The 57,671-nt window shown below is 61.9% G+C and carries 54 protein-coding genes (1 of these 54 only partly in view); 19 read left to right on the plus strand and 35 right to left on the minus strand.

The features are described from left to right. Positions 1-257: 257 nt before the first annotated feature. From NA29_RS15470 to NA29_RS15490, 5 genes are all read left to right on the plus strand, one after another. Positions 258-629, plus strand: a complete 372-nt coding sequence (locus tag NA29_RS15470; RefSeq protein ID WP_052252975.1) for a DUF2917 domain-containing protein — start codon at positions 258-260, stop codon at positions 627-629. A gap of 143 nt (positions 630-772) precedes the next feature. Next, a complete protein-coding gene (locus NA29_RS15475) occupies positions 773-1,459 on the plus strand; it encodes a VOC family protein (RefSeq protein ID WP_039403694.1) in 687 nt (228 codons plus the stop codon). Between the two features lie 77 nt (positions 1,460-1,536). Then, positions 1,537-2,433, plus strand: coding sequence for a DMT family transporter (locus NA29_RS15480; protein WP_052252976.1), 897 nt, complete (start codon positions 1,537-1,539; stop codon positions 2,431-2,433). Positions 2,434-2,574: 141 nt separating this feature from the next. Continuing rightward, positions 2,575-3,765 carry an aminotransferase-like domain-containing protein gene (locus tag NA29_RS15485; RefSeq protein ID WP_039399367.1) on the plus strand — a complete coding sequence of 397 codons (1,191 nt, stop codon included), beginning with the start codon at positions 2,575-2,577 and terminating at the stop codon, positions 3,763-3,765. A gap of 81 nt (positions 3,766-3,846) precedes the next feature. Next, positions 3,847-4,302: a RidA family protein gene (locus NA29_RS15490; protein ID WP_039399369.1), complete on the plus strand. Its 456-nt coding sequence runs from the start codon at positions 3,847-3,849 to the stop codon at positions 4,300-4,302. 81 nt (positions 4,303-4,383) lie between these two features. Here the strand turns inward: NA29_RS15490 and NA29_RS15495 are convergent, their stop codons facing one another. Next, entirely contained in the window at positions 4,384-5,661 is a 1,278-nt protein-coding gene (locus NA29_RS15495) for an MFS transporter (RefSeq protein WP_039399371.1), read from the minus strand. A gap of 132 nt (positions 5,662-5,793) precedes the next feature. On the opposite strand from NA29_RS15495, the gene NA29_RS15500 reads away from it, so the two are divergent. Continuing rightward, positions 5,794-6,714 (plus strand): LysR substrate-binding domain-containing protein, encoded by a 921-nt coding sequence (locus NA29_RS15500; protein WP_039399373.1) that lies wholly within the window; start codon positions 5,794-5,796, stop codon positions 6,712-6,714. Between the two features lie 28 nt (positions 6,715-6,742). On the opposite strand, the gene NA29_RS15505 is transcribed toward NA29_RS15500, so the two are convergent. From NA29_RS15505 to NA29_RS15545, 9 genes are all read right to left on the minus strand, one after another. Next, entirely contained in the window at positions 6,743-7,195 is a 453-nt protein-coding gene (locus NA29_RS15505; protein ID WP_039399375.1) for a CopD family protein, read from the minus strand. 11 nt (positions 7,196-7,206) lie between these two features. Next, a complete protein-coding gene (parC, locus tag NA29_RS15510) occupies positions 7,207-9,543 on the minus strand; it encodes a DNA topoisomerase IV subunit A (protein ID WP_039399377.1) in 2,337 nt (778 codons plus the stop codon). 254 nt (positions 9,544-9,797) lie between these two features. Then, positions 9,798-10,742, minus strand: coding sequence for a lytic transglycosylase domain-containing protein (locus NA29_RS15515; RefSeq protein WP_072633302.1), 945 nt, complete (start codon positions 10,740-10,742; stop codon positions 9,798-9,800). Continuing rightward, positions 10,723-11,130 carry a DUF4399 domain-containing protein gene (locus NA29_RS15520; RefSeq protein WP_039399379.1) on the minus strand — a complete coding sequence of 136 codons (408 nt, stop codon included), beginning with the start codon at positions 11,128-11,130 and terminating at the stop codon, positions 10,723-10,725. Before NA29_RS15520 ends, NA29_RS15515 begins: the two co-directional genes overlap by 20 nt. A 162-nt stretch (positions 11,131-11,292) precedes the next feature. After that, the gene (locus NA29_RS15525) at positions 11,293-13,272 is read right to left on the minus strand and encodes a DNA topoisomerase IV subunit B (protein ID WP_039399381.1); all 1,980 of its coding nucleotides are present in this window, start codon (positions 13,270-13,272) and stop codon (positions 11,293-11,295) included. A gap of 316 nt (positions 13,273-13,588) precedes the next feature. Next, entirely contained in the window at positions 13,589-15,520 is a 1,932-nt protein-coding gene (locus NA29_RS15530) for an ATP-binding cassette domain-containing protein (protein ID WP_039399384.1), read from the minus strand. Positions 15,521-15,646: 126 nt separating this feature from the next. Continuing rightward, positions 15,647-16,126, minus strand: a complete 480-nt coding sequence (locus tag NA29_RS15535) for a GNAT family N-acetyltransferase (RefSeq protein ID WP_084103794.1) — start codon at positions 16,124-16,126, stop codon at positions 15,647-15,649. Between the two features lie 141 nt (positions 16,127-16,267). Further along, positions 16,268-16,501, minus strand: coding sequence for a hypothetical protein (locus NA29_RS15540; RefSeq protein WP_039399388.1), 234 nt, complete (start codon positions 16,499-16,501; stop codon positions 16,268-16,270). Positions 16,502-17,120: 619 nt separating this feature from the next. Continuing rightward, on the minus strand, positions 17,121-17,636 hold the full coding sequence (locus NA29_RS15545; protein WP_039399390.1) for a hypothetical protein: 516 nt from the start codon (positions 17,634-17,636) through the stop codon (positions 17,121-17,123). Positions 17,637-17,828: 192 nt separating this feature from the next. On the opposite strand from NA29_RS15545, the gene NA29_RS15550 reads away from it, so the two are divergent. From NA29_RS15550 to NA29_RS15560, 3 genes are all read left to right on the plus strand, one after another. Further along, positions 17,829-18,029 carry a hypothetical protein gene (locus tag NA29_RS15550; protein ID WP_039399392.1) on the plus strand — a complete coding sequence of 67 codons (201 nt, stop codon included), beginning with the start codon at positions 17,829-17,831 and terminating at the stop codon, positions 18,027-18,029. 150 nt (positions 18,030-18,179) lie between these two features. Then, positions 18,180-19,898: a glutamine--tRNA ligase/YqeY domain fusion protein gene (locus NA29_RS15555; RefSeq protein WP_039399394.1), complete on the plus strand. Its 1,719-nt coding sequence runs from the start codon at positions 18,180-18,182 to the stop codon at positions 19,896-19,898. A 348-nt stretch (positions 19,899-20,246) separates the two neighbouring features. Beyond that, positions 20,247-21,089: an urea transporter gene (locus NA29_RS15560; protein ID WP_157744781.1), complete on the plus strand. Its 843-nt coding sequence runs from the start codon at positions 20,247-20,249 to the stop codon at positions 21,087-21,089. Positions 21,090-21,396: 307 nt separating this feature from the next. On the opposite strand, the gene NA29_RS15565 is transcribed toward NA29_RS15560, so the two are convergent. After that, positions 21,397-22,893 (minus strand): cryptochrome/photolyase family protein, encoded by a 1,497-nt coding sequence (locus NA29_RS15565; RefSeq protein ID WP_052252977.1) that lies wholly within the window; start codon positions 22,891-22,893, stop codon positions 21,397-21,399. A gap of 139 nt (positions 22,894-23,032) precedes the next feature. On the opposite strand from NA29_RS15565, the gene NA29_RS15570 reads away from it, so the two are divergent. After that, positions 23,033-23,449, plus strand: a complete 417-nt coding sequence (locus NA29_RS15570) for a hypothetical protein (RefSeq protein WP_150777399.1) — start codon at positions 23,033-23,035, stop codon at positions 23,447-23,449. A gap of 292 nt (positions 23,450-23,741) precedes the next feature. On the opposite strand, the gene NA29_RS15575 is transcribed toward NA29_RS15570, so the two are convergent. The 10 genes from NA29_RS15575 to NA29_RS15620 all read right to left on the minus strand — a co-directional run bounded on the left by NA29_RS15575 (position 23,742) and on the right by NA29_RS15620 (position 35,617). Further along, positions 23,742-24,251 carry an MgtC/SapB family protein gene (locus NA29_RS15575; protein WP_039399402.1) on the minus strand — a complete coding sequence of 170 codons (510 nt, stop codon included), beginning with the start codon at positions 24,249-24,251 and terminating at the stop codon, positions 23,742-23,744. Positions 24,252-24,276: 25 nt separating this feature from the next. Further along, on the minus strand, positions 24,277-25,407 hold the full coding sequence (dinB, locus tag NA29_RS15580; protein WP_039403700.1) for a DNA polymerase IV: 1,131 nt from the start codon (positions 25,405-25,407) through the stop codon (positions 24,277-24,279). A gap of 74 nt (positions 25,408-25,481) precedes the next feature. Continuing rightward, a complete protein-coding gene (locus NA29_RS15585) occupies positions 25,482-26,135 on the minus strand; it encodes a hypothetical protein (protein ID WP_231965076.1) in 654 nt (217 codons plus the stop codon). Positions 26,136-26,408: 273 nt separating this feature from the next. After that, positions 26,409-27,527 carry a CaiB/BaiF CoA transferase family protein gene (locus NA29_RS15590; RefSeq protein WP_052252978.1) on the minus strand — a complete coding sequence of 373 codons (1,119 nt, stop codon included), beginning with the start codon at positions 27,525-27,527 and terminating at the stop codon, positions 26,409-26,411. Between the two features lie 104 nt (positions 27,528-27,631). After that, on the minus strand, positions 27,632-28,924 hold the full coding sequence (locus NA29_RS15595) for a CaiB/BaiF CoA transferase family protein (RefSeq protein ID WP_084103798.1): 1,293 nt from the start codon (positions 28,922-28,924) through the stop codon (positions 27,632-27,634). A 3-nt stretch (positions 28,925-28,927) separates the two neighbouring features. Further along, positions 28,928-30,295 (minus strand): 3-isopropylmalate dehydratase large subunit, encoded by a 1,368-nt coding sequence (locus NA29_RS15600; RefSeq protein ID WP_072633303.1) that lies wholly within the window; start codon positions 30,293-30,295, stop codon positions 28,928-28,930. 62 nt (positions 30,296-30,357) lie between these two features. Then, entirely contained in the window at positions 30,358-30,972 is a 615-nt protein-coding gene (locus tag NA29_RS26360; RefSeq protein ID WP_072633304.1) for a 3-isopropylmalate dehydratase small subunit, read from the minus strand. Positions 30,973-31,100: 128 nt separating this feature from the next. Continuing rightward, positions 31,101-32,177: an ABC transporter substrate-binding protein gene (locus tag NA29_RS15610; RefSeq protein WP_084103800.1), complete on the minus strand. Its 1,077-nt coding sequence runs from the start codon at positions 32,175-32,177 to the stop codon at positions 31,101-31,103. Between the two features lie 222 nt (positions 32,178-32,399). Next, positions 32,400-33,374 carry a LysR family transcriptional regulator gene (locus tag NA29_RS15615; RefSeq protein WP_224786836.1) on the minus strand — a complete coding sequence of 325 codons (975 nt, stop codon included), beginning with the start codon at positions 33,372-33,374 and terminating at the stop codon, positions 32,400-32,402. A 653-nt stretch (positions 33,375-34,027) separates the two neighbouring features. Then, complete coding sequence (locus NA29_RS15620) at positions 34,028-35,617, minus strand: ABC transporter permease (protein WP_039399405.1); 1,590 nt, start codon at positions 35,615-35,617, stop codon at positions 34,028-34,030. A gap of 508 nt (positions 35,618-36,125) precedes the next feature. On the opposite strand from NA29_RS15620, the gene NA29_RS15625 reads away from it, so the two are divergent. The 3 genes from NA29_RS15625 to NA29_RS15635 are packed head-to-tail and all read left to right on the plus strand — an operon-like array spanning position 36,126 to position 38,574. Beyond that, complete coding sequence (locus tag NA29_RS15625; protein ID WP_039399408.1) at positions 36,126-37,235, plus strand: ABC transporter ATP-binding protein; 1,110 nt, start codon at positions 36,126-36,128, stop codon at positions 37,233-37,235. A gap of 59 nt (positions 37,236-37,294) precedes the next feature. Next, positions 37,295-38,089 (plus strand): thymidylate synthase, encoded by a 795-nt coding sequence (locus NA29_RS15630; RefSeq protein WP_039399410.1) that lies wholly within the window; start codon positions 37,295-37,297, stop codon positions 38,087-38,089. Continuing rightward, the gene (locus NA29_RS15635) at positions 38,086-38,574 is read left to right on the plus strand and encodes a dihydrofolate reductase (RefSeq protein ID WP_039399412.1); all 489 of its coding nucleotides are present in this window, start codon (positions 38,086-38,088) and stop codon (positions 38,572-38,574) included. Before NA29_RS15630 ends, NA29_RS15635 begins: the two co-directional genes overlap by 4 nt. Before the next feature lie 56 nt (positions 38,575-38,630). Here the strand turns inward: NA29_RS15635 and NA29_RS15640 are convergent, their stop codons facing one another. The 7 genes from NA29_RS15640 to pmbA all read right to left on the minus strand — a co-directional run bounded on the left by NA29_RS15640 (position 38,631) and on the right by pmbA (position 46,555). Next, a complete protein-coding gene (locus NA29_RS15640) occupies positions 38,631-40,070 on the minus strand; it encodes a sensor domain-containing diguanylate cyclase (RefSeq protein WP_039399414.1) in 1,440 nt (479 codons plus the stop codon). Between the two features lie 329 nt (positions 40,071-40,399). Further along, positions 40,400-41,113, minus strand: a complete 714-nt coding sequence (locus tag NA29_RS15645) for an ABC transporter ATP-binding protein (protein WP_039399416.1) — start codon at positions 41,111-41,113, stop codon at positions 40,400-40,402. Continuing rightward, a complete protein-coding gene (locus NA29_RS15650; RefSeq protein ID WP_039399418.1) occupies positions 41,110-41,910 on the minus strand; it encodes an ABC transporter ATP-binding protein in 801 nt (266 codons plus the stop codon). The genes NA29_RS15645 and NA29_RS15650 overlap by 4 nt, the downstream gene beginning before the upstream one ends. 18 nt (positions 41,911-41,928) lie before the next feature. Further along, a complete protein-coding gene (locus tag NA29_RS15655) occupies positions 41,929-42,804 on the minus strand; it encodes a branched-chain amino acid ABC transporter permease (RefSeq protein WP_039399420.1) in 876 nt (291 codons plus the stop codon). Between the two features lie 13 nt (positions 42,805-42,817). Continuing rightward, entirely contained in the window at positions 42,818-43,699 is an 882-nt protein-coding gene (locus tag NA29_RS15660; protein ID WP_039399422.1) for a branched-chain amino acid ABC transporter permease, read from the minus strand. Between the two features lie 127 nt (positions 43,700-43,826). Next, on the minus strand, positions 43,827-44,978 hold the full coding sequence (locus tag NA29_RS15665) for an ABC transporter substrate-binding protein (protein ID WP_039399424.1): 1,152 nt from the start codon (positions 44,976-44,978) through the stop codon (positions 43,827-43,829). A 218-nt stretch (positions 44,979-45,196) separates the two neighbouring features. Beyond that, a complete protein-coding gene (pmbA, locus tag NA29_RS15670; RefSeq protein WP_095178459.1) occupies positions 45,197-46,555 on the minus strand; it encodes a metalloprotease PmbA in 1,359 nt (452 codons plus the stop codon). Between the two features lie 115 nt (positions 46,556-46,670). On the opposite strand from pmbA, the gene yjgA reads away from it, so the two are divergent. Beyond that, the gene (gene yjgA, locus NA29_RS15675; RefSeq protein ID WP_039399428.1) at positions 46,671-47,276 is read left to right on the plus strand and encodes a ribosome biogenesis factor YjgA; all 606 of its coding nucleotides are present in this window, start codon (positions 46,671-46,673) and stop codon (positions 47,274-47,276) included. Further along, positions 47,276-47,896 carry a molybdopterin adenylyltransferase gene (gene mog, locus NA29_RS15680; protein WP_039399430.1) on the plus strand — a complete coding sequence of 207 codons (621 nt, stop codon included), beginning with the start codon at positions 47,276-47,278 and terminating at the stop codon, positions 47,894-47,896. Before yjgA ends, mog begins: the two co-directional genes overlap by 1 nt. A gap of 104 nt (positions 47,897-48,000) precedes the next feature. Here mog and orn read toward each other — a convergent pair whose 3' ends face one another. Continuing rightward, positions 48,001-48,618 (minus strand): oligoribonuclease, encoded by a 618-nt coding sequence (gene orn / locus NA29_RS15685; RefSeq protein WP_039399431.1) that lies wholly within the window; start codon positions 48,616-48,618, stop codon positions 48,001-48,003. Positions 48,619-48,720: 102 nt separating this feature from the next. Between orn and NA29_RS15690 the strand changes: the two genes are divergently transcribed. Then, positions 48,721-49,968: a M48 family metallopeptidase gene (locus NA29_RS15690; RefSeq protein ID WP_039399433.1), complete on the plus strand. Its 1,248-nt coding sequence runs from the start codon at positions 48,721-48,723 to the stop codon at positions 49,966-49,968. Further along, a complete protein-coding gene (gene rsgA, locus NA29_RS15695; RefSeq protein WP_039399435.1) occupies positions 49,965-50,906 on the plus strand; it encodes a ribosome small subunit-dependent GTPase A in 942 nt (313 codons plus the stop codon). The genes NA29_RS15690 and rsgA overlap by 4 nt, the downstream gene beginning before the upstream one ends. Before the next feature lie 111 nt (positions 50,907-51,017). On the opposite strand, the gene NA29_RS15700 is transcribed toward rsgA, so the two are convergent. The 6 genes from NA29_RS15700 to rpsP form a co-directional block, all read right to left on the minus strand. Further along, positions 51,018-51,956 (minus strand): CobD/CbiB family protein, encoded by a 939-nt coding sequence (locus NA29_RS15700; RefSeq protein WP_039403714.1) that lies wholly within the window; start codon positions 51,954-51,956, stop codon positions 51,018-51,020. Positions 51,957-52,115: 159 nt separating this feature from the next. Further along, a complete protein-coding gene (locus NA29_RS15705) occupies positions 52,116-52,799 on the minus strand; it encodes a CoA pyrophosphatase (RefSeq protein ID WP_039399437.1) in 684 nt (227 codons plus the stop codon). A gap of 231 nt (positions 52,800-53,030) precedes the next feature. Beyond that, a complete protein-coding gene (gene rplS, locus NA29_RS15710; RefSeq protein WP_039399440.1) occupies positions 53,031-53,420 on the minus strand; it encodes a 50S ribosomal protein L19 in 390 nt (129 codons plus the stop codon). Positions 53,421-53,523: 103 nt separating this feature from the next. Next, positions 53,524-54,294, minus strand: coding sequence for a tRNA (guanosine(37)-N1)-methyltransferase TrmD (gene trmD / locus NA29_RS15715; RefSeq protein ID WP_039399442.1), 771 nt, complete (start codon positions 54,292-54,294; stop codon positions 53,524-53,526). A gap of 60 nt (positions 54,295-54,354) precedes the next feature. Continuing rightward, the gene (gene rimM, locus NA29_RS15720; protein ID WP_039399444.1) at positions 54,355-54,996 is read right to left on the minus strand and encodes a ribosome maturation factor RimM; all 642 of its coding nucleotides are present in this window, start codon (positions 54,994-54,996) and stop codon (positions 54,355-54,357) included. Between the two features lie 127 nt (positions 54,997-55,123). Continuing rightward, a complete protein-coding gene (rpsP, locus tag NA29_RS15725) occupies positions 55,124-55,375 on the minus strand; it encodes a 30S ribosomal protein S16 (protein WP_017234865.1) in 252 nt (83 codons plus the stop codon). A gap of 201 nt (positions 55,376-55,576) precedes the next feature. Here rpsP and NA29_RS15730 point away from each other — a divergent pair, with 201 nt between their 5' ends. Then, positions 55,577-56,752, plus strand: coding sequence for a PQQ-dependent sugar dehydrogenase (locus NA29_RS15730; RefSeq protein WP_039399446.1), 1,176 nt, complete (start codon positions 55,577-55,579; stop codon positions 56,750-56,752). Positions 56,753-56,935: 183 nt separating this feature from the next. Next, positions 56,936-57,671: the 5' portion of an META and DUF4377 domain-containing protein gene (locus NA29_RS15735; RefSeq protein WP_052252979.1), read on the plus strand. 77 nt of this gene lie beyond the right edge of the window; 736 of the gene's 813 nt are visible here — the first part of the coding sequence; its start codon is at positions 56,936-56,938; its stop codon lies off the right edge, out of view.

Here is a 57,671-nt window from a genome sequence, read left to right on the forward strand (position 1 = left end):
CGGCAGGCCACGCGAGATGCACATCACGCGCCGGTCATGCCCGCGCGTGCAGTCCTTTGGGGAGCAGCGATCGGCGCTCCCCACCCGGTTGACAGCCCCATTCGCATCGAAGTGTCTGCCCCTGCCGCTCATGGATCGCCACTGTACGCCAGCCAGTTTCCCTGTCAACTCATAACTGTACCGAGAATTACCTCACCATCTGTATCGGTACTGTACCGGAGTTAACCGATAAAGTGTCCTCTCAACTGGAGACCGCTATGCGTGAAATCCGACTCTTCGAACTGGACCGGGAACAGACTGTCGTCTGGCAGAGCCCGGCTGCCGAACCGCCGCAGTCGCTGCAAGTGTTGCAGGGCCTGCTCTGGCTCACCGTGGAAGGCGAGCCGCACGACCATTGGCTGCGTGCAGGCGAGAGCTTCGAGATTCGCGGCGGGCAGCGCGTGTGGCTGGGCACCTGGCAGGAAGGCGCTCGCATGCGTGTGAGTCAGCCTGCGAAGACGCTTTCTGCGTCTGGCAGCCGACGCGTACCGGGCACGGGATTGCGGCTGGTGTGGCGCAACCTTGCATTGCGCCTGGCTAATCGTACGAAGCGGGCCGACGCAACGGTAGTGCGACTCTCGCGCGGGTAACGCAGGCAACACTGGACGCGCAGATCGTGCTGCGGACCGTTCCTGCCGGACTTACCGATGCAGGCCCAGGAAGACGCGGCATCGGCGCGCAGGCAGAGTAAGCTATCGTTTTTTGTCGCCCGTCTTTGCAGCCCGAACCGAACATGACCGCACCTCACGCCCTGAAACTGGACCATCTTGTCGTCGCCGCAGAAACGCTGGAAGCGGGCGAAGCGCACGTCATCGAGCAACTTGGCCTCACGGACGTCGTGCCGCAACGCGGCGGTAAGCACGCGCGCATGGGGACGCACAACAGTTTGCTGGGTCTGTGGGGCGGTGCCTATCTGGAGATCATCGCCATCGATCCGGAAGCCCCCGCACCGGGCCGTGCGCGCTGGTTCGGACTCGACGACGAGACCGTTCGGGAGCGCCTCGCGCGCGGTCCGTACCTTGCGCACTGGGTCGCGCGTGTCGATCGTCCGCGTTCGCTGCCGCGCTGGCAGGCACAGTATCCGCAACGTCTGGCGCCGGTCGTGGCGATGCAGCGCGGCGCACTGACCTGGCAGATCGGCGTGCCCGACGACGGTAGCCTGCCGTCGTGGCAAGGTGTGGGGCAGGGTCTGCTGCCTACGCTGATCCAGTGGGATTCGCCGCAACATCCGGCAGATGCACTGCCGTGCGCGGATTGCGCTGTCACCACGCTGCGTGGATTCCATCCGCAGGCAACGGTGATCGCAGAACAATTGCAGTGGCTGGGTGCCGATGCCCTCGTCAACGTCGAAGCGACGCTGGTCGAGCCGTCGCTCGCCGCAGAAATCGAAACCCCCAACGGTCCGCGCACCTTGCGTTAGGCCATAACCGATCCCAACGCCCGGCACAGAGCATGGCGGGCGGACAACATAGAAACAGAGAACCACGAGGCGACACCATGAATTCGCGCGAATCCCGGGGCATGCTGATCGGATTGATCGGCGTGCTCATCTTCAGTCTGACGTTGCCCATGACGCGCATCGTCGTGGCGGAGGTCAATCCGCTGCTTAACGGACTGGGGCGCGCGCTGGTGGCAGCCGTCTTCGCGGGCGCGCTGCTCTGGTGGCGCAAGGAACCGTGGCCGACGTGGCCGCAGGTCAAGAGTCTGGCTATCACCTCGCTCGGCGTGATCATCGCCTTCCCCGTTTTCTCGGCATGGGCCATGAAAACCATCCCCGCATCTCACGGGGCCGTGGTCAACGGCCTGCAACCGTTCTTCGTCGCGATTTACGCATATTGGCTGGGCGGCGAACGTCCTTCGCGTGGCTTCTGGGTGTTTGCCTTGCTCGGCAGCGCCCTCGTCGTTGCCTTCGCGCTTCGTGCTGGTGGCGGCAGCCTCCATGCGGCGGACGGACTGATGCTGCTTGCCATCGTCATCGGCGCGCTGGGTTATGCAGAGGGCGGCAAGCTCGCGCGCGACATGGGCGGCTGGCAAGTGATCTGCTGGGCACTCGTCGTATCCGCACCGGTGTTGCTGGTGCCGGTCGGCTGGCTTGCGTGGCAGCAACCGTGGCCTGTGAGCGGCAAGGCCTGGGGCGCGTTCGCCTATGTCACCCTCTTCTCGCAGTTCATCGGCTTCTTCGCCTGGTATGCCGGTCTCGCCATGGGCGGAATCGCGCGCGTAGGCCAAGTACAATTGCTTCAGATTTTCTTCACGATTGCGTTGTCCGCGCTCTTTTTCGGCGAACAAGTCGATGCGGTCACCTGGTTGTTTGCCGCCGGTGTCGTACTGACCATCGCACTCGGTAAAAACATGAAGATCGGCGCCTCGCGACTCACGGGCAAACCGGTCTGACGACCCATCGCGGCGCATGCGATCCCTGCGCCGCGATGAGTCAGCCCCCTGACGTTGCGCCTGCCTTCACGCGCCCGGCACCCGCAACGTTCGATACTCGCGGCCGCTCAGAAAAGGCCGCACTCTCACAGCGAGACCATCATGCACGATTGGCAATATTCCGAACGCGCCCGTAATCTGACCAGTTCGGCCATTCGCGAAATTCTCAAGGTAACCGAGCGCCCGGACGTCATTTCCTTTGCTGGCGGCCTGCCCTCGCCCGCCACGTTTCCTGTCGCACAAATGCGTGCTGCCGCTGATCGCGTCCTGACCGAATCGCCGCAAGCGGCGCTGCAATACAGCGCAACGGAAGGCTTCGCGCCCCTGCGCGAATGGGTCGCCAAGCGTTACTCACGCGACGGCCTGACGCTTGCGCCTGAGAACGTACTGATCACCACCGGTTCGCAGCAAGGCCTCGATCTGATCGGCAAGATCTTCATCGACGAAGGCAGCCGCGTCCTTGTTGAAGCACCGAGCTATCTGGGCGCACTGCAATCGTTTTCGCTGTTCGCACCGAAGTACGTGCCGGTGCCGACCGACGATCACGGCCTTCTGCCCGAGGCGCTGACGTCGGCGCTGGTGGCGGGCGCGCGCTTCCTGTACGCGATGCCCAACTTCCAGAATCCGACGGGACGACGCCTGCCGATGGCACGCCGCGAGGCGCTGGCCGCCATCGCCAAACGCGACGGCCTGGCCATCATCGAAGACGATCCTTACGGTGAACTCGACTACGAAGGCCAGCGTTTGCCGAGCCTCATGTCCCTCGCACCGGAGCATGTGCTGTACATGGGGTCGTTCTCCAAGGTGCTCGCACCCGGGTTGCGACTCGGTTTCATCATTGGCCCGAAGGCGGTGATTGCCAAGCTCGTGCAGGCCAAGCAGGCCGCCGATCTGCATACGCCCAGCCTGACGCAACGCATCGCGTACGAAGTGGTCAAGGATGGCTTTCTCGATACGCACATCCCGTCGATTCGCATGCTCTACGCCGCACAAGCGCAGGCCATGCTCGCTTCGCTGAAGAAGCACATGCCGACCGATGCTACGTGGACCACGCCCGCAGGCGGCATGTTCATCTGGTTGACATTGCCCGCGGGCATCGACACCATGCAGTTGCTGGAAAAAGCGATCGCACAGAATGTCGCGTTCGTGCCCGGCGCGCCCTTCTATGTGGGCACGCCGCAATCGAACACGCTTCGACTGTCGTTCGTCACGGTGCCGCCCGAGAAAATCGAAATCGGTGTCGCGCGTCTTGGCGCGCTGATCGCCGACGCGCTCACGCGCCGCGCTGCTTGAGCGACCTGAGCCGCGTGAGCTACCACCGGATTCGATCGATCCGCGATTTGAACCATTAACGAATTTGCAAGGAAGCCGTACATGTCCGTCTACGACAAACTGAAGCAACTGGGTATCGAACTGCCGTCGTCCGCCGCCCCCGCCGCCGCTTACGTGATGGCCGCACAGACCGGCAACACCGTATTCCTCTCGGGCCACTTGCCCAAGAAGGACGGCAAGATCTGGACCGGCAAGCTCGGTCAGGACGTGAGCGTCGAAGACGGCAAGGCTGCGGCGCGCGCCACCGCCATCGAACTGATCGCCACGTTGCACGCCCACACGGGCGACCTGAACAAGGTCAAGCGCATTGTGAAGCTGATGAGCCTCGTGAACTCGACGCAAGAATTCACCGAGCAGCATCTGGTGACGAACGGCGCATCGGAACTGTTCGGCGAAGTCTTCGGCGACGCTGGCAAGCACGCCCGCTCGGCCTTCGGCGTGGCGCAGATTCCGTTGGGCGCGTGTGTCGAAATCGAACTGATCGCCGAACTTGCCTGACGGCGTCACGGCATCACGGCATACGACAACAGCCACCCGAGGGTGGCTGTTGTTTTATGGGGATGCGGGTGCCGGTGACGGTTACGCGATGGCAGCCGGTTTTCCTGTCCCGTACGCACGGCGCATGGCGATCGCAACACCGAGCGACAGCACCACGGCCACCGACAACAACGCGACCACGCCATGCCAGCCATGCGACTTAAGCATGACGCCCGAGAAGCTGCCCAGTAGGCTGGACCCCAGATAGTAGAAGAACAGATACAGCGCGGAAGCAATCGCTCGCCCTTCCGTGGCGCGTCGTCCGACCCAGCTACTGGCCACGGTGTGCGCCCCGAAAAAGCCGAACGTGAAGATCGCCAGACCGATCACCACCCCGGACACCTGCGACGCCAGCATCGTGAAAAGCCCCACCATCGCCAGCGCAACGAGCGCCCACAACAGACGGGGCCGTCCCACGCGATCCGACAGCGGCCCGGCGATGAACGAACCGACAACGCCGATCAGGTACATCGTGAAAATCGCGCCAATGGCCGCATGCGGCAGATGAAACGGCGGTGCCGACAGATAGAACCCGAGATAGTTGTAGACGCTGACGAAGCTGCCCATCATCAGGCCCGCGAACAGGTACAGGCCGAGCAACGCCGGGTCACCCAGATGTCGGCGTGCATGCCCGAGCGCTTCGCGCACCGTCATATGACGCGGGGTGAAGCGACGCGAATGCGGCAGGCTCCTGGCAAATTCAAGGCCCATTGCAAGACACACGAGGCCGATCAGCCCCACCGACACGCGCCACGAGAACATGTCGGCAACAAACGCCGCCATCACTCGCCCCGCCATCCCGCCGAGGATGTTGCCGCCAATATAGAGCCCCATCGACATGCCGAGCGAGCGCTGATCGATTTCTTCGCTCAGATACGCCATGGCGATTGCTGGCAATCCGGACAAGGCCAGCCCCTTGAGCGCCGCCAGAATCACGATAGTCTCGAAGTTCGTCGAGAATGCGCTGGCCAGCGTGAGGACGGAAGAGCTGAGCAATGCAATCGTCATCATCCGCTTGCGGCTCACGCGATCGGCCGCGACACACGTCACGAGCAAACCGAGCGCCATCATCATCGTGGCCGCAGATACGGACCAACTGGCCTGCGCCGGACTAATGCCGAACGTGGTCGTCAGCAAGGGCAGTAGCGATTGCATGCAGTAAAGCTGCGCGAACGTCGAAAAACCGCCGAAGAACAAGGCGCGGCTGATGACAGCATATTCGCGCGTGCCACGCGCAACGCCCGCCGGTAGTTTGAGGGCAGACGCACTACCGGCGGACGCACCGCCGGAAGACAAAGGTAGGGAGTTGGTTGATGCCATGACGCTGGTTCGCCTCGCGCGAACCAAGGATGAAATGTATTAGGACGAATGATAGGTTTGCCCTTACCTCGCGTCCAATATATATTTAAGCCTTATTTCTATATATAAAACAGATCAATCGAGGCCTGATGAATGGAACTGCGTCACCTTCGCTATTTCGTGACCGTCGCAGAGGAACTGCATTTCAGCCGGGCCGCGCAGCGCCTTAACATCGGGCAGCCGCCGCTGTCGATGCAGATCCGGGCGCTTGAGGATGAGTTGGGCGTGCCGCTCTTCGAGCGGTCGCAACGACGCGTCTTCCTCACACCCGCCGGACGCGCGTTTCTTGTGCGTGCGCGCCAGATTCTTGCCGATGCCGAAGCCGCTCGTCTCGAAGTGCAGCAAATTGCCGGGCTCGACGCGGGCGAGTTGCGTATCGCGTTCACGACGTCGGCTCCCATGACGAACCTGATGAAACGCGTACTGACGACCTACCGGCAGCGGTATCCGCGTGTGACGCTAACGCTCAGTGAGGCACCGTCGGAGCGCCAACGGGAAGCCCTCATCGAACGGACGCTGGACATCGGCCTGCTTCGCCAGGCAGAGAACGCGCCCCCCGTGGCAGGGCTCAGTTTCGAGACGTTGATCGACGAAGCGCTGGTCGTCGTCCTGCATCAGGGACATGCGTTGGCAAAGCACGCCAGCGTGTCGATTGCGGATCTGGCCAACGAAGCGTTCATCATGCATCCCAACGGCGTGGGGACAGCGGTCGACGGACAGATTCGGAGGATGTGCGAGCGTGCGGGCTTTACACCGCGCGTGGTTCAGGAGGCGCGCGAGTCGACGACCATCGTCGCCCTCGCGGCAAGTGGACTGGGCGTTGCCGTGCTACCGGCCGCCGTGCGTTGCATTCAGATCGAAGGCGCGCACTTTATGGACTTCAGCGAACCGGATGCGCACTCGGCGCTGTTACTCGGCAAGCGCCGCGACGACAACAGCCCGCTCGTGCAAGCGTTTGTCGCCCTGTGTCATGAAGTGGCCGGGACCGTCGACGACGAAACCCGGCCGAGTTGATTCACTGCGATCGCATCGATCACAGCGATCAGCCGCGAAGCGACGCCGCCAGTCCGATCACGACGATCCCCAGCACGAGATTCAGAATCACGAGGCGACGAATACCGTTGACGGCTGCCGCGCCGTCCGGCCACGACTGCGCCTGCACGGCCCGTTGCAAACGCGGGAACAGTGCGAAGCGAATGTGACCGAAGACGAGCATCATCAGCACACCGACCCCCGCCATGGCATGCACAGGCCAGCGGGCGTGCAAACCGCCCATGCCCATCATCATGTGCCCGCCGGACAGCAGGATCAGCACGATGGCAACGCCCACCCACGTGAAGAACCGAGTGAGCGCCGCCTCCCACAACGGCAGACGCTGCTGCGGCGACAGCTCCGACGACGCTGGCCGCAGACAGGCCAGCGCAAAGAACATCCCACCGATCCAGACGGCCACGCTGACCAGATGCAGGAACAGACTGAAGGCGTAAACGCTCATGCGGGACTCCGTCAGGATGCCTTCGGCGCGGCCGGCAACACCGGCTCGAGCGAACGCGGTTTGAACGTCGCAAACTTCACATTCGGCGAACGGCCCTTGCGCGCACGCTTGCCAATGTTCGGCGCGAGCGAAGCGCCCGAGAGCGTCTCGGACTGAATCTTGCCGCCACGCACTTCGCCATACACGGTCACGCCCGCCTCACTGATCGGCACGGCCGACACCAGCGTCTGCTTGGCTTCAAGACCGATCAAAGTCACGCCTCGCCCACCGCCCGTCAGCGCCTTCATTTCGTCCATGCCGAACACAAGCAAACGCCCGTCGCTCGACAGACATGCGACCGCACTGGCGCCCTGCCAGATCGGCGTCGGTGCGAGCGGCTCAGCCCCGTCGTCGATCGTCATGAACGACTTGCCTGCCTTCACGCGGCTGACCATATCGCCGAGCTTGGTCGTGAAACCGAAGCCGGACGATGTCGCGAGCAGCAGCGGCTGATCGCCGGACGCTGCGTAGTAATGCAGCAAGCGCGAACCCGATTCCAGTTCGATCAGCGACGTCAGCGGCACACCATCGCCACGACCGCCCGGCAACTGCGCCACGGCCACCGAATAAACGCGCCCGTTGCTACCCCACGCGATCAGCGGGTCGACGGTGCGGCATTCGAACGCGCCATACAAAGCGTCGCCTTGCTTGAACGAGAAACCTTGTGCGTCCAGTCCGTGCCCCTTGAGCGCACGTACCCAGCCCTTGGCCGACACCACGACCGTCACCGGCTCATCGACCACGCGGGCTTCTGCAACGGCACGCTTCTCTTCCTGAATAAGCGTGCGACGATCATCGCCGAATTGCTTCGCGTCGGTTTCGATCTCCTTGATGATCAGACGCTTCATCGTGCTTTCGTTGGCGAGCAGATCTTCGAGCTTCGCCTTCTCGTCGCGCAACGACGTCAGTTCCTGCTCGATCTTGATCGCTTCCAGACGCGCCAACTGACGCAGACGAATTTCCAGAATGTCTTCCGCCTGCCGCTCGCTCAGCTTGAACGCGCTCATCAGCGCGGCCTTCGGCTCGTCGGACTCGCGAATGATGCGAATGACTTCGTCGATATTCAGGAAGACGATCATGCGGCCTTCCAGAATATGAATACGGTCGTCGACCTTGCCCAGACGGTGACGCGTGCGACGCGTGACCGTCTCGAATCGGAAACCGATCCACTCGGTGATGATGTCGCGCAGCGACTTCTGGCCCGGACGGCCGTCGGCGCCCACCATTACGAGGTTCACCGATGCGCTCGACTCCAGGCTCGTATGCGCGAGCAACATCGTGATGAATTCCTGCTGATCGATGCGGCTCGACTTCGGCTCGAACACCAGACGCACAGGCGCGTCTTTACCGGACTCGTCGCGCACCGCGTCGAGCATGGCCAGCATCGACTGCTTGAGGTTCTGCTGCTCCGGCGTGAGCGACTTCTTGCCGAGCTTGACCTTCGGGTTGGTCAGTTCTTCGATCTCTTCGAGCACCTTCTGGCCAGACGTATTCGGCGGCAATTCATACACCACCGCCTGCCACTGGCCGCGCGCCATTTCTTCGATCTTCCAGCGCGCGCGCATCTTGAGGCTGCCGCGTCCGCTCTCATACGCGGCGCGAATCTCGGCAGCGCTCGAAATCAACTGACCGCCGCCGGGGAAGTCCGGTCCCTGCACGTGAGTCATCAACTCAGCGTCGTCCATCTTGGGATTGCGGATCAACGCCACGGCCGCAGAGGCCACTTCGCGCAAGTTGTGCGACGGGATTTCGGTCGCGAGACCCACGGCAATGCCCGACGCGCCGTTGAGCAATACGAACGGCAGGCGCGCGGGCAACAGGCGCGGCTCTTCGGTCGAACCATCGTAGTTCGGCACGAAGTCGACGGTGCCTGCATCGATTTCGTCGAGCAACAACTTTGCAATCGGCGTCAGACGGGCTTCCGTGTAACGCATCGCCGCCGCGCCGTCGCCGTCGCGTGAGCCGAAATTGCCCTGACCGTCGATGAGCGGATAGCGCATCGAGAAGTCCTGCGCGAGACGCACCAGCGCGTCATACGCGGACTGGTCGCCGTGCGGGTGGAACTTGCCGAGCACATCGCCGACGACACGCGCCGACTTGACCGGCTTGGCATCGGACGCGAGGCCCATTTCGTTCATCGCGAACAGAATGCGGCGCTGTACCGGCTTCTGGCCGTCGCAGACGTCCGGCAGTGCCCGGCCCTTGACTACGCTAATCGCGTAGTCCAAATAAGCGCGCTCGGCATACGCGCCGAGCGTTAGCGTGTCGTCATCCGACGGTTGCGTAAAGAGATCTTCTACTTGTTCCATAAAACCTGTGGGTTTGCTGCGAACGTTTGACGAGAGTTCGGGTGGACGTTGACCGCGAGATCATACCAAGCTCACCGGCACATTTCGGCAAAAACGCGTCCGAATGGCAAAGCAAGCCGTGATTTCGGAGCGGCGGCCATCGAAATTGCCGACATTCCACGCGGATTTCGGAGAATTCTGAGCCGACCACCGGAAGACACGCGAGCCTTCGAAGGCGATTCAGAAGACGCGGCCAATCGGCGTCAACCGATGCCTCAGTCCGTGGCAGGCGGCGCGGACAGTGTGGATGCAGCCGAATTGCGTGTCGACGCGTTCGGCATAGTAGCAGGCACGACGGGCAGGCCCTGCGGCGCGCCCAGAATGACGTGAATGCGACCGTCGCGCGATCCGTTGACGCGCGCGTTGCCAATTTTCCCGCCGCCCCCGCTCGCACGGATCACGCCATTGCCCGGCGTGACGTCTCCCTCCGGGTTGAAGCGCCGATAGAGTTCAAGCACGGCCGCGACGTAATCGCGCGTCTCTGCATAGGGCGGGATCTGGTCAGCGTGCCGTGCCACGGCCCCCTCACCCGCGTTGTACGACGCGAGCACCAGTTCGAGGCGATCGGGATAACGCGCTTGCAGATCACGCAGATAGCGGGCACCTGTCAGCACATTGGTGCGCGGATCGGTGAGTTTGTCGGCGACGGTGCGGCGCGCATCGGCCCGCAAGCCGTAACGCTCCCCGGTCGTCGGCAGCACCTGCATCAGACCGACGGCTCCTTTGGGCGACACCGCATCGCTATCGAAACCCGACTCGGCCGCGATGACTGCTTTGAGCAAGGCTGCATCGACGTGAAACTTCTGCGCCGCTTGCGCGATCACGGGTGCGAGTTTTTTCAGATTGGGATGCCGGGCCAGCGCATCGTACAGACGCGAACGGTCTGCACCGGTCACGACACCGCCCTGCTGCCGTGCACGCAGATCGACGTTGCCACCATTGCCGACAACGAGTCGATAGCGCGCGTCGAGCTTGCGTGCCGCGAGATGCGCGACACCATTCTCGTCGACGTAACCGTAGAGCTCGGCGTGCGCGAGGGGCGTCGCGATAAGCAGCGTGGCTGCCAGCGCGGGCCCTGCGAGTTGCCGCAGAGAGAACTTTCGGCGCAACGCCTGGAGCCACTGCGCCGTCGAAACCTGCTTATTGCTGACCTTTGACATGCACCTTGATCGTCTGGCTCATGGCCGGACCGTACGAGCGATGTGCACCGTCGGCGAATTGCATCGTCAACGTGTGATCGCCGGGCGTCAGATTGACGCTCGTTTCGGTCTGACCTTTGCCGAAATGCAGGTGGCTGTCGTCGGTAGGAACGACTTGACCCGCCGGAATCGAATCGCCGTCGATGATGAGGTGGTGATGGCCGGTATTGGGCAACACCTCGCCCGCCGGTTTGATCGCCATGCCTTCGACGCCGAACTGAACCTTTACCGGATTGGACACCGTTGCGCCGTCCGCAGGGGCAACGAAGAAGACGCGCGGCTGGGCCGACTGTGCCAATACGGTGGCGCTTGCACTGGCAAGCAACATCGGCACGAACATGCAACGCATAGAACGCAACATAACGCGACTCCCGGAAGGGTGAAGGGTGGATTATCCCACTATGTGAGCACTCACGCTGGTTTGCCCTGCGTGAGTGCGACTTCGCTACGCTTCAAGTGCTGTACCTGCAGTACCGACGCCGCGCCTGCGGTCCTTCCCGTGTTGTCAGGCTCAGATGTCGGCTTCCACTTCATTGCCCTTGGCTTCAAGCCAGCTACGGCGTTGTGCCGCCTCGCCCTTGCCCATGAGCATGTTCATGCGCGCCACGGTCGCGTCGAAATCCAGATGGCCAAGCGCCACCGGGCTCAGACGGCGCGTGTCGGGATTCATCGTCGTTTCCCAAAGCTGTTCGGCACTCATCTCGCCCAGCCCCTTGAAGCGGCTGATGGACCATGCGCTTTCGCGCACACCGTCCTTGCGCAGCTTGTCGAGAATGGCTTCGAGTTCGCCTTCGTCCAGTGCGTAGAGCTTCTGCGCCGGCTTCTTGCCGCGTGCAGGCGCATCGACGCGATACAGCGGCGGACGCGCCACGTACACGTGCCCCGTGGCGATGAGTTGCGGGAAGTGACGGAAGAACAACGTCAGCAGCAGCACCTGAATGTGCGAACCGTCGACGTCGGCATCGGAGAGGATACAGATCTTGCCGTAACGCAGATTGGACAGATCGGGCGTATCGTTCGCACCGTGCGGGTCGACGCCGATCGCCACCGCGATGTCGTGCACTTCATTGTTGGCGAACAGGCGGTCGCGCTCGGTCTCCCACGTATTGAGGACCTTGCCGCGCAGCGGCAGAATCGCCTGAAATTCCTTGTCGCGGCCCATCTTCGCCGAGCCGCCGGCAGAGTCCCCCTCGACCAGAAACAGTTCATTGCGGGTGATGTCTTCCGTCTCGCAATCGGTCAGTTTGCCCGGCAAAACGGCCACACCCGAACTCTTCTTCTTTTCGATCTTCTGGCCTGCACGCGTGCGGGCCTGAGCCTGACGAATCACGAGTTCGGCGAGCTTCTTGCCATGCTCGACATGATGGTTGAGCCACAGCTCCAACGCGGGGCGCGTGAACGACGACACGAGCCGCACGGCGTCGCGACTATTCAGACGTTCCTTGATCTGTCCCTGGAACTGCGGATCGAGCACCTTCGCGGAGAGCACGAACGACACGCGAGAGAACACGTCTTCGGGCAGCAACTTCACGCCCTTGGGCTGAAGGTTGTGCAATTCGATAAAGCCGCGCACCGCCTGGAACAAGCCTTCACGCAACCCCGATTCGTGGGTGCCGCCAGCAGGCGTGGGAATCAGGTTGACGTAGGACTCGCGGACCTGCGCGCCATCTTCCGTCCAGGCCACGACCCATGCAGCGCCTTCGCCTTCCGCAAAGCTGTCTTCGTCACCCTCGGCAAAGCGCTCGCCTTCGAAGAGCGGAATCAGCGGCTCTGCACCGCCCAGCGATTCGACGAGATAGCCACGCAGACCGTGCTCGTAGAACCACGTCTGCTCTTCGCCGTTCTTTTCCTGACGCAGCGTGACGCGCACGCCCGGCAGCAACACTGCCTTCGAGCGCAGCAGACGCTGCAGTTCGCCCAGCGGCAATGCCGGGCTGTCGAAGTACTTGGCATCCGGCCAGACGGTCACGCGCGTACCGCTCTTCTTCTCGCCGCGTTGCGACGCACGCGAGTGAAGCGCAACGCTGACGTTACCGCCGTCTGCGAATTCGAGTTCCGAGACCTGGCCATCGCGCCAGACCGTCACGGCAAGCCGGGTCGCCAGGGCATTGGTCACTGACACGCCAACGCCGTGCAAGCCGCCTGAGAAGGTATAAGCGCCGCCAGCGGCCTTATCGAACTTGCCCCCAGCGTGCAGGCGAGTGAACACGATTTCGACGACCGGCACCCCCTCTTCCGGGTGAATGCCAACAGGAATGCCACGGCCGTCGTCCTCGACGCTGACCGAACCGTCTTTGTTCAGGGTAACGAGAATCTGCTTGCCGTAACCGCCCAGCGCTTCATCCGAAGCATTGTCGATGACTTCCTGAATGATGTGCAGCGGATTCTCGGTGCGGGTGTACATGCCCGGGCGCTGCTTGACCGGCTCAAGGCCCTTCAGGACCTTGATGGACGCTTCGCTGTACTGGGCAGGCGTATTTTTTTTCGACATAGCGTGACTGAATTAGGGTACGACGCCCGGCGCTTATCCACATTTCCTGTGGACAACCACGGGGAAAACCCATTAACACATGACAAAAGTGACGCCGGATCAACGACTTGTGTTGCGGCGCCCACATAATGGGCACTTCAAATGGGCACTTCGGGTGCGCGCGATGCCTGCAGACGGATGGCAGGCTCATCGCGCCCGATGAATCGCGGCCTATTGTACTGTCACTCGGACTGCACTCGAATGACATGGACGATTGGCCCAATGAAACGCGGCCGGAAAACCGGCCGCCAACGATGTTGTTACGACGGGAGCGTGCTCACGTATTCTCGCCGCGCTGCTTGGCTTCAAGCACTTCCCAGCGTTCGAGCGCTTCGAGCAATTCCAGTTCAATCGCTTCGAAACGTTCGGACAGCGCCGCACCCGCAGCCGGATCTTTCACAAAGATCGAACCGTCTTCGATCTTCGCTGCGGCGTCCTTCTGCTCGTTTTCCAGCGAGGCAATACGCTCCGGCAGTCCGTCCAGTTCACGCTGCTCCTTGTAGCTGAGCTTGACGGTGCGGTTCGTGCCGCGCTTGGGCGCTGCCGCCGATTCCTTCGGTGCTTCGTCCACCGGTGCACGCTGCGCAGCGAGCGCCGCCGAGCGCTCGCTCTGCACTTGCCAGTCGGTGAAACCGCCTACGTATTCGCGCCAGTTGCCGTCGCCTTCGGCCGCGATCACCGACGTCACGACATTGTCGAGGAACGTCCGGTCGTGGCTCACGAGGAACACGGTGCCGGAGTATTCCTCCAGCAGTTCTTCGAGCAATTCGAGCGTCGGGATGTCGAGGTCGTTGGTCGGTTCGTCAAGCACCAGCACGTTGGCCGGACGCGCAAACAGACGGGCCAGCAACAGACGATTTCGCTCACCGCCCGACAACGATTTCACCGGAGAGCGGGCACGCTCGGGCGAGAAAAGGAAGTCGCCGAGATAGCTCATGACGTGCTTGCGCGCGCCATTGATTTCGATCCAGTCGCTGCCCGGGCTAATGGTATCGAGCAGGCTGCGTTCGGGATCGAGCTGCGCGCGCATCTGATCGAAGTACGCGACCTGGAGGTTCGTGCCGACGCGAATTTGCCCGCTGTCCGGCGTGATTTCGCCGAGGATCAACTTGAGCATCGTCGTCTTGCCCACACCGTTCGGGCCGACCAGACCGACCTTATCGCCGCGCATGAGCGTCGCCGAGAAGTCACGCACGATGGTGCGTCCACCGTACGCCTTCGTCACGTTAGTGAGTTCAGCCACGATCTTGCCGGACTTCTCGGCCTGCGCCACGTCCATGCGCACGTTGCCCTGCTGCTCACGACGTTCCGCGCGCTCGTTGCGCATCGTCTTCAGACGCTCGATACGTGACACGCTGCGCGTGCGGCGAGCCTCGACGCCCTTGCGGATCCACACTTCTTCCTGCGCGAGCAGCTTGTCGAACTTCGCATTCTCTACGCGCTCGATTTCAAGCTGTTCGGCTTTGCGCTCCTGATACTGCGTGAAGTTGCCGGGATAGGAGAGCAAACGCCCGCGATCGAGTTCGACGATGCGTGTGGCCACGCGGTCGAGGAAGCTCCGATCATGGGTGATGAAGAGCAGCGCGCCGCGATAGCCGACGAGCAACTCCTCAAGCCAGCGGATGGCGTCGAAATCGAGGTGGTTGGTCGGTTCGTCAAGCAGCAGGACGTCCGGTTTGGCAACCCATGCCTGCGCGAGCGAAACGCGTTTTTGCATCCCACCGGACAGCGCCCCCACGCGCGCGTGACCGTCGAGTCCGAGTTGCGCGATCGTCGTCTCCACGCGGGTCTTCAACTGCCACGCATCGGCAGCATCCAGTGACGATTGCAGGCTGTTCAGGCGGGCGAGCAGCGCGTCGTGTTCTGCGCCTTCCGGTGCCACCGACAGCGCTTCCGCGGTGCGGTCGTATTCGGAGAGCAACACGTGCGACTCGCCGAGGCCGAGCGCCACGGCATCGAACACGGACTGCTCGGGATCGAACTCGGGCTCCTGTTGCACGTAGACAGTGTGCAAACCGGCTTGACGAGCCACCAGGCCATCGTCCGGCGCGGTAATGCCCGCCACGATCTTGAGCAGCGAGGACTTACCGGCGCCATTGCGTCCGATAAGTCCGACGCGCTCACCGGCTTCGAGCGAAAAATCGGCATTGTCGAGCAATGCCAGGTGACCGAACGCCAATTGGGCGCCGGTGATGGAATACAAGGCCATGTGTCGGGAAACGCGTGAACTGCGATGGGAGATATTGTAGTGCCGGGCGCGATGACCCGGCCGATATTGCATTCTGCTGCTTCGCTCTGCGTTCGATTGCGCGATCCGCAAACGCGACGGCGACCACTACTGTGGCTTCACTGCGGGGCGCACCATTTCGATGTGCATGATGCCGTCTTCGTCATACGGCTCACTCGCCTTGACGAAGCCGAACCCGCCATAAAACGCCTCCAGATGCGCCTGCGCGCCGATACGCACCGCAGCGGTCGGCCATTGCGCTTCGGCAATCGCCACCGCCCGCGCCAGCAGCTCGCGACCGAGACCGGTGCCGCGATGCGAAGCGGCGGTGATCACGCGTCCGATGGATGCTTCGTCGTAGGCCAGCCCGGGCGGCAGAAGTCGCAAATACGCTGCGATTCTCAGGTCGCTTGCCGGGTTCGCGCTGTCGCGCACTTGTGCGACCAGATGAAGGCTGTACGGATCGCGACCGTCGATGTCCTGATACGGGCACTGCTGCTCGACCACGAATACCGCGTTGCGTGCGGCGAGGATTCGGTAAAGCAGCGCGCTGCCCAGTTCATCGAACGACTTGCACATCCATTCCATTACCGACTCTCCAGCCATTGCAGTGCGAAAGGCCGGACTATAGCACCGTCGCAAAGCGACGATGCCAGCATCGCGCACATCGGATATCGGGGATGAAGCGGGAAGATGCGAGACGAGGTAATGCGGACGCAGGCGTCGACCTTATTGGTAGTAGACGATGCCCTGTTCGATATCCGCGCGAGCGTTGCGTTCGGCGTCGTCGAGGGCATTACCTTGCGTGGCAAAACCGTAGGCGCTCTGAACCTGATAGGCACCCACTTTTTCCATGCCGCGCTGTGTCGGGCGGTGAATCTCGTAGAACGCGTCCCAACGGGCGTTGTCTCGCTCGACTGCACGGACGCTGTACTGGAATTCTTGGTATTGCGATGTTTTCATTTTGTATCCTTCTTTACTGCAAAAAATTTGACTAATAACTATCCCTCTCGAATCGGCTTACGGTGATGAGAGTGCAATTTCGCACAAATGTTTCCGTGAAGTGCACGCAGCCTATCTGCCCAATATGACGGTAATGCGACATAAGCATGACTGACATGCGACAGACGACGCTGCGGAACGTCGCACACGGCAAAAGACCGGGTGCGATCCGTCATGCGCACGCAAGGCGCAATTCGGGTGTTCTGTACGACTTCCTGTTTCGGGGATCGATGGCCAGCCGTTTTGTCGTAACGGCGGCGTGAACGTCCAAGCGTTCAAGATGACATGTGCCAGCACATCGTGCGACACATCTGTAGTGATTTTCGTGCCACACGTTGGCTGATCGTACCGGGCGGGTGGAACACCTGCCGGGCGCTTCATGCCACGGAAGACTGCCTTCAGCACATCCGAAGATGACGGACGCACGATTGCAGTTGGCGCATCATAACAGAAAAATCTGTCATTTGCACCAAAGTGCGTTCAACCGACATATTAACCGGCCCGCAGCAAAACGTGCGGAATGCCGCCGGTCAGGTCATTGCCCCGTCCCGTAAGGGCTTGCGGGGCAATCATGAGGGTTTCAGGCAGTCTCTGCCCGCTCCTCCATCTGCCGCAGCACCCAGTACATATAGCCCGCGAAGGCACCGAAGATGATGTGTCCGGCCAGCATGGTCCAGCCACGCGACTCGGTGAACCACGGGAACATCTGCGTCATGACGTAGAAATTGACGAGGTAGACGACCAGCCCGAAGACGCCACCGGCAATCGACACCGTGACGACATCCGAATCCAGCCGGAATGGCGCGATGATGGCCCCGAGAACCACGCCGAGCACGACACCGATGGCCGCATGCACCATCAGCGCCATGGCCACGATCGACACGTCGAACGTCGCAGGCTGCGACAGGATGCCGGGGCCAAGCACGATGGCGGCCACCATGCGGGGCGGCACCCACGGACTCTGCCCCGAGACGAGCAGCACCATGAGCATTTCGACAGCAGAAAAGAACGCGCAGGCGACAAAACCGGCGACGGCCGCAGCCGCCCAGTCCGGCGAGCGGTGCGTATAGCGATGCGAGCTGAGATGCAGTTCCATGACTTCCTCCCAAGAGGGGGACCGACGCGCGATTGACACAGTTACCGCCATTGGCCCCACCGGCGCGACCGGCAGTGTTTTCAGGATAGGACACAATCCGGGAACCGTTGGGAAGCCGGACAAAGCCCCCTGCCCGTCTGCCTATACTGCCGGTACGCCCTGCAATGGGTGGGGCGCTTCGGGAGACATCTCATGGCTAACTCGTCAGGCTTGCTTGCTCTGCTCGTCAGCATCGTGCTCATCGGCTTCCCCGTTTGGCGGATTCTCACCCGGCTCGGCTTCTCCCCCTGGCTCACGGTGCTGGCATTCATTCCGGTCGTGAACGTCGTCTCTCTGTGGCTTCTGTCGTACGCCAACTGGCCGATCCAGCGCGCCACGGTGCAGACAACCTGATCCGGGCCCCGCGCGGTCCCGGATCCATCGAATGTGAACCACGACGACCGGCATCACGGTGTGATGCCGCGTCGACGCCCGATCAGACGCTCGCCCGTGGTCCAATGCGGTACGGTAGAATATTCGCCAAACTCCGAACACTGGACAGGCATGAGCACAGAGCTGAACGCGGCATCCAATTTCATCCGCAACATCATTGACGAAGACAACCGCTCGGGCAAATGGGGCCAGCGCGTGGAAACGCGCTTCCCGCCGGAGCCCAACGGCTATCTGCACATCGGTCACGCCAAGGCTATCTGCGTGAACTTCGGGATGGCGCGTGATTACGGTGGCGTGTGCCACCTGCGCTTTGACGACACCAACCCCGAGAAGGAAGAGACCGAATACGTCGACTCGATCATCGATATGGTCAAGTGGCTCGGTTTCAGCTACCAGACGCCGCAGAAGGAACATCTCTATTTCGCCAGCGATTACTTCGAGCAGCTTTATCAGGCTGCCGAGATCCTGATCCAGCGTGGCAGCGCCTACGTCGACAGCCAAAGCGCCGACGATATGCGCGCCAACCGCGGCACGCTCGTGGAGCCGGGCAAGGATTCGCCGTTCCGCAATCGCACGGTCGAGGAAAACCTGGACTTGTTCCGTCGCATGCGCGCGGGTGAATTCGCCGATGGCACGCACGTGCTGCGCGCGAAAATTGACATGGCATCGCCGAACATCAACCTGCGCGATCCGGCCATCTACCGTATCCGCCACGCTCATCACCACCGCACGGGCGACGCATGGTGCATCTACCCGATGTACACGTACGCTCACCCGCTCGAAGATGCCATCGAGAACATCACGCACAGTCTCTGTACGCTGGAGTTCGAAGATCAGCGTCCGTTCTACGACTGGGTGCTCGGCGAACTGGCTGACGCGGGCATGTTCTCCCGCCCGACACCGCAGCAGATCGAATTCGCCCGTCTGCAACTGACGTACGCCATCACGAGCAAGCGCAAGCTGCGTCAACTGGTCGACGAAAAATACGTCGATGGTTGGGACGATCCGCGTATGCCGACGCTTGTGGGTCTGCGCCGCCGTGGCTTCACGCCCGAGAGCCTGCAATTGTTCTGCGACCGCATTGGCGTAGCCAAGTCGGCGTCGTGGATCGATATGAGCATCCTCGAACAAGCCCTGCGCGACGACCTCGATCCGAAGGCCCCGCGCGCCACGGCCGTGCTCGATCCGCTCAAGCTCATCATCGATAACTATCCGCAAGGCCAGCAGGAAGACTGCCACGCCCCGGTGCACCCGCACTTTCCGGAGCGCGGCATGCGCACGTTCCCCATCTCGCGCGAGCTGTGGATCGAGCGTGAAGACTTCCAGGCGGAGCCGGTCAAGGGCTTCTTCCGTCTGTTCCCGGGTAACAAGGTGCGCCTGCGTTACGGTTACGTCGTGGAATGCACGGGCTTCGATACGGATGCCGACGGCAACGTCACGGCCGTGCATTGCAATTACTTCGAAGACAGCCGTTCGGGCACGCCAGGCGCAGACACCTACAAGGTCAAGGGCAACATCCACTGGGTGAGCGCATCGCACGCGCTGGCGGCGGAAGTGCGCATCTACGACCGTCTGTTCCTCGATCCGAACCCGGACGCTGGCGAAAAGAACTTCCTCGACGCTCTCAACCCGAACGCCAAGCGCGTGACGCAAGCCTACGTCGAGCCGGGCATGCTGAACTTTGCGCCGGACGATCGCGTGCAGTTCGAGCGCCACGGCTATTTCGTGGCTGATCGTCACGATTCGGCCCCGGGCAAACCGGTGTTCAACCGTATCGTCTCGCTCAAGGACAGCTGGGCAGTGAAGCCAGCCAAGGGCGGCGGCAAGTAAGCAGCTCACCCCTCGTTCGCAAAAGCCCGCGCCATCAAGCGCGGGCTTTTTGCATTTTGGCGGGCGGCTCATCGAAATTTGCAATACCGACTATAACGAGTCGGCGCGCCCGGCCATCGGGGTTCGGCGTAACCTCGCGCCCTAGGCTAAGCGCCGCGCGATGTTCGCCATATTCGCGATGACGCGACAGACCGTGCTCAATTGCGTGCCGGCCATCCGCCTCGCCCGCCCGTCGTCACTCTCATGTCCCTGCCCCGTCCATCGCCCGTTCCGACATCGCCGTCTTCGATGACCGCGCCCTCATCCGTCGCTCAATCACATGGGTGGATCGGCGAACTGCGTGGAACGATGGCCAACTTCGCCCAAATCTATTTCATTCCATCCGCCGGTATCGGTACTTTGCTGCTGGCCGTGCTGGCCCTCTCGGATCTGGCCGCTGCCGTGACCGGACTGGCTGCCAGCGTCACGGCAACCGGGACCGCCGTCGCGATGCGCTTGCCATATGCGCAACGTCGTACGGGGTTGTTCGGCTACAACGGCGCACTGACGGGCATTGCCTTCGGCGCTCTGTGGCAGCCGGACCCGATATTTGCCGCGTGGCTGGCCGTTTGCGTCGCCCTGACGGTCGTGGCAACGGCCGCCCTCGTCCGACGCGAACTTCCCGCGCTGACGGGGCCGTTCGTCGCCGTCATGGCCCTTTCGTGGGGCATGTTGCCGTGGCTTGAACTCACATCACGCGTGAGTTCGGCCACTTGCGACGTGGGTTCGCCGGGCTTCATGTTCTGCTCCGTGGGACAGGTCGTCTTCGTGGCGCCGCTGGTGCTGGGCTTGCTGACGTGGTACTTGCTGGCACTCTGGAATGCCCGCGCGACCGTGTGGGCGCTAGCTGCCGGGCTGGCAGTCTGGGTGATTCTGGTCGTGCTAGCTTCGCGCTGGCCCTCAATGGCGGCTCAGGCGGGCGGTGTCGGCATCAACGCGTTTCTCGCCGCGCTGGGTCTTGGCGTTTTCGGACGCCGCCTCACAATGCGACTCACCGGTGCCGCGCTCGCGGCCGTGATTTGCGTGATTCTGGGCGGTTGGCTAACCCCGCGCGGATGGCCGTACTTCACGTTGCCGTTCAATCTGGCCGTGTGGATCGTTCTGAGTGCGACGGCCAGGGATCGGCAGGGTCCACGCGCAGACGACGCATAAAAAAATACCCGGAACGTTGCCGTTCCGGGCACTCGCTCAACGCGAACCCCGTGGTTCGAAGCTGCCGTCTGTGCGGCGAAGGATTATCTCCAAGCTTCCCCGTGTGGTTTTGGCCTGCCCTTGCTCATTTCAGAGCATTTGGAGCACATCGCTATTGTTTTACTGCTTCCTCCCTGACGTCCACTAACGCCCCCCGACGTTGCGAACCGATACCGAAGCCCAGGCCTCTTGCGTGCCATAACCGTATAAACGGCTGGTAACGAAAAAAGTTGACCGGGGTATACACGTATCGGGGTAAACCGGGGACTTAATCCGCGTCATCGCTGCCGGCAGGCGGGGATGAGACCGCCGGTGCCTTGACGACCGCGTATCTCGCCAGGGTCTCCTTGCGCGCCACGTCGTGAGCTACCACCGGTTGCGGGTAATCGCGTCCGAGCGTCACGTTGGCGTCAGCCAGCGTCTGCGCGTCGGCGCGCCACGGTGCGTGGATGACCTTGTCGGACAAATACGCCAGTTCAGGCACGTACTTCCGGATAAAGCGGCCCTCCGGGTCGAACTTCTCGGACTGGGTAATCGGATTGAAGATGCGGAAGTACGGTTGGGCGTCACACCCGGTGGAAGCGGCCCATTGCCATCCGCCATTGTTCGCAGACAAATCGAAATCGTTCAGTTGACGCGCGAAATACGCTTCGCCACGGCGCCAGTCGATGCCGAGATCCTTGACCAGAAAGCTGGCCGTCACCATGCGCAGCCGGTTGTGCATGTAGCCGGTCTGGTTAATCTGACGCATGGCCGCATCGACCAGCGGATAGCCCGTGCGACCTTCGCACCACGCCTTGAAATTGGCATCCGCCACTTCGCCCGTGGCCCACTCGATGGCATCGTATGCGGGTTTGAATGCGTTGCCGACGACCTCAGGGTGATGATGCAGGATCATGAAATAGAATTCGCGCCAGATCAGCTCGCTCAACCATGTTTTCGCGCCATTGCCTGCGTCCCCGCCCTTGAGCATCGCAGCGTGCGCCTGCCGGGCTAAAGTCCGGATCGACACCGTGCCGAAGCGCAGATGCACGGACAGATAGCTCGGACCGCGGACCGCAGGGTAATCACGCCGTTCGTGATAGTGCGCCATGCGCGGCAGGAAATCGTCCAGCAACTGCTTTGCCCCGGACTCGCCCGTCGCAATGGCCATACGGCGTGCGTCCGGCACGTCAAAACCCAGCGATACCATCGACGGCACCTCTCCAGCCCCATGCGACGGCTTCGCTAACCGGTGCCAATCCGCCTTCCGGCCATGCGGTGCAAGGTCGACCGGACGCACCTGCTTCAGCCACGCGCGCGAGTATGGTGTGAAGACACTGTACGGCTCACCCTGCGCCGTGAGAATCTCGCTCGTGTCGAAAATCACCTGGTCCTTGACCGTCTCGAAGGCGATGTCCAGAGCCTCCAGCGAGCGTGCGACCGAACGGTCCCGTTTGACAGCGTCCGGTTCGTAATCCCGCCCGGTAAAGACAGCCTGCACGCCGAGCGACTTCGCCAGTGCGGGAATCTCCTCGGTCGGGTCGCCGTGCCGAACGATCAGCCCGCCCCCCATATCCGCCAACGTCTGCGCCAATTCGCTCACGCTGTCGTGGATGAACGCGACGCGCCGATCGTCTCGCGGCAATCCGCCGAGAATCGTCGTATCGAAGACGAACACGACGGACACTTCACCGCAGGTCGCAAGCGCCTGTGCCAGCGTCGCGTTGTCGGTACAGCGCAGATCGCGCCGCAGCCATACCAGCCCTTTTTGAAATTCGCTCATGTCTGATTGGCGCCGCAGGGACGCGCCGGATCTATCAAATCCCGTACCATAGCGAGATCGTGGACTTTACGCCATCGGCCTCGATTACCTCATGACTCGGAAGTTTCCGATTTTGGCTTTTCCCCGCCGCACATCCCCGGTGTTGTGTACCCTTGCCATGGTCGCGATGCTCGCTGCTTGCGCCTCCCCCTCGGGCCCTCATGCGAACGCGAACACCTCGTCGGCACAACGCCCGGCGGCGGTCGATCCAGCCACGTTGCGCGAGCGTCATCTGGCCGCTGCAGACGCGGCGGCGGATCAGTACCGCACCTGTTTGTACGGCCACGTCGCGCGCTACGTGAATCTCGTCCCTGACCCGATTCGGCTGGCCGACGAAGCCGCCACCGAATGCGCCCCGATTACGCAGCGATTCCATCGTGAACGTCAGGCGGCCATCGTGACGTACACCTCCCCTGCAGATGCCGCTCAGCAGGCCGACGCTGCGACGCTCTCCCTACAGGCTGACGGGTTGCGAGTGGCCCGTGCCCGGGCGACAGAGTTGCGCGCGCTTCAATGACGCGACGCGCGCGGCTTCACGCTTCAAACACCTGGAAGAAAATTAGTGGCGGGAGCGGCCGTCGATTACGTAGTCACCCGAACGTGCTTTCCCTAATCGGGCAAGCCCCGATTGGCGAAAGATGGTCCGGTGACCAAAATGAAATCGCCCTCTTACGTCCTTTTGGGGGTACTGCGACAACGTCATTTGCCCGCTTCGGCGGGCATTTTTCTTCGGTATCCGCAGGAATTTGCCCATGACGTCGAGGGCGAGGAGGCAGCGATGTGTGTCTTCTGCATCAACTGCGTGGATGTCACTTGCCGTCGTGCCCATGCCGCGCCGACGCGTCCTCGTCCTGCGAGTCCTTCGCCGGTTCGTCGTGCCCAAGCCAGCGGTGCGCGAGCGATTCGATACGCCCGCCGATTGCCAGCACGATAAGTAGCAATACCATCGCGACAAGGGCGATATGCCAGCGGCCCAGCCCACAAATGATGCCAATGCCTGTGGTGCTCCACAGCGCCGCCGCCGTGGTGAAGCCGTGCACGGACGAACCGCGACTCGGCCGGATGATGCACCCGGCCCCAAGGAACCCGATCCCCGCCACAATGCCCTGCACAACCCGGCTCACGGACGAGCCGTCATAAGGCAACGCCGTTCCCGGAAACGGTACGACGGCGAGCACGAACAGCGCGGATCCGAACGACACAATGGCGAGCGTTCGCAAACCGACCGACTTGTGGTGCAAATTGCGATTGAGCCCGACCAGTCCGCCGAGAATCAATGCCGCGGTGAGCCGCAATGTGACTTCGATGATCTCCGCCATCCCTCACCTCGCTCGTCTAAGCGATCTAAGCCTCCGATGGCGCATTATCACCTGATGCAGGCGTTGTGAGCGACGCCCCGTCGTCCCAGTCGTCAAACAGGCGCAACTGACGCGTCGCCTGCGCTTCGAGCAAACGCACCCCGACCCCCATCAATCGCACCGCACGCCGCTTGCGTCCAACGGCTTCTGCCAGCAGCTCACGGCATTGCGCCGGATCGACGCCCAATGCGCCTGCCTCGGCCGTCGTCCGTGAGAAATCGGCAAATCGAATCTTCACGAAGACCTTCGCGATCGCCAACGGCTCGCTGCGGCGCGCGCGTCCGATTCGCTCGGACAACTGATGAAGCAGCGGCTCCAGTGCCGTTTCGCATTCCGCCAACGTGCGCAGGTCGCGCGTGTAAGTCGTCTCGACGCTGATCGATTTTCGCTCGCGATCCGGGCTGACCTCCCGGGTGTCGATACCGCGGCAGCGCTCGAACAGCCGCTGCCCGAACACGCCGAAACGCTCGGTCAGATCGGCCATCGTGTGGCTGCGCAGATCACCGCAGGAATCGACGCCCAGCGCCCTCAACTTTTCCGCCGTTACCTTGCCCACGCCAAACAAACGCTCGACCGGCAGTACGGCGACAAAGGCATCGACCTCGGCGGGCTTCACGACGAACATGCCGTCAGGTTTACGCCAGTCGCTGGCGATTTTGGCAATGAACTTGTTGGGCGCGACACCAGCCGACACGGTCAACCCAACTTCATCTGCGATACGCGCACGGATCTCGCGCGCAATCAAGGTGGCCGAGCCCCCGCAGTGTTCACTGTCGGTTACGTCGAGATACGCCTCGTCGAGCGACAACGGCTCGACCAGATCCGTGTAATCGCGATAGATCGCCATGATCCGCTTCGACGCTTCCTGATACCGATGCATCGACGGCGGGATGATACGCAAGTCGGGACACAGTTTCACGGCCTGCGCGGACGGCATGGCCGAGCGCACCCCAAAGGCACGCGCTTCGTAATTGCACGTTGCCACCACACCCCGCTGATCCGGCTGGCCGCCGACGGCAAGCGGTATCCCGCGCAACGACGGGTCGTCCCGCATCTCGACGGAGGCGTAGAAACAGTCTGCATCGCAGTGGATGATCTTGCGCTGAGAGGAGGTCATGGTGGCGGGCGAAAACACTGTGCAAATATACAGCATTTGCGCATTTTTCGCGCTCTAACCGTCACACGACCGCATCAACGCACCGGCAAAAACTGGAGGAACTGCGCCCCCAGCAAGTTCTGCACGTAGCCGATCCCTGCCCGCCGATACTTCTCGTCCAGCATCTCGGCCAACAGATCCAGTCGTCCGATGATCTTGCCGAACTCTCGTTCGAAGCTCACGTTACGCACGTCAGCCATTTCATTGGCCAGCAGCAACGGCTTGCCTGCCATGTCCCGGCGACTCGCCAGCAGCCACGCGGCGATCTCCACGTTCCGCGCAGCGTTGTAGATACGCTGCGCGTCGAGTCCGTCGCTCAGATAGAACACTGTCGTGCCGCCGTGCGCCGTGATGATCGTGTCCGAGAGGCTAAAGACGAAGGCAGCAACACGGTCGCCGGTGAATGTCGGATCCAGCGACGACGACAGGGCGCGCACATCGCGCAAGTCTTTCAGATCGGCGAGCGTGCGATGCCCCTCAATCGCAGCACGCAACTGCGCCATGGCTTCGGTTTGCGTGGCCGCGCCACCCTTGCGCCACTCCCGGGGATTGCGCTTATAGAGCTTGTCGGCCAGGAGATACAAGCTCTCCAGATTCGCCCGCATGCCCAGCGTCGCCATGCGATTGATATCCGTTTGCGCGAGATCCGCCGTCGTCATCGACGTCGAGCGGACCTTTCCGTGGTCCACGGGGCGTCTTGATACGACACGCATCCGGTAAGGATCGCGATCGTCGGCACGGCACAAAGCGCGGCAGCAGCCGCGAGCCGTCGTCGCACGAGTGGGCGACTCTGAGTCAGTGGTTGGGGCAAGTCGAACCGTCGGGTCATGGGCATGTCGTAATCGATCAGCAACGACTCTACGCGATGGGCCTCCGGACTTCGCGTCTCCCGACGTCGAAAAATTGTGACATTCGGTAACGTGCTCGCAGTCGGCGAGTCATTCGCCTCGCGGCAATCGACGTCATGGAAGCAGCGCCCCGCGCAATTGCGCAAACAGCGGGTGCATCATCGCCTCCTCCAACCGGAGTACCGGTGTCACGCAGCAATCGGCATCGGCGAAACGCGCGACCCAGTCAGCTTGCGTAGCGCCCGCAAACACCGCCATCAGTTCAGCACGCAACGCGAGCGCATCATCTCCGCCGACCTCCTGTCCAAGCGCCCAGTGCCGCGCCTTCCAGTCGTCTCGGCCAAGCACATCGCACAGCGACTCCCAGAACTTCAGCTCGAGCGCACCGACCGCCATGTATCGGCCGTCCTTCGTGCGATAGACCTGATAGCAGGGCACGCCGCCGTTAAGGAGATCCTTTCCGGCCCGCGACACGTGCCCCTGACGATGCATCGCTACCGCCGGCACAATGTTCGAGCGGAACACCTCGTGCGTCATCGAAATGTCCAGCCAGCGCCCGCGCCCGGTGCGTTGCGCCGCGACCAGCGCAGCCAGCACCTCCTGAACCGCAGCCTGGGCGCCGCCGTACAGATCGCCGATCTGAAAGTTGGGAACGATGGGGGCGTCCCCCGCATCGCAAAGCTGATCGAGTACGCCCGCGTACCCGATGTAGTTGATGTCGTGCCCGGCCGCTTGCGCCATCAACCCTTGCTGGCCGTAACCGGAAATCGACGCCATTACCAACGATGGCCGCACACTTGCCAGCACCTCATATCCGAACCCCAGACGCGCCATCACACCCGGGCGAAACCCCTCAAGCAGTACATCGGCATGAGCAACGTGTTCGAGGAAGGCCTTCCGATCCGCGTCGCTTTTGAGATCGAGGCGGTCGACCGTCTTACCGCGATTGAGTAGTCGCCAGAAAGCGCTGGGGGGCGATTCGTCATCGCCCAGCATCATTTCCCGGGCGTAGTCGCCGGCGCCCTTGTCTTCGATCTTGATGACGCGCGCTCCCATTTCCGCAAGACGCAACCCGGCAAGCGGGCCGGGCAGAAGACGCGTGAGATCGAGCACCGTCACGCCCGATAACGGCTTATCAGGCTGCTGGGACTGCGACGACAGTGGCGACGAGGAAGACGAAGCAGACAATACAGACGTTTCGCGTGAGTGGGCAGCGTCGAGCGGTTCAGTCATGACAGTCCGGGTAGCGTGTTGGCGGTAGACGTCCATACCGTACCGCGCCCCGACCGGTGCCCGCAAGCAGACAACACGCCGAACTCTTTCGGAAAACGCTTATTTCAGCGCGTTCCGCGTCGACTTGCGCTGTCCTTCCAAAAAACGGGACCGGCGGTTTCGCCCGCGCCGGATGCATCGTCCGGCGTCGATCCGTCCTCCGGTCCCGCCACCACCCCCTCGTTCAACAGGCGTTCGATCTGGTTATCGGGATACCCCAGATCTCTCAGAATTTCGCTTGTGTGCTCACCCGCCATCGGCAACGCGCGACGCGCGGGCAATCGTTGCCCCGCCATCGTAATCGGTAGCAACGGCACTTTCGTTTGCTCACCCGTTTCCGTCGTCAGGTCGCCCAGGCCGCCGCTAGCGAGCAAATGCGGGTCATCGAACAACGCGGCAGGCTGCACGATCGGTGCAAAAGGCAAACCATGACGCTCGAACGCCGCCGCAAGATAGCTGGCGTCAAAACCCTGCATCATTTCGCGCAACAACGGGAGCAACCAGTCGCGAGCCCTCACGCGGTCATTGTTAGTGGAAAGTCGCGGGTCTTCCGTCAGATCGTGACGGCCAAACACGTCGCAGAAAATGCGCCACTGCGTATCGCTGACGACGGCGAGGAAAATCTGCACGCCGTCGCGCGCGGTAAAGACATCGTAAATACCCCAAGCGGACACACGCGCGGGCATCGGATCGGGCGCTACACCGGTCACTGCATACTGTTGCATGTGCTGCGCCGCGAGCAGTACGCAATTCTCGAAGAGCGCGCCCTGTACTTCCTGCCCGCGTCCCGTGGTCTTTCGCTCGTAGAGTGCGGCCAACGCAGCAAGCGCACCGAACACACCGCCCATGATGTCATTGACCGATGTCCCGGCACGCAACGGTTGGCCTGGAGGTCCCGTCATGTACGCAAGTCCCGCCATCATCTGCACGACCTCGTCCAACGCAGTGCGCGTAGCGTATGGCCCCGGCAGAAAACCCTTCAGCGAGACGTACACCAGCGCCGGATTCAGCCGTGACAACGTGGCGTAATCCAGTCCGATTTGCCTCATCCGCCCGGGCTTGAAATTCTCCGTCACCACATCCGACGTGCTGATGAGCCGCAGTATCAACTCTCGGCCTTCGGGTCGCGTGACATCCACGACCAGACTCCGCTTGTTGCGATTGAAGGCACGGAAAAAGCCAGCGCCAGTGCCCAGCAGATGACGCGTGGCGTCGCCACCGATCGGCTCGACTTTGATGACATCGGCCCCGAGGTCGCCCAGCACCATGCCGCATGCCGGCCCCATGACCATGTGTGAGAATTCCACGACACGAATGCCTTGTAACGGCATCGGTGCCGCAGAAGTGACATCCGGCATCTGCTACCCTCCCCTGCCCGCGTGCGACGCCCCACCGCCCCCTCGCCCCGGCGCTGCAAGCGCTGCAGGGTGAGAGACCGGATGAGACGCAAATCCATCGCGCTGTAATTGATCGAAACCCACGATATAACCCGCCAAAGCGCTCGCGGCCACGGTGGCCGGGCTGCCGAGCCACATCTGCCCAGGCCCCGAACGCCCGGGGAAATTGCGATTCTGGGCGCTGATGACCACCTCCTCGGACGTTGTGGAGACGCCCGGTCCGGCATTGACGCACGCACCGCATCCGGGCGAGAGCATCGTCACACCTGCTGCCTTGAAAACGTCCGCATACCCCTGCGCCTCGCACCATGCGCGCACGTCTTCACTGCCGTATTGCAGGTAGAAGCGCACGCCGTCTGCGACGCGATGCCCTTGCTTCAATCCCCAGGCAAGGACGTCATGACAGGCCCGCAGATCGTCGCGCTTGCTGCCGGTGCACGACCCGCCGTAAGCGATATCGATGGCGACCTCTGCCGACAAATCGGCCAGCGCAATGCCGTTGCCCGGATCTCCGGGACTCGCCACCATCGCGCCCAGCGACGCGCAATCGATCTCGATGACATGGGCGTACGACGCTTGCGGATCGCTTTCCATCCATGCGTCAAGCGTGAAGTCGATGCCGCGCCGCTCACGCAGGTAGCGGACAGTCTCTGCGTCTGGCACCACCAGTCCGGTGAGCCCGCCGATTTCGGCCACCATGTTGGTGAGCGTCGCGCGCTCGTCGGTCGACAGGTGCGCAACGGCTTCGCCTGCGAACTCAATGATCTGCCCGATGGCACGTCCGTCCCGAATATAGGGAAGATGAAGCAGGTGCAACGCCAGATCTTTCGCGCCGACACCCGCAGGCAAGCGCGAGCGCAGATGGACAAGGCAAGTACCGGGCACAGCGAGTCGTGCGTCCCCGGTGAGCCATGCATTGGCCATTTCGGTCGCACCGACGCCGAAGGCGAACGCACCGATGGCACCACAATGTGGCGTGTGAGAATCGGTGCCAACAATCACCTGCCCCGGCAACGCATAGCGCTCGAGCATCAATGCATGGCAGATGCCCTCAGAACCGCCGGCTGCGGCGCGTCCGTGCAGACGCAGCCCATGCTGGGCGCAAAACTCGCGCTGTACCGTGCCAAGACGTTGTGCTGCGTCCACGATCTGCGGGGGCCGACTGCCATCGGCGGAGACGGCATCGAGATGCGTCAGATGGTCTTCAAAGCACAGCACCGACGCGACGTCGCGTAGCGCAGGTATCTCGTCGCCATAGGCGTGGCGCAGGAAACTCACGGCCATTGGCGTCACGTACTCATGAGAGAAGCGCCAGTCTGCGGGGACGAACACTGCATCTCCCGCCCTTACCCGCGGGACGCCCAGCGCTCGCGCAATGATCGATTCTCCGTAAGTCATCGGGCCGGGGCATGCGCAGGCTGCGGCGGTACGATATCTCCGGACAACCTTCTCTGCGTATAGCCGAATAGCCCACCGCTACGCACGATGGCCTCGGCCAGTGGATCGCAATCTTCGAGAAACGCTTCGATGGGGATCGTCTCGCCGTCTTGCAAGCGCTCAGCCAACGTAAGATCCGTCGACATCAGCAGACCGAGGTTCTGACAGTTCTGCGCGTAGATGCGCTCGAAGCTCTCGGCGATCACGATGCGGATACCGGCGCACCGTTCCGCGAACGGGCTGGCTTCACGCGACGATCCCTTGCCACGTCGCAGCCCAGCCACGGACAACGCGAAGCCGCCTTCGCGCACTGCCCTCTGCGTGACAGGAAACACGCCTGCGGCATCGCTCGAATCGTCATGACATCGCAACCCTACGTAGACGTAGTCGCCGAGCGATTCGTCGAACGCCAGGCAAGCGCGCGCCGGTGTCATTTCGTCGGTGGAAATCTGGTCGCGCAGCATGCCGGCTTCGGCACGCGTCAGCGTTTCCCCCGTCAATTGACGGGTCATGGCTTCGGCGCTGGCGCTCAACCACAGCACACGGCCGTTCAGTCGCACGGTGGCTTGCATGAGATCGCTCCTCGAATGTTCCCGCATGGGTTCACCCATTTCGATCGCAAGTTACGTGCCGACGCAGCATGCGGCAGCGTGGAAAAAGTGAAGTCATTTCGTCCAAACGCACGTTCGTCCGATAGCGCTCAGGGATACTGGCGATTCGCCTGCGTGGCGAACGTGTTGGTCCAGGTGTCGCCTAACCGGATCTGCGACGGCTTGACCTCCGGCGAGAACGACGCCAGCGCTTTCAGTGCGGTCGCAGGACCATCGGTGGGCATGATGCCGTCCGGGGAAAAGGCTTCGCGACAGTTCGCGAAGGCCTTCAGATAAAGCGTCTTGTCACCGAGGAGATAAGGCTCCGGAACCGTTTTGAGCAATTGCGCTGCCGTTGCGTGTTGCAGCCATTTGTCCGCACGTACGATCGCGTTGGCCAGTGCCTGCACCGTACGCGGGTTCTTCTGGATGAAGCTCTGCGGTGCGTACATCACCGCCGCAGGCATCGGACCTCCGAACATTGCGCGGGTGCCAGCCTGCGTACGTGTGTCGATGAGCACCTTCACGTCGCCGGACTCCTGCAACAACGTCATCATCGGGTCTACGTTGGAAACGGCATCGATCTGTCCGTTGCGGGCCGCCGCGATCACCGTTGCGTTGCTACCCACGCCGACGATAGAGACGTCGGTGGGTTTGAGACCTGCTTTGGTCAGGGCCACGCTCACCAGCATGTGCGTACTCGATCCCGGCGCGCTGACACCGACACGCATCCCTTTCAGATCCTTCACGGAATTCACTTCGCTTGCCTTGGTCTTGACGACGCCGAGGACCAGTTGCGGCGCAGCGCCCAGCACAACGAACGATTGGTAAATCAGCCCCTTGGTCTGCATGAGCAGCGTGTGTTCGAACGCCCCCGTGCCGACGTCCGCGCTTCCGCCAACGACCGCCTGCAGCGCCTTGGAGCCCCCGGCGAAGTCGTCGATCGTGACGTCGAGGCCTTCGTCTTTGAAGTAGCCTAGTTGTTCGGCAATCGTCAGGGGCAGATAGTAGAGGCCGGGTTTTCCGCCCACGGCGATGGTGATCTTCGGTTTTTCGAGGGGTTGCGCCGGCGCAGCGGAGGCTCCCCCGCTCAGGCTGAGTGCTATGAGGCCCAGCGCCATCAGCGTGAGAACAAGAATCAAACGTCCCACGGCTTCGCGCACACGGCGCGCGTCGGCATGTGTCATCGCGTGTCTCCTCTCGCACAATGCGAGATACGGCGCGCCCCGGCTCGTCGGCCGGAATCGCTATCGGCCCCCAGAGCATCCGTCGGCCCAGAGGCAACGGCAAGAGGTGTTTCGGCATGCCAGACATCGCGGTTCACGATGTTTGCCGCATCAGCGTCCCCTTTGACGCGGTCCGATGAGGGTTTGCACCGACCATCGGGCGCGTCCTCCTCGCGCAGCTGTTCAGGAGCGCTCTGCCCCCTCCTTATTTCCGCAATCATCAGCTAGCCGCGTTCCCCCCGATGTTCCCGTTACGTTACGTGCGCACAGGTGGTCGACCAGCATGCGCGACGCAACGGGCAACGCATCGTACCGGCGGACGCAGACAACCAGCCGCCGCTCCGCCCAGGGATCTGTGAGCGGTACGATACGCAACGCTTCTCCGTCAGGCACCTGCGAATAGATGCCGACGGCCTCGCGCGGCGCAATCGCCAGGCCAAGCTGCGCCCTCACCATGCGGCACACCGCTTCGAACGTTGAGACGTGGATTCGGAATTTGACCGTCTTGCCCTGTTCGGCGGCAAGGCGTCTGAAAACGGTGTACATCGCGCTATCCGGATGCACGCCGATCTGATCGAAGTCGAGGGTTTCGATGAACGCGAGCTGCTCGGCGCAGGCGAGCGGATGATCCCGGTGAAGGACCGTGACGATCTGATCGTGGCGATAAGGGAAGACTTCGACGTCGCGGGTGTCGACCGCATCCCAGCAGATACCGATGTCGGTCGCCCCGTCCGCCACACCGCGCACCACTTGCGCGCTCGTATGTTCTTCGAGGTCGACCTTCACCCCTTCGTGGCGACGCAGGAATGCGCCCAGTTCGTCGGGTAATGTTTCGACAATCGAGGAAACGTTGGCGAAGATGCGGATGTGACCGCGTACGCCACTTGTGTACTCGGACAGGTCTCCCTGCATCTTCTCAAGACTGCGGAGTACGTTGCGTGCGTGATGCAGTAGCGCCTCACCCGCCGGCGTCGCCCGCACCCCCCACTTATGGCGTTGGAGGAGCGCCGATCCGACCAGCGATTCGAGATCGTTGATCCGTTTGCTGACGGCCGAGGGCGCGATGAACTCACGCTCGGCTGCCCGGGCAATGCTGCTCTCTTCACAGACAGCGACAAACAGCCGCAACGAGACAAGATCGATCCGCCATAGCGCCATGCCTGTCTCCCGAAGGCACTGCATTGCCAGCGATTTTGCGGTGCGGGTGACAAAAATGCCACTCGGGGCCGCCCCTGACGACACCGGAAAACAACACTTATCCAGCGACCAACGTCCGCCAATCCACGTCTACCTGCGTCAACCTATGCGCTCGACGCCATCGAGGCGAATGCCGAAGCGTTCGATAGGGTGCGCAGATATCTGGGGGAAAGGATATCGGGCATGCAGCGGTGTGTGACGTCAATGACACAAAACCGACACCGGACCAGAAGGTTGCACGCCACCATCGGACGTCCTGCGTCCGGTGAAATGTCCTCGCGTCGGTCCCTCCCAGGACAACCGCCTAGCGCATCCCTCCGGTCAGTAGCACGGCACTCCAGCCGCCATCAGCCGTATTGAGCGGTGCGACCTCGGGCGGTGGTGCCAACGCCAAGGCCATGAACAGCCAACATTTGCAAATGACGATCGCAATCATTTTTGTTGACGCTCAATCATCCCGGCTTAGTTGCCGAGATGATTTGACTATAGTGCGGCGCTATCGGGGCGGCAACTGTGAAACGTCTCTAGATTTGATAAAACGCAGGGCGGATGATCGTTCCCCCCTGTCTTCGAAGTGGCATTTTGCTTGAAGAAACCGGCAGACCGGTCGCCCCTCAGGCGCGCCGCGCAATGGCCCGGGCCAGCACCAGCACCGGCAGCAAGCCCACCAGCACCAGCGTCAGGGCCGGGACAGCGGCTTCGGCGAGCCGTTCGTCGGCGGCGAGATGGCTGGTCACCACGGCGAGCGTATCCATGTTGAATGGCCGCAACGCGAGCGTGGCCGGCAATTCCTTCATGACGTCGACGAACACCAGCAGGGCTGCCGTCAGTACGCTGCCCCGCAATAGCGGCAAGTGCACGCGACGCAGCATTGACCAGCCGCCCACACCGAGACTGCGCGCGCTGGCGTCCAGATTGGGCGCGATACGGGCAAATCCTGCATCGACGCTTTGCAGCGCCGCAGGCAGAAAGCGCACGAGGTAAGCGTAGATCAGGACGCCGCCCGTACCGGCCAATACCAGCCCGTTTGCCCCGAATACGTTCCCCATCCATGTGTCGAGATGCAGCACAGGGGTGAGAATGCCTAGCGCGATGACCGCCCCGGGAATTGCGTAGCCGACCCCTACGAGGCGTACGGCAATACGTGTGATGCGTCCGGGCGCAAGTCGCTGGGCGTAGCCAAGCACAACGGCGAACGCGCACGCGACCACCGCCGCTACCGCCGCCAACCGCACCGTGTTGTAGACCCACTCGCCATAGCGAGGCCAAGGCACCTGATCCAGTTCCGAGACAGCCAGGCGCAGCATGATGATCGCGGGCAGTGCAAACCCCACGATCAACGGCAGGGCGCAACCGGCGGCAGCCAGCACGCCACGCCACCCGCGCAGTGCCGTTCGGCGTGATGTCGTCGGCGCGCGCCCCGGTGCCCCGTAAAACCGCAATCGCGTACGGCTGCGCGCTTCTGCCATCAGTAGGAGTAAGACAGCGAATAGCAGGCATGCCGACAGTTGGGCCGCCGCGATGCGGTCGCCCATCGACAGCCACGCACGGTAGATGCCCGTTGTGAACGTCGGTACCCCGAAGTAGGCGACTGCGCCATAGTCCGCCAGCGTCTCCATGAGGACGAGTGCGATGCCTGCGACCAGCGCCGGGCGCGCTAGCGGCAGCGCCACTCGGAAGAACGCCTGCAACGGCGTGCACCCCAGCGTACGTGCCGCCTCAAAGAAGCGCTGGCTGTGTTCCGCAAATGCCGTACGCGCCAACAGATAGACGTACGGATAGAACGCTCCCGCGAAGACCCAGGCAGCCCCGTACCACGAACGAATCTCGGGAAACCACGTCACGCGGTCAACGGCCAGCGCGCGACGAAGCGCGCTTTGCACTGGCCCGGCAAATTGAAGGAAATCGGTATATGCGTAGGCCGTAACATAAGCGGGCATCGCCAGCGGCAGAATCAGCGCCCACTCCAGCACGCGACGACCGGGAAATGCGTAGTGAACGACAAGCCACGCGGTACCGACGCCCATTACTAGCACGCCGCCGCTCACAGCCAGCGAGATGCGCAGTGAGTTGAGCGCGTATTCGGGCAGCACTGTGTCGAGCATATGGGCAAGCACGGCGCGTGTGTCGGCATCGCCCACCCCCAGCGCCGCCACGATGCCGAACATGGGCACAAGCACGATCAGCGCAGGAATCCATGCCACGAGCCGCCAGCCGAAGACACCGGCAGAGCGCCAGCCTCGTCTACGTCCGCCAGAATTCGACGATCTGCCGGACGACGCCGTCTGTGAGTGCCCGACGGCGACTTTGGCGACCGTCGTGGCAAATGCCTGCGAATCTCCGAAGCTCCGGTCAGAAGACAAGTCGGGAGGAACAGAATCGGTTGCGGCGCGTGACTGGGGCGTCGATGACATTGGAAGAGGTCGGGATCAGAATGAAGAAATGCGGTGAATGCGTGGAAGATGGAAAGTGAATCTACGTCGTCAGGCGTCGTCCTCAAGCCCCAGGCTACTTAATGTACGTATTGCCTGAGGGAACCGCGAGGTATTCTCCGGTCTAATGCGTTGCCAATGCGTTGTAAATTATACGCATTCGCAACTGCGACTCTGACGCGGCCACTCAAGGAAAGTGCCCGCGCTTTGCGCAAAGCCGCCGTTCGCTTGCCTGAATTTCCCCGCAGCCCCATCTCGACCTACATTCGTTCCGACACCCATGCCACTGCCTTATCTCCTGCTCGACCATATCTGCGTCAGTTACGACACAACAGGCCAGACGCATATAGCTGTCCGGGATCTGTCGCTGTCCTTGGCGCGCGGCGAGATCGGTTGCCTGCTGGGTCCGTCGGGATGCGGGAAGACGACGGTGCTCCGTGCGGTGTGCGGTTTCGAGCCGCTGGCCGGCGGCCGGATCGTGCTTGACGGCCACGAAGTCGCCAACGCGCAGTTGAGCGAGCCGCCTGAGCGGCGTCACGTCGGCGTGGTGTTCCAGGACTACGCGTTATTTCCGCACCTGAACGTCGCGCAAAACATCGGCTTTGGCATTAGCCGCATGGCCCGAGTAGAGCGTCAGACTCGCGTCGAAATGCTGGCCGAGCGGGTCGGTCTGGCGGGCACGTTAAAGAAGTACCCGCATGAACTGTCCGGGGGGCAACAACAACGCGTCGCACTTGCCCGCGCCTTGGCCCCCGCGCCTGCACTGCTTCTCCTCGACGAGCCCTTCTCGAACCTCGACCTCGACCTGCGCGAGCGTCTGGCCGTGGAGGTTCGGGAGATCATTCGAGCCAGCGGTGCGACGGCCATTCTCGTCACGCACGATCAGCACGAAGCCTTCGCGATGGCCGACCGCATTGGCGTCATGCACGCGGGCGCCATCGCGCAGTGGTCTGCGGCACGTGAGCTCTGGCGGTCCCCGGCCAATCGGATCGTCGCAGACTTTATCGGGCGCGGCGCGCTCATTCCCGGCACCTTCCGGGGCAACGCCGAAGGCGGTGGCATCTCGCTCGAAATCGGAGAAATCTCCGTCTCGTCCGCGCTCGCCGACAAACTGATCCGAAGCGCCGCCCGTGACACTTATCCCGTGAGTGTCGACGTCCTGCTTCGCGCAGACGACATTGCCCATGACCCCGCAAGTCCGTTCGAAGGCACGCTCGTGCGTCGCGCATTTCGCGGGGCCGATCAGTTGTACACGCTGCGTCTCGCGTCCGGCATCGAAGTGGTCGCGCGAGTCGATGGCGAATTGGCGCACGAGGCTGGCGACCGTGTTGGACTGCGCCTGACGGTGCAACATCCGGTGGCATTCGCCGCTGCTCAGGCCGCCGTCTGACGGCAGGCAAGTACCACGTCACCCGGAGGCTGGTAAAATCCCGCAAAACGGATGGGCCTATGAAACAGTACCTAGACTTCATGCGCCATGTACTCGAACATGGCACAGACAAAACCGACCGCACGGGCACAGGCACGCGCTCGGTGTTCGGCTATCAGATGCGCTTCGACCTGCAGGAAGGGTTCCCGCTCGTCACCACGAAAAAAGTGCACATCAAATCGATCGTGCACGAACTGCTGTGGTTCCTGCAAGGCAGCACCAACGTGCGCTATTTGCAGGAAAACGGCGTCTCCATCTGGAACGAATGGGCGGATGCCGAAGGTGAACTCGGGCCCGTCTACGGCGCGCAATGGCGCTCGTGGCCAACACCCGATGGCGGTCACATCGACCAGATTACGCAGATCGTGGAGCAGATCCGCTCGACACCGGACTCGCGTCGCCTGATCGTGTCCGCATGGAATGTCGGCGAGATTCCGCGTATGGCGCTGCCCCCGTGCCATGCGTTCTTCCAGTTCTACGTTGCCGACGGCAAGTTGTCCTGCCAGCTTTATCAACGTAGTGCGGACATCTTCCTCGGGGTGCCGTTCAACATCGCCAGCTACGCATTGTTGACGCATATGGTGGCGCAGCAAACCGGCCTGGATGTGGGCGACTTCATCTGGACCGGTGGCGACTGCCATCTGTACAACAATCACCTCGAACAGGTGCAAACGCAGCTCGCGCGCGCGCCGTTCCCGCTGCCGAAGCTTGAGATCGCGCGCAAGCCCGATTCGATCTTCGATTACACGTTCGAGGACTTCCATATCACCGGATACGAAGCGCATCCGCACATCAAGGCGCCGGTGGCCGTATGACGATTCTGACGCTTGTGGTCGCCCGCGCCGAAAATGGCGTGATCGGGCGTGACAATCAATTGCCGTGGCGTCTGCCGGAAGACCTTGCACACTTCAAGCGCACCACGCTGGGCAAGCCCATCGTCATGGGACGTAAGACGTTCGACTCGATTGGACGTCCGCTGCCCGGACGTCGCAACATTGTCGTTTCCCGCAATCCCGACCTGAAAATCGACGGCTGCGAAGTCGCTGGCTCGTTGGTGGATGCGATGCGGCTTTGCGTCGGTGTGGAGGAAATTTGTCTGATCGGCGGTGCACAGCTGTATGCCGAATCGCTTGCCAGTGCAGACAAGGTCGTCGTGACGGAGATCGCCAAAGCGTTCGAGGGCGATGCGCACTTCCCCGACCTCCCCGCCGCCCAATGGCGTGAGACGGCACGCGAAACGCATCACTCCCCTGCGCCGAACGATTTCGATTATTCGTTTGTCACATACGAGCGCGTCTGACGCGACTCGCTGCGGCGTCTGCGCCGATCGGCTCAGGCACCGACCCACGCACTAGCTCACGCACTCAGATTGGCACGCGGCGCATCAGCAGCCGCGCCGCCAACGTTCTCACCATCGGATGGCACCCCCTGCGCAACCTGAATACGATCGCGGCCAAGACGTTTGGCTGCGTAGAGTGCTTCGTCCGCTAGCGCAATCAACCGGTCAGGTGTGTCGCTGGCATTCCCCTGCTGCGGTACGTGGGTTGCGCAGCCGACACTGACGGTGACACGTCCTTGCGGCCCCGGGCAGGGCTTCGCCAACGCGCGCACGCTCTCCGTGACCCGTGTCGCCACGAACATCGCGCCACGCTCGTCCGTATCGGGCAGCACGATAACGAACTCCTCGCCACCGTAGCGGGCGACGAGATCGGCCGGTCGATGCGTCGCCCGCATCAGCGCAAGCGCGACGTGCTCAAGGCACTCGTCGCCTATCGGGTGCCCGTAGGCGTCGTTGTAGCGTTTGAAATGGTCGACGTCGATCATCAGCAGCGAAAGCGGTCGCCCCGCACGGCGCGCCTGCTCGTAATCACCGGGGAACCGGTCATTGAAATACCGGCGATTGTAGATGCCGGTCAGCGCGTCGCGATTGCTGTATTCGATGAGGCGCAGGTGCGCCCGGGTGAGTTCGCGATACAGCCGCGTCACTTCCCACACGAGCACGCAGACCAGCAGCCCCGGTGCCGACATACTGAAAAAGCGCGCGAGATACCACCCCAGCGAGAAGCGAACCGTACTCATCAGACTGAGTACCGTGTCCGTCACACAGGCGAGCACAGCGAGCGCCACCCAGAGGTCGAGTACCGTGCGCAGCCTTCCGATGCCTAGCACGGCCCCCAGCGCAACGAGATTTAGCACCAGCAGCACGATGCCGACACCGCCGCTGGAGAAATCGCCCGGAGACGTGGCAGGCTGGAGCGCGGGCGGGAGGGGGACGGTCAATGCCGCAAGGCAAAGCAGGATGCCGACGGCAAGCGGAATGCCGACGTAGATACCTACGCCTTTACCCGGTGAGGGAAATTGTGTGATGGATTGGGGCGCAAACTGGCGTCGCGAGATCATGGCGATCAGGACGAGCGTAGGGAAACCAGCATGCCAGAAAACCCAGATCCAGCCGGAGGTCGTTGGCCTTGCGCCGAATAGCCCGCCCGGCGCGAAGAGTCCCGGAAAGGTGAGCAACTGCATGGCGACGGTGAGCGCTGTAAAGGCGTAAGCGCCCGCCAGCAAGCCGAAGACGGGCAGACGCGACACCCGGAACTGTCCGCAAAGCAAGTACGCCACAATGGTGGCCGTCGTAAACACCGTCAGCCCGCACATCGGCAGGAACGGTGCCACCGCAGGCAGCACCGAGGTGGCTTGCGGCGCCGCGAGTATCAAGGCAGCGAGGATGGCGATCGCCAGACAGCCGGCAAACGCCCGCTGTCCTCGCGATGCACGCTCCATCAGAAAGCCGTCCATGGAATCCCTCTTGCTTAGCCGAGCAGGATGCCGGTATGGCATAGCCTAAAACGACGCCGCGCAGACATCTCGCACACATCTTGCGGGCAATTAGCGGCAGCATGCACCAATTCCGACTGACTGCCAATCTGTGGACGCGAAAGCACCCGTGCCGTCCGCATTGAGCCAGCGATACACCGCGTCCGCCACCAACAAAATCGGCGTCGACAAGGTATCCGCAGATCCCCCGCCGACGCCGTTAGCGTCACATCGTCTGGTACGCAGACGGCCCCTAATCTCAAACGCGCGTACGGTCGTACGCCCGTTTCAAAGACGCCGTTGCATGGAACTCAACCGCCCAGATACGCCTCCAGCACGCGCGGATTGCCCAGCAGATTCCGGCCAGTGTCGTCGAGCACGACCTTGCCCGTCTCCAGCACATAGCCGTGCTGCGCAATCTTCAGTGCCTGCCGCACGTTCTGCTCGACCAGGAAGATGGTCAGGCCGTCGGCGTTGATTTCTTTGAGCGTAGCGAAAATCCCCTGGACGATGATCGGCGCGAGGCCCATCGAAGGTTCATCGAGCAGCAACAGTTTCGGGCGCGCCATCAACGCCCGACCGATCGCCAGCATCTGCTGCTCGCCACCCGACAGGTTCCCGGCCATCTGGTCGATTCGTTCGGCGAGTCGCGGAAAGCGCTCGAGCACCTTGTCCAGATCGGGCTTCACGTTCTGCTTGTCGCGACGCGTGTAGGCCCCGAGTTCGAGGTTCTCGCGAACGGACATCGTCGTGAGCGTGGCACGTCCCTCGGCCACCTGCACCAGCCCGCGTTGCACGATCTTGTTGGGCGCCAGCCCGCCAATATCCTCGCCTTCGAAGAGAATCGTGCCAGCCTGCTTCTTGATGAGGCCGGACAACGCCAGCAGCGTGGTGGACTTACCGGCGCCGTTCGCGCCCACGAGCGAGGTGATTTCGTGCTCGCGCAATGCAAAATCGACGCCCTTCACAGCCTCGATATGCCCATAGGCCACTTTCAGGCCCTTCACTTCGAGCAGCGCGCTCATGCCTTGTCCTCCGCGCCAGCCGCCAACGCAGCCACATCGTCGTCGTCATCGCGGCCCAGATAGGCTTCGATAACCTGCGGGTTGTTCTTGATCTCGTCCGGCTTGCCCTCGGCGATGATGCGTCCGAAGTTCAGCACCGCGATACGCTCGCACAAGCCCATCACGAAACGCATGTCGTGCTCGATCATAAAGATCGTGTAACCGCGCGCCTTGATGTTCTCAATCTCGCTCATGAGATCGACTTTCTCGCCGGTATTCATGCCCGCGACCGGCTCGTCGAGCAGCAACAGCTTGGGCTCGGTCGCCAGCGCACGCGCCAGTTCGAGCTTGCGCTGATCGCCGTACGAAAGATTGTCGGCAATGTCGTACGCCTTGTGGTCGAGCTTGACCCACGACAGCAGTTCGTGGGCTCGCTCGCGAGAACGTTTCTCCATGTCGCGAAAGCCCGGCAGCGAGAGCAACAAGCCCGCCGGACCATACGAGAGGTGACGGTGCATGCCAACCACCACGTTCTCGATCAGCGTCATCTCTTTAAAGATGCGGATGTTCTGGAACGTGCGAGCAATACCGCGCTGCGTAATTCGGTGCGGCTTTTCGCCGATCAGACTCTCACCGTTGAACGTGATGCTGCCGCCGGTAGGCTGCAACAATCCCGTGATCAGGTTGAAGACGGTCGTCTTGCCCGCACCGTTCGGGCCGATCAGGCCGAAGATGGTGCCTTGCGGCACCTCGATATTGACGTCCTGCAGCACGTGCAGACCGCCGAATCGCTTGGAAATATTGGAAAGCTTAAGCATGTCGTGTTCCCCGTCCGCTTACGTGGAAGACGCCGAACGCGTCTTGCTGGCACGGAACCAACGGCGAAAACGCATCGGATCCCAGATGCCCTTGGGCAGGAACAACACGATCAGCACCAGAATCAGGCCGTTGACCACCAGACGGAAGTCGTTGAATGCGCGCAGCAATTCGGGCAGGAGCGTCAGAATCGTGCTGCCGAGCACCGGACCCACAAGGCCATTGATACCGCCGAGGATCGCCATCGTCAGAATCTCGACGCCGCGATCGAACCCGAACTCATTCGGTCCGATGAAGAACGTCAGATGCGCATTGAGGGCACCGGCAAGACCGGCCAGCACCGCGCCGAGCACGAACGCCAGCATCTTGTAACCCGTCACGTTAATGCCCATCAGCCCGGCGGCCGTCTCGTCTTCCTTGATCGCCTCGAACGCACGGCCAACCTTGGAGCGACGCAGACGCCACAGCACTGCAAGCACGATCACGACGGCAGCAGCCACATGCCACCACTGCGTGAGTTGCGGAATGCCGTTCAGACCGAGCGCACCGCCCGTCAGATCTTCCGTATTGAGGATCAACACACGCACAACTTCGCCGAAACCGAGCGTCGCCATCGCCAGATACACGCCCGACAGGCGCAGCGTCGGCTTGCCGATGATGAACGCGACCAGCGCAGGTGCGGCCATGCCGCCCGCCAACGACACCGCAAACGGCGTGTCGTAGTTCATCGTCAGCAATGCCGCGGTGTACGCACCTATACCCATGAACGCGGCGTTGGCCATCGCCAGCATGCCGCACGAGAGCGTGAGATAAATCGACAGGGCCAGCAGCGCATTGGTGCCGAGAGTCAGCACCAGATTGCTATATACCGCCCAGAAATTATTGAACCAGTCCATTGCGCCCCCGTGATTACGCTTTGCGTTCGAGCACTTTGCCGAACAACCCCTGCGGACGCACCAGCAGGATCAGGAACAAGAGGCCAAACGCCACGGCGTCGCGCATGTTCGAGCCGATGTAAGCCACCGACAACACTTCGGCAAAGCCGAGGAACAAGCCGCCGATCATCGCGCCGCGAATATCGCCCATGCCACCGAGAATGATCACCGCAATGCCCTTGTGCAGCATGGGCTGCCCCATGAGCGGGAACACTGCGTTGGAGTACAGGCCGATCAGCACACCGGCCATGCCCCCCAGACCCGCTGCCGCGAACGACGTGGCGAGGAACAGTCCTTCGACGTTGATGCCGAGCAGGTACGCCGCTTTCGGCGACTCCGCGATCGCGCGCAGCGCGCGTCCCAGTTGCGTCTTCTTGATCGTGGTGATGAGTACGGCCATCAGCGCGAACGAAATGAAGATGATCGCAAGTTCGAGCACGGTCATGTGGACGCCCGCCACGGTCAGGGTGTCCTGCGAGACGAGGTCGTACGGGAAGCGCAGGTTCTCTGCACCGAAGATGCCCTGCACGCCGTTGTTGAGCAAAATGCCCACGCCAATGGTGGCAATCATCGGAATCAGGTGAGGCGCACCGCGCTTGCGCAACGGTTTGAGCACGAGCACGTCGATGACCAGGCCGAGCAGGCCCGAGACGATCACGGCCGTCACAATGGCCGCCCACAGCGGCAGATGCAGATGCACGACGGCTTGCAATGCCGCGTAGGCACCGACCATGAAGACCGCGCCGTGCGAGAGATTGATAACGCCGAGGATGCCGAACACGAGTGTGAACCCGAGCGCGAACAAGGCGTACACGCACCCGAGGGAGAGCGCGTTGACGAGTTGCTGTTCCAGCATGGTGTGTATTCCAGCCTGAGGGACGGAGGCACGCGTCGCAAGGGGGCGCGACGTGTACCAGAAACGCCGATGGGCGTAGCGCCTTTCGGCCCTACGCCCATGCGGACTTCTTCAAGTACTGCCGGGCTTACTTCTCGATGACGTACTTGCCGCCCTTCGTCACGCTGACGATCGGCGCTTGTTGTGCATCGTAGCCCGCCGGCTTGCCGCCCTTGCCCATTGCCTGACGGAACGCGAACTTGCCGGTAGCGCCATCATGCGTGACCTTCGGCAGCGCATCGCGCAGTGCCTTGCGGTCGGCATCGAGGTTGCCGGAGATCTTCACGTTCTTGATCGCGCCGGCAGCGATATACATCGCGTCGTACGACTGTGCGGCGAACTGATCCGGCGCCACGTTGTACTTCGCCTTGTAGGCAGCGATGAACTTCGTGTTGGCCGGCGTGTTGTTCTCGATCGACCACGGGCTACCCACCCACAGGCCATCCGAGCTGCCCTTGGCCAGATCGAAGATCTTGACCGAGTTCATGCCGTTGCCGCCGATGAACGGCACATTGATACCCAGTTGACGGGCTTGCACCATGATCGGTGCGCCTTCGGCGATCAGCGCCGACAGCACGATGGCGTCCGGGTTCGAGGCCTTGATCTTCGTGAGCTGCGCCTTGAAGTCCACGTCGCCCTTGGCAAACGTTTCGGTCGTCGTGACCGGGATCTTCAGGTCTTCGAGCGCCTTCTTGAAGTTGTCGTAGCCGCTCTTGGTGAAGACATCGTCGTTACCGTACAGCACGGCAACCTTCTTGATGCCCGTGTGCTTGGCCGCAACCTTGATGGTCTCCGGCAGCACGTCGGCTTCGGTCACCGAATTGCGGAAGATGAAATCGCCGATGGAGGTAATGCCGTCAGCCGTGTTGGACGTGCCGAACGCGACCGTCTTGCCGGCTTGCGCGATCGGATCGGCGGCCTGGGCCGAGTTCGACAGCGTCGGGCCGAAGACCATGAGCACCTTGTCCTGGAAGATCAGCTTCTTGAAGACGTTGATCGCCTCTTCCTTCTTGCCCTGCTCATCTTCGATCTGAAGCACGAGCTTGTTGCCGTTGATGCCACCTGAGGCATTGATCTCGTCAGCGGCAAGCTGGAAACCGTTCTTGATGGCCGCGCCGTATTGCGCAGCGCCACCCGACAGTGCTTCGGCCACACCGATCTTCAGATCGGCTGCGTGGGCCGCAGCCACCATCCCCGTCGCGACAAGTGCGCTCAGCAACTTGGTCATGGTGCTTTTCATGAGTCCTCTTCCTCCAATACCTAGTCTCTAGTTATGAGAAGGCGCGCCTTATGAGCGCGCCCATTACCCTAACTACCGTGTACGTTCTTAAGCCACGGCTTAAGAAAACTCCTAAGCATATCGCAAACTGCTTGTGACGGACACGATAATCGAGCATTTGCCCCGCAATGGCGCACAAATGCAACGCGTTTGTGGCGCCATAACGGATTTTGGCAGCATCAATGACCGGCGATGGTCATTTGTTCAATCAGGATTGACCCGACCTCCTTCGTGCCGCGCACCAGCGTGTCCGCGCCGATGGCCACGATCTGCCGGAACATGTCGGTCAGGTTGCCTGCGAGCGTGATTTCCTCGACCGCGTACTGAATCTCGCCGTTCTCGACCCAGAAACCGGACGCGCCGCGCGAATAGTCGCCCGTCACATAGTTCACACCCTGCCCCATCAGTTCGGTCACCAGCAGGCCGGTGCCGAGCTTGCGCAGCATGGCGCGGAAGTCGTCCGTCGGCGCCGTGAGCTTGCTGTACATGCGCAGGTTGTGCGATCCGCCCGCGTTACCCGTGGTCTGCATGCCGAGCTTGCGAGCCGAATAGGTCGACAGGAAGTAGCCTTGCACCACGCCGTCGCTGACCACGTCGCGAGCACGCGTTTTCACACCCTCTTCGTCGTATGGCGCGCTGCCCATGGCACGCGGCACGTGCGGATCTTCATGGATACCGACGTGATCGGCAAATACCGGCTTACCCAACGTGTCGACGAGGAACGTCGCCTTGCGGTACAGCGCGCCACCGCTGACGCCCTGCACGAATGCGCCGAGCAGCCCGGCCGCCAGCGGCGCTTCGAACAGCACTGCGCACTTGCGCGTCGACAGCTTGCGGGCGTGCAGGCGCGCCAGTGCGCGTTCCGCAGCGTATCGGCCCACGGCCTCGGGCGACGCCAGGTCGCCAGCCGCGCGCTTCGACGAATACCAGTCGTCGCGCTGCATATGGCTGCCCGAACCCGCAATAGGCGAAACGGAGAGGTAATGGCGCGAATACGGATATCCGGAGAGGAAGCCGCGCGTCGTACCGAGCAGGAATTGGGAATGCTGGGCGGAGACCCCCGCACCTTCGGAATTCTTGATCTTCGGGCTGACGTCAAGCGCCGCTTTCTCGGCGCGACGGGCCAGCTCGACCGCTTCGTCGGCGGTGATATCCCACGGATGGAAGAGCGACAGGTCCTGCGGGTGCATTTCGAGCAGCTCGGACTCCGCAAGCCCTGCGCAGTCGTCTTCCGCCGTGAAACGGGCGATGTTGTAGGCTGCATCGACCGTGTCGTGCAGCGCCTTGCGGGAGAAATCGGACGTGCTTGCGTTACCACGGCGCTGACCGATGAAAACCGTCACGCCGACCAGCTTGTCGCGATTGCGCTCGATGGTCTCGACCTTACCGCGCCGCACCGAGACCGACAGACCGTCGCCCTCGGAGATCTCCGCCGCAGCGTCCGTTGCGCCAAGCGAACGGGCGTACTGCAACACGTCGCTGACGATTTCCTTGAGTTGATCCTGGGTATGCGTGAAGTGCTGGGTCGCTTGGGACATCGGCGCGATTCGGTCAGTGGCTAAATAGGAACCGCCATCTTAGCGCGAGTTGCGCGCCGTCGTGCGGAGGCCGGGCAACTATTTGGACGCCGCGCGTCGCGTTACAATAGCGGCTATGACGCACATTCATCGCTTTAACCGTATCGCCCACAGCGAGCTTTCCGACGAAGGCCCGAGCAAATCCCAGCGCAAGCGCGAGTCGCATGCCCTGCAGGATCTGGGTGAAGAACTGGTCAACCTGGCCAAGGACGCGCTCGCCCGCGTGCCGATGCCCGAAAACCTCGAACGCGCTGTCCGGGACTGTCGCACGATCACCGCCCACGAAGGCCGACGCCGTCAAATGCAGTACGTGGGCAAGCAAATGCGCACGCTGGACGAGCAGGAAATCGAGGCCATTCAACGCGCGCTGGACGTGATCAAGGGCGTATCGAAGGCGGAAACGGCCAAGCTGCACGCCCTGGAACGCTGGCGCGAACGCCTGCTGGCCAAGGACGAGGCACTGACTGAACTGCTCACCCAGCATCCGGATGCCGATGGCCAGCAGCTTCGCACGCTCATTCGCAATGCGCGCCGCGAACAGGCTGCGCAAAAGCCGCCCAAGGCCTTCCGCGAACTCTTCCAGGTGCTCAAGGATCTGCTCGGCACGGGATCCGCAGCGTCCGAAACTTCGGACGATGCCGATAACGATCTGCCGGAATTCCCAACCCGTGAGGATTATTGATGGTCGCCCGCTCACATCCGGACGAACTTCGCGTAGGTCTCGTCTCGATCAGCGATCGGGCGAGCCAGGGCACCTATGAGGATCAGGGCATCCCTGCCCTTGAGGCCTGGCTCGGCAGCGCGCTCACCTCGCCCTGGGTGACGGAAACACGTCTGATCCCCGACGATGCCGACGGCATCACCGCGACGTTGATCGAACTTGTCGACACGATGCAGTGCGATCTGGTCCTCACGACTGGCGGCACGGGTCCGGCACGCCGTGACGTCACGCCGGAAGCGACGCTGCGCGCGGGCACCAAGGAAATGCCCGGATTTGGCGAGCAGATGCGTCAGATCAGCCTGCGCTTCGTGCCGACGGCGATTCTGTCGCGTCAGGTCGCCGTGATTCGTGAGACGGCGGATCACGCCGCACTCATCGTCAATCTCCCCGGCCAGCCAAAGTCGATCAAGGAAACGCTCGAAGGTCTGCGTGATGCCGACGGCAAGTCGATCGTCCCCGGCATTTTTGCTGCCGTGCCGTACTGCGTCGATCTGATCGGCGGCCCCTATATCGAGACGAACGAGACCGTTTGCAAAGCTTTCCGTCCCAAGAACGCGATTCGAGCACCGAAATCCGTCTAATTGGCTAATTAGGCGGCTTGATCCGCCGGGGTGCCCCTTCTTTCTGCGAGTCAAAACAAAACGCCAGCGAATTCGCTGGCGTTTGTGTTTGGATACCGCGTCAATCAGGTCGAAGCGCCGGGCACCGCCGTCTTCAGGAAGTGCTCACGGTAATACACGAGCTCGTCGATCGACTCGTGAATATCTGCCAGCGCCGTATGGGCGGCACGCTTGGTGAAGCCTTTGTACACCGTGGGTTCCCAGCGACGGCACAGTTCCTTGAGCGTGCTGACGTCCAGATTCCGGTAGTGGAAAAACGCTTCAAGCTTGGGCATGTAGCGCGCCATGAAACGACGATCCTGGCAAATCGAATTGCCGCACATCGGCGACTTGTTCGGCGGCACATACTGGTTCAGGAACTCGATCAGTTGCGCCTCGGCGGACGCCTCATCCACAGGCGATGCCTTCACGCGGTCGATCAGTCCCGAGCGGCCATGGGTCGATTTGTTCCAGTCGTCCATGCCGTCGAGCACGGCGTCCGACTGGTGGATCGCGAAAACCGGGCCCTCGATACGACGCGTCAGCGCAGAATCGGTGACGACAACCGCCACTTCGATAATGCGGTCGCTGTCAGGCTGCAAACCCGTCATTTCCATGTCGAGCCAGACCAAATTGAATTCGGCGCGCGCGAGCGTCTTCTCGGCGTCGGCAGGCGTAGGATTTTGGGATGGAATGGAGGACATAATCGGAAGACTCTGGAAAACGCATCGTATGGCGACCGGCTCGGCGCCCCGACGGTCGAAAGAACTTATAATTCTCGCATACTTCAGATTCTTCTTAAGCGCATGTTCACTTATCTCTTCGTGATCTTCCTGCTGGCGATGGTCATGACCAAGCTCTGGCTCGCGGCCCGACAGGTCCGCTACGTGGTCGCCCATCGCGCCGCCGTCCCCGAGCGCTTCGCCGACACGATCACGCTGACCGATCATCAGCGGGCGGCCGATTACACCGTCGCCCGCACCCGCCTCGGCATGGCGGAGATTTTCGCGCAGGCGGTTCTACTGGTCGCATTTACGTTGCTCGGCGGCCTGAATCTGCTGCACATCGGCATCTCCGAATGGCTTGGCGATGGCTACGTCGGGCAAATTGCCCTGATCGCTGCTGTGCTCCTCATCTCGGGCGTCGTCGACCTGCCCTTCACCTACATTCGTCAATTCGTCATCGAGCAACGTTTCGGCTTTAACCGCATGTCGCTCGGGCTGTTCGTTGCGGATATGGTCAAGGGCACCGCAGTGGGTGTGGCGCTGGGATTGCCGCTGCTGTTCGTCGTACTGTGGTTGATGGACCGCGCAGGCCCCCTGTGGTGGGTGTACACGTGGGTCGTGTGGGTCGCGTTCAATTTGTTCGTTCAGTTCATCTTCCCGCATGTGATCGCGCCGATTTTCAACAAATTCGAACCCTTGTCCGATGCCTCACTGGCACAACGTATCGAAGGGCTGATGCAGCGTTGCGGCTTTGCGGCTCGTGGTCTTTTTGTGATGGACGGGTCGAAGCGTTCGGCGCACGGCAACGCCTATTTCAGCGGCTTTGGTCGCGCGAAACGCATCGTCTTCTTCGACACACTGATCGAGCGTCTCTCCCCGGCCGAGATCGAAGCCGTACTGGCGCACGAACTGGGGCACTTCAAGCGTCGTCACATCACCAAGCGCCTGGTCGTCGCCTTCGCACTATCGCTTGCCTTCCTCGCGCTACTTGGCTGGCTTATTGGACGCACATGGTTCTACACCGAACTGGGCGTCATGCCGTCGATGACCGGCAGCAACAATGCGCTCGCGCTTGTGCTCTTCTTCCTTGTGCTGCCCGTATTCGGGTTCTTTGCCAGCCCGCTGAACAGTCTGACGTCGCGCAAGCATGAGTTCGAGGCGGACGCCTTCGCTGCGAGCCAAACGCAAGCAGGCGATCTGGTGAATGCCCTCGTGAAGCTGTATCAGGACAACGCGTCGACGCTCACGCCGGACCCCGTCTACACAGCGTTTTACTACTCGCATCCTCCCGCGTCGCAACGCATCGACCGTTTGCTGGGGCATGCATGAAGCGCGGCGTGAAAGGTAAGGCTGCGCCCGTCGAAACGACCGCGCAGGAACGACGCCACGGCCGTGTTGCCGCAGCGCATGGCCGCCACTACGTCGTAGAAGCCGCCGACGGAGAAACGGTGCTGTGTTTCCCGCGCGGCAAGAAGAGCGAGATCGCCGTCGGCGATGAGGTGGCATGGGCGCGCACAGGCGACCAGGGTGTCATCGAGGAGATTCTGCCGCGTCGCAACCTGCTCTACCGTTCGGACCAGTTCAAGAGCAAGCTGTTTGCCGCCAACATCGACCAGTTGGTGATCATGCTGGCGACGGAGCCCTATTTCAGCGAAGACCTGCTCGGGCGCGCGCTCGTGGCTGCCGAGGCGAACGAATTGCGTCCGCTTATCGTGCTGAACAAGACTGACGTCACAGCGGCACTGCCTGCGGCGCGGGAACGTCTTGCGCCGTATCGCGCGCTGGGCTACGAAGTGCTGGAACTCTCCGTTCGCGCCGACCCCGACGCCGCCACGGCACTTCTGTTACCGCGACTGGCCCATCAGTCGTCGCTGTTGCTCGGTCAGTCCGGCATGGGGAAGTCGAGTCTTGTGAATCTCGTCGTCCCGAATGCCGACGCGGCAACGCGCGAAATCTCCACGGTGTTGAACTCGGGCAAGCACACGACGACGTTCACGCGAATCTTCCATCTGCCCGAAGGCGGATTACTCATCGACTCACCGGGTTTTCAGGAGTTTGGGCTGCATCACCTGAAGGAAGGGGCACTTGAACGTGCGTTTCCCGAGTTTCGTCCACTGCTCACCGGATGCCGGTTCTACAACTGCCATCACTTAAAGGAACCGGGCTGCGCGATTCTCGAGGCCGTGGAGGACGGGCGCATTTCTCGTCAGCGTCACGCCCTCTACGCGCAACTCGTTCACGAGTCGGAGCAGCAGATTCCCTATTGAGACGGCGTGCGCTCGCGCGTCGTATCTGCCAGCAACAAGAAACCCCGCCGAAGCGGGGTTTTCTTTTGCTCTATTGCGATTCGCGCCTCAACGTCAGCGCAATCGGCCCGATCAGCCCAGCCATACAGCAAGCGTCAGCAGAAGCAACAACAGCATCCACAGCAGCACTGCGCGCCAGACGAGTCCGACGGCTGCTTGCAAGGTCCGCGGCGTGCATTCGCTGCCGACCGGCAGAACGGCGTCGTCCCCTTGGTTGAGCGCGTCGACGCTGGAGACCTCGGCAAGCGGGCCAGTCAGACGTGCGCCGAGCGCACCGCTACCTGCCGCCAGCAAAATGCCTTCGTTCTCGTTCGGCCACTGCTTGGCATAGTGACGCCACGCGTAGATGGCATCTTCGAAGTTACCGACAATCGCGAAGCCAATCGCCGTCAGACGCGCCGGCACCCAGTCGATCACGTAGAAAGCCTTGCGCGCAAACGCACCGAAGGCCGGGCTGCGATCGGGTGCCGCTTCCGTCCATCGGCGGGAGAGATACTCAGCGAGACGATACAACACGGCCCCGGCGGGACCCACAGGCATCAGGAACCAGAAAAACACACCGAACACGTGCCGATGCGAGGCAATCACAGCATGCAGCAGCGTGTGACGCACGATCTCGTCCACCGGCATATCGACGGTGTCGATGCCAATCCATTGACGCAGAATTTCGCGCGCTTCGTTGACGTTGTCGTTATTCAGCGCAACGTGGATATCCGTGAAATAGTGGCTGAACTGCCGAAACCCCATCGTCAGGTAGACGATGAGCACGTTCCAGGCAAAGCCAAGAAAAATATTGACCCGCATGAGCAGGTAATAGACGACGCCGACAACCAGGACGAATGGCACCACTACGACCAGCCACGCGAGGACACCATGGCGCGGCTGCCCGGCGTCAAACGATTGCGACGTATGGGTCGCGTGGGAGCGGATCAGGTTGTAGATCGGGTTTTGCGTGGAGAGGGCACGCACCTGCTCAAAGATCAGCGCGAGGAGTACCGAGAAGAATGTCATGCGTGCGATCAGATCACCGGACGGAATGGTGTAACGATAGCACAGCTTCTCGCAAATGCCCGCCCCGCGTGCCTTCGCGACGCACCTGTCTGTCAATTCAAGCAGGCAATTTGCAGAATCTGATCAACTTTCGCATTGCGTCCGCAGCTAGGTCCGCGGTTAGGCCCGCAGAAGTTGATAGAAATTTCTGAGCATGCCCGCCGTCGCACCCCAGATGAAATATTCGCCACCTGCGGCCTTCGGATAGGGCATCGCATAAAAACGACGCTCACCGACCTGATAGTTGAAGACGCGAATCTGATGATGTGCGGGATTCATCAGGAAATCGAGCGGCACCTCGAAGATTTCGTCGACCTCGCCCGTATCCGCGACCAGATCGAACGGCGGCTTGACCAGGCCAACGACCGGCGCGACGCGAAACCCCGTCCCCGTCACATAATCCGGCAAGCTGCCGATGACCTCGACGGCACCGGCGTCCAGTCCGATTTCCTCGCGCGATTCGCGCAACGCGGTCGCAATCGGTGTCGGATCGTCGGGCTCACGGCTCCCGCCCGGGAAACTGACTTGTCCGGCGTGCGTACTCAAATGCTGCGTGCGCTTCGTGAGCAGCACGGTGGTGCCGTTCGGTCGCATCACTAACGGCACCAACACCGCGGCGGCTCGTGGCGTAAACATCGAGGGGGACACCAGATCGCCGACACCCGACTCAGGTGTCCAGATTGGCGGACTGGCAAGACGGTCACGCAACGCCGAGGGGGTCAACCGCTCTGCCGGCACCGGCTCCCCTTCCCCCGTCGAGACGATGGGTAAGGCTTCAGGATGCAGGATGAGAGGTGGCGCCACGTAGACCTTTGGAGATGAAGAATTTTGCTATTTTAGCGAGGATGCGTAAAGCGCGTGCGCGCAAAGAAAATGCCATTCCCCCGGCAATTCGCGGGATACCGTAGTTATGACGCAGCGCCGCATCGCAAGCAACGCGCCGCACTGAAACGAAAAAAGCACCCCGAGGGGTGCTTTTTCCATGCGGCTTTGCTGCGCCCGGCCACGAGGTCGCCAGGCGAAGCGGCGTCCGACTTACTCGGCAGCAGCGACGGTCTTGCTCTTGAACGTGAGCTTTTCCTTGATACGTGCCGACTTGCCCGAACGCTCACGCAGGTAGTACAGCTTAGCGCGACGAACGTCACCACGACGCTTGACTTCGATGCTGGCGATCAGCGGCGAGTACGTCTGGAACGTACGCTCAACGCCTTCACCCGACGAAATCTTACGAACGATGAAGCCCGAGTTCAGACCACGGTTACGCTTGGCGATCACGACACCTTCGTAAGCCTGAACACGCTTGCGGGTACCTTCAACCACGTTCACGTTAACGATCACGGTGTCGCCCGGGGCGAATTCGGGGATCGTCTTGTTCGCGGTCAAACGCGCGATTTCTTCTTGCTCGATCTTAGCGATCAGATTCATTTACTACTCCTTGTGCCATCGTGTCGGCGTTATATACCGGCGGGCCGGCCCCGACAGAGGATGGGTTCAAACCGAATGCCGTCCCCATGACGACATCCGCTGCCTACTTGGCCGAGGTATCGGCCCGCAGGCTTGTCAGCCAAGCCTCGTCGGCACGGCTGAGCAATCCGTTGGCACGCGCACTCTCGATCAGATCGGGACGCTTGTGCCATGTATTGGCCAACGCCTCACGGCGTCGCCACTTTTCAATCTCTGCATGATGCCCACCCAACAGCACATCGGGCACACGCACGCCTTCATATTCTTCAGGCCGCGTGTAGTGAGGGCAATCCAGCAAGCCATTCACGAAGCTGTCTTGCTCCGCCGACTGTTCGTCGTTCAGCGCGCCCGGCAGCAGCCGGATCAGCGAATCCATCAGCGCCATGGCGGGCAACTCCCCACCTGACAGCACAAAATCGCCGACGCTGACTTCTTCGTCGACCACACGATCGATCAAGCGCTGATCGATTGCCTCATAACGGCCGCAAAGCAGAATCAAGCCTTGCTCCTGCTCGCGCAGCTCGACCACCCGGCGATGCGTCAACGGCTTACCTTGCGGCGACATCAGCAACACGCGACCACGCGGGACACCGGCTTGCGCCTGAGCGGCCTTTGCGGCGGCAATCGCATCATCCAGCGGCTTGGCCAGCATCACCATGCCCGGACCACCACCATAGGGACGATCGTCGATCGTGCGGTAATTGTTATGCGTGAAGTCACGCGGATTCCAAAACCGCAGACCGTAGCGCGACTGCTTAAGCGCCCGGCTGGTGACGCCCCAGTCGGTCAGTGCCCGAAACATCTCGGGAAAGAGCGTGACGACGTCAAACTGCATCAGACCGTTTCCGTCCAGAGGTGCCCGGACGCAATAACGGCCAGGCGGTCAATCGGTATCTCAGTAATCGAGACCCCAGTCAGCCACAATGCGTCCCGCCTCGGTGTCGACGGTCTGGACGTACTGGCCAACAAACGGGATCAACCGCTCAGCGGTCTTCGCCGGATTGCCATCGGTAGCCGGTATGTCGTACACCACCCGCAAAACGGTGTGTACGCCGTTGTCCAGCAAACCGACAACCTTGCCGAGCGATTCATCCTGCAAATTCGTCACCTGGGCGCCGATCAGGTCGACCCAGTAAAACTCGTCCTCGCCAGCCGATGGGAATGCACTGCGCGGCACCCAGACCTGAAGGCCCTTGAGCGCCTCGGCAGACGTCCGGTTCTCACTGCCGCGCAATTGTGCGACAACGGTTCCCGAATGCCCCCGACTGTGGAGCACGTTAGCCTTGGTGTAGGCCGATTCGCCTGGACGACGGAAATACCAGCAATCTGCGGATAACAGGCCTTCGCCGTCACCCGTGTGCGGCTGCACCTTTATCCAGCCGCGAATCCCGTAGGCATCGCCGATATAACCGAGCTCGACGAGATCGTCGGGCACCTCGGTTACCGGGGCGAGCACCTGCTCGGCGCGCATGCCGGAGGCGCGACGCGCTTCTGCACCGATTTTCAGCGGCACACGCTCACGTGCGGAACGAACCATGCAATCCAACCTTGTGACGAACACACGGCGATGCTTGCCCCAGATTGCTCTGGAGCATGCACCGCCGTTCAATTCTCATGCCATCGGCAAACCGATAGCAATGCGTACCACTCGACTATCTGAAAGCTTAGGCAGCAGCCTTGGCGCCTTGCTTGATCAGACGAGCCACGGTCGGCGACAGTTGTGCGCCAACGCCTTGCCAGTACGTCAGACGGTCTTGAGCAATGCGCAGACCTTCCGTGCCTTCGGCAGCGACCGGGTTGTAGAAGCCAATACGCTCGATGAAGCGGCCATCGCGACGGTTACGCGAGTCGGTTGCAACGATGTTGTAGAACGGGCGCTTCTTCGCGCCGCCGCGAGCCAGGCGGATAACGACCATATTAAATCCTTGTGAATCCAGAAGTGTTCGGACAGAAAACGCGTGATTATAGCGCAAAACCCTCGTCAAAACAAACACTTCGCCAAAGGCAAAGTACACCCCGTATAGGCACGCCTATATTAGAGGGCTTGTACGCCGGTGCCGCGCCCCGATAACCGCTGGTCTACAATGCACGCATCCTTTGTGTGAAGCGAGTCCTGCATGCGGCGATTTCCCGATGGATACTCATTCTCCTTCCTCCTGCCATGGCCCACGCGGATTGCCGCGCGGGTGGTCATCCTCATCGGCGCCGCGCTGACGTGCGCCCCGCAATTGGCGACGGCGCGTGACGCCCTTCCCATCGAGCGTCTCTCGTTACCTCAGGGCTTCTACGTCGAAGTCCTTTCCGATCAGGTCCCCGGGGCCCGAGGCATGGCATTAGGTCCGAAAGGCACGCTGTTTGTCGGCAGCCGGGCGCAAGGCAACGTCTACGCCATCACGCTCGATCCATCGCGCGCCTATGCCGCCAAGGTCCGCACGGTAGCGTCAGGCCTGAACATGCCCGTCGGAGTCGCGATGCGCAATGGCGCTTTGTATATCTCGGCCGTGTCGCGCATCGTCAGACTCGACGACATCGAAAACCATCTCGACAACCCAGGCAAGCCCACCGTCGTCTACGACAAACTTCCCACCGAAAGCCACCACGGCTGGCGATATATCGCCTTTGGCCCGGACCAGCGTTTGTATGTGGGTGTCGGCGCCCCCTGCAATGTTTGCAAGCGCGACGAAAATCGGTACGCGATGATTGGCAGCATTAAACCCGACGGTACGGACTGGCGAGTCGTTGCCCGAGGCGTACGCAACACCGTGGGATTCGACTGGCAACCCGGCACCAAAACGCTATGGTTCACCGATAACGGGCGCGATCTGCTCGGCGACGATGTTCCCGACGACGAGCTCAACCGTCTGACGCGGATGGGGGAGCATTTTGGGTTCCCGTACTGTCACGCCGGCGATGTCCCCGACCCCGACTTCGGCGGCGAAAAGGCGTGCCGCAATTATTCGCCGCCTATGGCCAAACTGGGTGCCCACGTGGCCGCCCTTGGCATGCGCTTCTATACAGGCAAGCAATTCCCGGACGATTATCGCGGCAGTATCTTTATTGCTGAGCACGGTTCGTGGAACCGCAGCAGCAAAGTGGGATACCGGGTCGTTCGTGTGGTTCTGGATGCGAAAGGCAATGTCAGCAAGCAGGAAGTTTTTGCACAGGGGTGGTTAGGTGACGGCGACGCCGTGTGGGGTCGCCCCGTCGACCTGCTGACCCTGCCGGACGGATCACTCCTGATCAGCGACGACCACGCCGGAGCAATATATCGAATCACGTACCGAAAGCCATGAGGCCCCGCGATGAAACATTTCACGCCAATGGGAAACGTCATCGGGCCTGCGCAGGGAACTGCCCCCAGGCTCGCCCGGTCAACGATGAATGGTACTCACGGCACCGCTGGAACACATCGCCCCACGTTCAGCGCGACGTTTTCGCCGTCCCTGCCCTCTCCGCAACTACTTCCAGACAACATCATGACTCAACGCCTACTCTCGTTCCTGCCCTCCTCGTTGACTTCGTATCTGGTGACGCTCCTCGTGCCTGCCGCCATGCTGGCCGGTTGTGCAGCGCCGTCTGGCGGAGGTGCCAATCCCGCATCGGGCACGTCGGATAACACCGCAGCTGCGACCGCCCCTGCCGACATTCTCGGCACCTGGCAGTTGATGAAATGGGAAGGCACGAGCGACGCGCCAAACCTGCCGGAAGGCCGCGCCATCAATCTGACGTTCAATGACAAGGGGGCTTACTCGGGCACTGGTGGCTGCAATCGCATCTTTGGGCAATACACGATCGGCCCCGGCAAAGGACAACTCAGCATCCAACCCCCTGCCGCCACACGCATGGCCTGCCCGGATTCGATGGCTTTCGAAGATCGCTACCTCAAGACGCTCGCCAGCATGACCCGCTTCGAACGCCGTGACACGCAATTGATTCTGAGCGCACCGAACGGCCCGACACTCACCTATGCGTCCCAAACGTTGCTTAACCGCACGGTGGCAGGCGCGAGCGGGGCAGCGACGACGGAAGATCGAATTCTCGACGTCGATTCCCAGATGGCGGACTGTGTAGGCGTGGCACCGCGCAAGTGCTTGCGTGTGCGCGCCGCCGACGACTCCGGAAAATCGCAATGGGAACTCTGGTATGCCCACATCGATGGCTTCGAGTGGAAGCCCGGCGTAGAATACCGCGTGAAAATTCACGGCGAACCTG

Origin of the sequence: Pandoraea sputorum (assembly GCF_000814845.2) — a bacterium.
GTDB lineage: Bacteria > Pseudomonadota > Gammaproteobacteria > Burkholderiales > Burkholderiaceae > Pandoraea > Pandoraea sputorum.

Bases quoted from the DNA above. Each gene is read 5' to 3' on its own strand.
- NA29_RS15470 (WP_052252975.1), top strand. From the start codon at position 258: ATGCGTGAAATCCGACTCTTCGAACTGGACCGGGAACAGACTGTCGTC.
- NA29_RS15475 (WP_039403694.1), top strand. From the start codon at position 773: ATGACCGCACCTCACGCCCTGAAACTGGACCATCTTGTCGTCGCCGCA.
- NA29_RS15480 (WP_052252976.1), top strand. From the start codon at position 1,537: ATGAATTCGCGCGAATCCCGGGGCATGCTGATCGGATTGATCGGCGTG.
- NA29_RS15485 (WP_039399367.1), top strand. From the start codon at position 2,575: ATGCACGATTGGCAATATTCCGAACGCGCCCGTAATCTGACCAGTTCG.
- NA29_RS15490 (WP_039399369.1), top strand. From the start codon at position 3,847: ATGTCCGTCTACGACAAACTGAAGCAACTGGGTATCGAACTGCCGTCG.
- NA29_RS15495 (WP_039399371.1), bottom strand. From the start codon at position 5,661: ATGGCATCAACCAACTCCCTACCTTTGTCTTCCGGCGGTGCGTCCGCC.
- NA29_RS15500 (WP_039399373.1), top strand. From the start codon at position 5,794: ATGGAACTGCGTCACCTTCGCTATTTCGTGACCGTCGCAGAGGAACTG.
- NA29_RS15505 (WP_039399375.1), bottom strand. From the start codon at position 7,195: ATGAGCGTTTACGCCTTCAGTCTGTTCCTGCATCTGGTCAGCGTGGCC.
- parC (WP_039399377.1), bottom strand. From the start codon at position 9,543: ATGGAACAAGTAGAAGATCTCTTTACGCAACCGTCGGATGACGACACG.
- NA29_RS15515 (WP_072633302.1), bottom strand. From the start codon at position 10,742: ATGTCAAAGGTCAGCAATAAGCAGGTTTCGACGGCGCAGTGGCTCCAG.
- NA29_RS15520 (WP_039399379.1), bottom strand. From the start codon at position 11,130: ATGCGTTGCATGTTCGTGCCGATGTTGCTTGCCAGTGCAAGCGCCACC.
- NA29_RS15525 (WP_039399381.1), bottom strand. From the start codon at position 13,272: ATGTCGAAAAAAAATACGCCTGCCCAGTACAGCGAAGCGTCCATCAAG.
- NA29_RS15530 (WP_039399384.1), bottom strand. From the start codon at position 15,520: ATGGCCTTGTATTCCATCACCGGCGCCCAATTGGCGTTCGGTCACCTG.
- NA29_RS15535 (WP_084103794.1), bottom strand. From the start codon at position 16,126: ATGGAATGGATGTGCAAGTCGTTCGATGAACTGGGCAGCGCGCTGCTT.
- NA29_RS15540 (WP_039399388.1), bottom strand. From the start codon at position 16,501: ATGAAAACATCGCAATACCAAGAATTCCAGTACAGCGTCCGTGCAGTC.
- NA29_RS15545 (WP_039399390.1), bottom strand. From the start codon at position 17,636: ATGGAACTGCATCTCAGCTCGCATCGCTATACGCACCGCTCGCCGGAC.
- NA29_RS15550 (WP_039399392.1), top strand. From the start codon at position 17,829: ATGGCTAACTCGTCAGGCTTGCTTGCTCTGCTCGTCAGCATCGTGCTC.
- NA29_RS15555 (WP_039399394.1), top strand. From the start codon at position 18,180: ATGAGCACAGAGCTGAACGCGGCATCCAATTTCATCCGCAACATCATT.
- NA29_RS15560 (WP_157744781.1), top strand. From the start codon at position 20,247: ATGGCCAACTTCGCCCAAATCTATTTCATTCCATCCGCCGGTATCGGT.
- NA29_RS15565 (WP_052252977.1), bottom strand. From the start codon at position 22,893: ATGAGCGAATTTCAAAAAGGGCTGGTATGGCTGCGGCGCGATCTGCGC.
- NA29_RS15575 (WP_039399402.1), bottom strand. From the start codon at position 24,251: ATGGCGGAGATCATCGAAGTCACATTGCGGCTCACCGCGGCATTGATT.
- dinB (WP_039403700.1), bottom strand. From the start codon at position 25,407: ATGACCTCCTCTCAGCGCAAGATCATCCACTGCGATGCAGACTGTTTC.
- NA29_RS15590 (WP_052252978.1), bottom strand. From the start codon at position 27,527: ATGACTGAACCGCTCGACGCTGCCCACTCACGCGAAACGTCTGTATTG.
- NA29_RS15595 (WP_084103798.1), bottom strand. From the start codon at position 28,924: ATGCCGGATGTCACTTCTGCGGCACCGATGCCGTTACAAGGCATTCGT.
- NA29_RS26360 (WP_072633304.1), bottom strand. From the start codon at position 30,972: ATGCAAGCCACCGTGCGACTGAACGGCCGTGTGCTGTGGTTGAGCGCC.
- NA29_RS15610 (WP_084103800.1), bottom strand. From the start codon at position 32,177: ATGACACATGCCGACGCGCGCCGTGTGCGCGAAGCCGTGGGACGTTTG.
- NA29_RS15615 (WP_224786836.1), bottom strand. From the start codon at position 33,374: ATGGCGCTATGGCGGATCGATCTTGTCTCGTTGCGGCTGTTTGTCGCT.
- NA29_RS15625 (WP_039399408.1), top strand. From the start codon at position 36,126: ATGCCACTGCCTTATCTCCTGCTCGACCATATCTGCGTCAGTTACGAC.
- NA29_RS15630 (WP_039399410.1), top strand. From the start codon at position 37,295: ATGAAACAGTACCTAGACTTCATGCGCCATGTACTCGAACATGGCACA.
- NA29_RS15635 (WP_039399412.1), top strand. From the start codon at position 38,086: ATGACGATTCTGACGCTTGTGGTCGCCCGCGCCGAAAATGGCGTGATC.
- NA29_RS15640 (WP_039399414.1), bottom strand. From the start codon at position 40,070: ATGGACGGCTTTCTGATGGAGCGTGCATCGCGAGGACAGCGGGCGTTT.
- NA29_RS15645 (WP_039399416.1), bottom strand. From the start codon at position 41,113: ATGAGCGCGCTGCTCGAAGTGAAGGGCCTGAAAGTGGCCTATGGGCAT.
- NA29_RS15650 (WP_039399418.1), bottom strand. From the start codon at position 41,910: ATGCTTAAGCTTTCCAATATTTCCAAGCGATTCGGCGGTCTGCACGTG.
- NA29_RS15655 (WP_039399420.1), bottom strand. From the start codon at position 42,804: ATGGACTGGTTCAATAATTTCTGGGCGGTATATAGCAATCTGGTGCTG.
- NA29_RS15660 (WP_039399422.1), bottom strand. From the start codon at position 43,699: ATGCTGGAACAGCAACTCGTCAACGCGCTCTCCCTCGGGTGCGTGTAC.
- NA29_RS15665 (WP_039399424.1), bottom strand. From the start codon at position 44,978: ATGAAAAGCACCATGACCAAGTTGCTGAGCGCACTTGTCGCGACGGGG.
- pmbA (WP_095178459.1), bottom strand. From the start codon at position 46,555: ATGTCCCAAGCGACCCAGCACTTCACGCATACCCAGGATCAACTCAAG.
- yjgA (WP_039399428.1), top strand. From the start codon at position 46,671: ATGACGCACATTCATCGCTTTAACCGTATCGCCCACAGCGAGCTTTCC.
- mog (WP_039399430.1), top strand. From the start codon at position 47,276: ATGGTCGCCCGCTCACATCCGGACGAACTTCGCGTAGGTCTCGTCTCG.
- orn (WP_039399431.1), bottom strand. From the start codon at position 48,618: ATGTCCTCCATTCCATCCCAAAATCCTACGCCTGCCGACGCCGAGAAG.
- NA29_RS15690 (WP_039399433.1), top strand. From the start codon at position 48,721: ATGTTCACTTATCTCTTCGTGATCTTCCTGCTGGCGATGGTCATGACC.
- rsgA (WP_039399435.1), top strand. From the start codon at position 49,965: ATGAAGCGCGGCGTGAAAGGTAAGGCTGCGCCCGTCGAAACGACCGCG.
- NA29_RS15700 (WP_039403714.1), bottom strand. From the start codon at position 51,956: ATGACATTCTTCTCGGTACTCCTCGCGCTGATCTTTGAGCAGGTGCGT.
- rplS (WP_039399440.1), bottom strand. From the start codon at position 53,420: ATGAATCTGATCGCTAAGATCGAGCAAGAAGAAATCGCGCGTTTGACC.
- trmD (WP_039399442.1), bottom strand. From the start codon at position 54,294: ATGCAGTTTGACGTCGTCACGCTCTTTCCCGAGATGTTTCGGGCACTG.
- rimM (WP_039399444.1), bottom strand. From the start codon at position 54,996: ATGGTTCGTTCCGCACGTGAGCGTGTGCCGCTGAAAATCGGTGCAGAA.
- rpsP (WP_017234865.1), bottom strand. From the start codon at position 55,375: ATGGTCGTTATCCGCCTGGCTCGCGGCGGCGCGAAGAAGCGCCCGTTC.
- NA29_RS15730 (WP_039399446.1), top strand. From the start codon at position 55,577: ATGCGGCGATTTCCCGATGGATACTCATTCTCCTTCCTCCTGCCATGG.